Here is a 57,318-nt window from a genome sequence, read left to right as displayed (position 1 = left end):
GTGGCCAGCAACGTGCTGTATGTGGACCAGGACCGCGAAAGCCCGTGGCTGCAGTCGACCCGCCTGCATTCGGAAACTGCCCACTGGATCGCCGGCGCACCGCCTGCGCGCGAATTCGAGTGCACCGCGCAGACCCGCTACCGCCAGCCGGACGAGCCCTGCACGGTGCGGGTGCGCGACGATGGCAGCGTGGACGTGCGTTTCGCGCGGCCGCAGCGTGCCGTAACCCCCGGGCAATCCCTGGTGTTGTATGACGACGAGGTCTGCCTGGGTGGCGCGGTGATCGCCGCCACCGATGCGCCGCTGGAGCAGCGCCTGCGCACCGCCCCTTCCCCCTTCGAGGTATCTGCTGCATGAGTTTTTCCGTCGACGACCGCGTCCTTGCCCTGGCTGGCATCGCCCAGGCGCTGCAGCAGGTGCGCCGCATCGCCGAAACCGGCCATTCCGAGGCCAGCGTGGTCCGCACCGCGATCGACAGCGTGTTCCGGATCGACGCTGACAGCCCGCAGGCCATCTACGGCAGCGCTGCCAACCTGGCCCCGGGCCTGCGCCTGCTGCACAACTATTTCCGCAACCAGGGCCAGGACGAGATCCTGCCGCGGCTGGCATTGGCCGTGCTGCAGCTCGAGCGCCGCTTCGTACGCGAGGACGCCGTGGTCGAGCAGGTCAGCCAGGGCATCGCCCGTGCCCAGCGCCAGGCCGCCGAGCTGAACGACAGCGCCCACCCGGACGTGCTGTCCAGCCTGGGCGGACTGTATGCCGACACCATCAGCCACCTCAAACCGCGGGTGATGGTCCAGGGCAACCCGCACTACCTGGGCCAGGCCGGGGTGGTGGCCGAGATCCGCGCGCTGCTGCTGGCGGCGGTGCGTTCGGCGGTGCTGTGGCGCCAGACCGGCGGCCAGTACTGGGATTTCCTGATCTCGCGCAAGGCGATGATCGAAGCGGTGGACCGTCAGCTTCGATAAAAAATGGTGCACGGCGGCTAAAGCAAACGGGGGTACGGCCGATACATCATCCGTGCACCTCCCCGAGAACGTCCATGTACTCACGCCTCTTCACTAGTCTGGCCGCCCCCCTGGTCCTGACCCTGCTGCTTCCCTTCGCCATCGGCTTTGAATGGCCGGCCGCCCTGCGCTGGGCGATCCTGACCACGATGACGCTCAGCTGGCTGGGGTTCGCGTGGTGGACCGCCCGCGCCCAGACCCAGCGCTCGCCCGAGCATGCCCGCATGATGCGGGAACAGGACCAGCTGCTGACCGAGCTGCGCTCGTTCGTCGGCAACGAAATCGACGGTTCGCGTGGCGAAATCGAACGCGCCCGTGACCTGATCCGCCAGGCCGTGGCCGGCCTGGGTGGCAGCTTCGATGCCATGAACCGCAAGTCCCGCCAGCAGAGCCAGGCACTGGCCCGGATCGTCGACCGCGCCGGTGAAGACGGCGGCGCCGGCGTCGACGTGGCCCGTTTCGCCCAGCACGCCAGCCACCGCATGGAACAGCTGGTGGAAGCGCTGGAACAGGTCAGCGGCCAGAGCAGCAACACCGTGCAGCACATCGACCAGATGGCGCAGCACCTGGATGGCATCTTCGCGCTGCTGGAAGACGTCAAGTCGATCGCCGACCAGACCAACCTGCTGGCGCTGAACGCGGCCATCGAAGCAGCCCGGGCCGGTGAAGCCGGTCGCGGCTTCGCAGTGGTGGCCGACGAGGTGCGCAACCTCTCCGAGCGTTCCACCACCTTCAACGAGCAGATCCGCAAGCTGGCGCACAGCTCCAAGGACGCCATCGCCAAGGTCCGCGAGACGGTCTCCAACATGGCCTCGCGGGACATGGACCGCTCCCGCGAAGCGCGTCACGAAGCGGCGGCCATGCTCGACAACGTGGCGCAGATCAATGCGTCGCTGGGCGAAGGCATGCGCGAGATCTCCGAGTGCGGCCGTGCCATCGACAGCAGCGTGGCCGAAGCCGTGCGCGCCCTGCAGTTCGAGGACATCGCCACCCAGGCCCTGGGCGGCGTGCACACCCACCTGGACCGCCTGACCTCGATCAACCGTGAAGCGGTCGGCCTGCAGGAACTGCTGCACCGTAACGGCGGCGTGTTCGATGCCGAAGTGGCCACCGCGCTGCAGCGTACCGGCAACCGCCTGCGCGAAATGCGCAGCGAATGGGAACGCCCGCCGCACAAGCCGGTGAGCCAGCAGAGCATGGCAGCCGGTGCGGTTGAACTGTTCTGACCTGCCATTCGTGCCCGCAACGGCATTCCACGAGGGCCCCGGCATTGCCGGGGCTTTCGTGCGTGTAGCGCCCTGACCCATCTGCTGAAGACTGCCGCATGTTGTTGAACGCCGCCCCCTCCCAATTGATTCCTGCCGGTAACGGCGCGTCGCCCGACGCTGCGGGCGACGCCATGCCCCCTGCTCTGGCGCCCGTAGTGCCGAAGAGCGGGCGTGCGCTGTTGGCGGCGCTGGAACAGCAGGCGCAACGGGAACTGGCGGGAATGATGGCGACGGCACCGGCGGCAACGCCGCTGGATCCCGCATTGGCGGGATTGGCGTGGGACCTGGGATTGAGCGGAGAAAGGATTGGTTGATACGGGTCCCGATGGGCCCGTAACAATCCGTGGATCGGAATCAACCCACCACAGGCCGGTCAACGGTCATGGACACGACGGCATCGGGATCATCAACGGGCAACGGACAGCGGTAGCGCCGGCCGTTGGCCGGCCCACGCCCCGTCAGGGGGCGACCGGAATCCGCAACGCGTCACCCGCCTGGGCGGGAATCGCCTGCATCTGTCCGCCACCGTGCTTCAGCCACTGGGCCAGGTCACGCGGGGTCAGCGGGCGCGAATACAGGTAGCCCTGGATCTCATCGCAGCCCTGGCGGCGCAGCATCGCTTCTTCCTGCTCGGTTTCCACGCCTTCGGCCACCACTTTCATGCCCAGGGCGTGGCCCAGGTGCACGATGGCCTGGGTGACCTCGGCGGTACCGGCATCGTGGAGCATGCCCTGCACGAAGCTGCGGTCGATCTTCAGGCGGCCCACCGGGAAACGGTTGAGGTAGTGCAGGTTGGAAAAGCCGGTGCCGAAATCGTCCACCGCCAGCGGCACGCCGTGCCGCTCCAGCACATCAAAACAATGCCGCAGCACGTCGGTGTCGCGGATCAGCGCCGATTCGGTCAGCTCCAGTTCCAGCCGCTGCGGTGCCCAGCCATGGGCGTGGCAGATGTCGATCACCCGCTCGGCAAAGCCGCGGTCGCGCAGCTGCACGGCCGACACGTTCACCGCGATCCGGTCGAACACCAGCCCTGCCCGGTCCCAGGCGGCTGCTTGGCGGCAGGCTTCGGCCAGCACCCAGTCGCCGATGCGCACGATCTCGCCGCACTTCTCGGCAATGGGAATGAACTCGGCCGGACTGCAGTAGCCAATCCCCGGGCGGTGCCAGCGCAGCAGCGCCTCGATGGCCGGCGGCTGGTCCTGCGCGGCATGCAGCAGCGGCTGGTAAGCCAGGCTGAACTCTTCTCGCTCGATGGCGCCCAGCAGCGCGTGCTCGATCTCCAGCTTGCGCTGGATCCGCAGCAACGCGTCCTGGCTGTAGTACTGGTAGGTATTGCGGCCCGCTTCCTTGGCGGCATACATGGCCGCATCGGCCGCGCGCAGCAGGGAATCGAAATCGGTGCGTCCTTCGTCGAGCATCGCAATGCCCACGCTGGCGCCCACCTTCAAGGTGGTGTCACCGCGCTGCAGCGGCTCGGCCAGCGATGCGATCAGCTTGCGCGCCACGTGCCCGGCATCTTCCGGGTCGGCCAGGTCGCGCAGCACCACGATGAACTCATCGCCGCTGAAGCGCCCGAACAGGTCGGCGTTGCGCAGGTTCTGGTGCAGCCGCGCCGCCGCTGCCTTGAGCAGCGCATCGCCGGTGGCGTGGCCGAAGGTGTCGTTGATGGTCTTGAAACCATCCAGGTCGATGAACAGCATCGCCAACGGCGCGCCGCGATCGCGCGCTTCCTCGATGGCGTCGGCGGTCTGCTCGCGCAGCAGCATGCGGTTGGGCAGGCCGGTGAGCAGGTCATAATGGGCCAGCAGCTCGATCCGCTCGTTGGCTTCGCGTTCGCGGGTGATGTCACGGAACAGCACCACGAAGCGGGTTGGCAGGCCGTCGCGATGGTCCAGCTCGACCAGCACCTGCACCCAGACGCGCAGCCCGGACTGGCGGTAGAAACACAGGTCCAGCTGTTCGGGCAGGCCGCCGGCGGCAATGCGCGCCAGTGCGGCCTCGAAGGCATCGCGCGAATCCTGCGTGTACAGCGCCAGCGCCTGGTCCAGAGTGATCGGTTCCTTGCGCAGCCCGTGGATGCGGTAGCACTCCTCGGTCCACTGCATGTGGCGGGTGGCCACGTCGATCTCGCAACCGCCAATCCTGCCCAGCGCCGATACCCGGTTCAGCAGTTCGGTCCGCCAGCGGATGAGCGCATCGGTCTGGTGCTGTTCGGTGATGTTCTGGACTTGGCCGAGCAGGCGCTGGATGCGCCCGTCCGGGCCCAGCAGCGGCTGCATCCACAATCGCAGGTGCAGCGCGCTGTCGTTCCCGCGCGGCAGCTCCAGCGCCAGCGTGCTGGGCTTGCCATCGCGCAGCATGCGCCGCCAGGCCTGCCGCAGCAGGCCGCGCGAACGCGGTTCCAGCAGGCGCAGCCAGTGCCGGCGACTGCTCAACGGGGCATCGCCCACGCCGAGCAGCGCCCGGAACTCCGGCGACCACCAGAACTGGCGGCTGTCCGGGTCCCACGACCAGCTGCCCATGCTGGCGATGCGCTGCGCCTCGCGCAGGTGCACCTGCTGCTCCAGCAGCAGGGCTTCCATCTGTTTCTGTGCCTGGATGTCGGTGTGGGTGCCGACCATGCGCAGCGGCTGTCCGTCGACGGTTCGGGCGACCACGCGGCCGCGATCGAGCACCCAGCGCCACTCGCCTTCGGGATGGCGCAGGCGGTACTGGGCGGTGTACACCTCGCCTTCGCCGCGCAGGTGCGCGTCCAGCGCCGCGCGCACCGCGGCCTGGTCATCGGGATGCACCGGCGCCAGCAGCGCCTGCCCGGCCTCTGCCGCCGCGTGTTCGTCCACGCCGGCCGGCACGTCATGCCAGCGCTGCGAACGGGTCACCGCGTCGCTGGGCAGGTCCCAGTCCCACAAACCGTGGCCGGCGTGGTCCAGCGCCACTTCCCAGCGGCTGCCCGCGTAGGCGGCCACCGGTTCGGGCACGCTCAGGGTGAAGGCCAGCAGGTTGCCATCGGCGTCGTGCACGGCGCGCATCCAGCCATCGAAGCGTCCACGGGGCCCACCCGGCAGCTGGCACGGCACCAGGCCGCCATCGGCGGCCAGCAGCCGCAGGTCTTCCAGCAGCTCGCCGTAGGCCGCCACGGTAGCCGGCAACCCATGTTCGCGCGCGGCCGGATTGGCGGCGAGCGGGCGCCCGGTCCGGTCCAGGATGACCAGGGCCGAGGCCAGGGGGTGCTGCAGCAGACTCGCGATGATGCCTTGGTCCACGCGGTATGACTCCGATAACGCACCCGACAGCCGGGAACGCAATCGTTAGCGGCTGTTCTGGTCGATAGTTGAGCCTCGCGTGCGCCCGGGGTGTCCCAGCCACTACTATGGACCGCCCACCCAACCCCTTCCCGTCGCGCCCCATGCCTGTCGTCCCGCCCGGCCCGCCCGCACCGCACCGTCGTGACCACCCGCTCGCCCAGGCCCTGCGCCGCGATCGCTGGCGGGTGGTGCTCGGCTATCTGGTGCTGGCGCTGGTGTGGATCCTGTGCAGCGACGCCGCCGTGCAGGTGCTCACCGCCGACCTGGCCACGGCCGCGCGCTGGCAGACCGCCAAAGGGGCGTTCTTCGTCATTCTCAGCGGCGCGCTGATCTACCTGCTGCTGCGCCCGCTCGCCCACCACGTGCTGCAGACCCACGCGAAGCTGGAGCACTCCGAGCAGCGCCACCGGCAGCTGTTCGAGGGCAACCCCGGGCCGATCCTGGTATACGACCTGGACACGCTGGAGATCCTGGACGTGAACCCGGCCGCGTGCAGCCTGTTCGGCTGGACGCGCGAGGAGTTCACTGCCCTGCCGATGACCGCGCTGTGGCCACCGGGCGACGAAGCAGTGCTGGCCGCCAAGCTTGAGCAGATCCGGGCCCAGCCGGACCAGCTGTGCGTGCTTACCGCCGACCTGCTGTTGAAGGACGGCAGCCCGCGGCGGATCGAAATGCGCAGCAACTACCTCGATTACGCCGGCCGCCCGGCGCGGCTGCTGATCGCCATCGACCGGACCCGCGAAGACCAGGCGCTGCGCCGCCGCGACCAGGCCCTGGCCCGTGTCGAGGAAGCCCATGAAATGGCCCGGATCGGCGCGTGGGAAGTCGACCCCGCCACGGGTATGGGCCAGTACTCCAACCAGGTCTACCACCTGCTGGGCCGGCGCCCACCGGAAGCGCGGCGCTGGCACCGCTTCGACGAGCTGCTGGTGCCGGCCGATCCGTCCACCGCCGCACTGAGCGAACAGCTCCTGCAGGACATGCGGGGTGAGCAGGTGCAGATCGACGTACTGCTGCCGCTGCTGGCCATGGACGGTCGCGCCTTGATGGTCCACCTGCGCGCCGAGAGCGGCACCGACGACGCCGGGCGCCCGCGCGTGCTGGGCACCCTGCAGGATGTCACCGAGCGCGAACACTCGCGGCGCCTGCTGCGCGAGCGTGAGGAGCAGTTCCGCGAACTGGTCCGGGTGCTGCCCGACGGCGTGGTGATCCTCTCCGACGAACACGTGCTGTATGCCAATGCCTGCGCCGCGGCCCAGTTCGGCTACGGGCAACACACGCTGCTGGGCGAGCCGCTGTCGGCGCTGGTCGCCGCCACCGACCTGTCCCGGGTCCGCGCGCAGCTGTTCGCCACCATTCCCCTGCCCAGCAGCGGCAGTGAAGTCATCGGCATGCGCCGGCTGGACGGCGAAGGTTTCCAGGCCGGCCTGGCGGTGGGCGAGGTCCGCTACGGCGGGCGCAACTGCAAGCTGCTCATCGTGCGCGACCTGAGCGAGCCCGAGCGTATCCGCGAGGCGCTGGAAACCAGCAACCGCGAGCTGCAGGCCATGGCCGGGCGCCTGTTCTCGCTGCAGGAAGACGAGCGCCGCGCGATCTCGCGCGACCTCCACGACGATATCGGCCAGGCCATCACCGCCATGAAACTGTCGGCGTATGCGGCACAGGATGAAGCCGATCCGCAACGGCGCGGCGAGGACCTGGAGCAGATCATCCAGCTGGCCGACACCACGGTGGGCAAGCTGCGCGACATCTCCACCCTGCTGCGCCCGCCGCAGCTGGATGCACTGGGCCTGGAGGCGGCGTTGCGCTGGCAGGCCGGGGTGCTGTTCCGTTCCTCGCCGATCGAACTGCTGGCCGACATCGCGGCGCTGCCCCGACGGCCGCAGGGTGAGATCGAGCAGGCCTGTTTCCGCATTGCCCAGGAAAGCCTGACCAATGTGCTGCGCCATGCGCGCGCCAGCCAGGTGCACCTGACGCTGCAGGACGTGCAGGACCATGGCCTGCACCTGCAGGTGCGCGATGACGGCGAGGGTTTCGACCCCGACGGCCCGCGCGGGCTGGGCCTGATCGTCATGCGCGAGCGCGCGCAGAGCGCCGGCGGCACCCTCAAGATCGAGTCGGCGCATGGCGCCGGCACCCTGGTCGACCTGTTCCTGCCTTACCGCAGCGATGGCGTGGCCACCCCCGACACCGTGGAATATTGAGTGATGTGGAACCCTTCCCTGCCCCTGGTCAGCATCGAGGACGCGCCGCCCCGGCTGGGTGCCGGCAATCCTGCGCTGCAGGCGATGGTGGCCGAGGCCGCCTCCGGTGGCACGCCGTTGATGCTGATGCACGTGGATATCGACCACTTCGCGTCGGTCAACGAGAACATGAGCGCCGAGGTCGGCGATCAGGCGCTGGTGCTGGTGGCCCAGCGCCTGCAGCACCACCTGCGCGGGCGCGGCAAGCTGTGGCGGCATGGCAGCGATGAGTTCCTGATCGCGGTACCGCGCACGGCCGACCTGCCGCTGCCGGACGACCTGGCCGAAGAGATCCGGCAGCAGCTGGAGCTGCCGCTCTCGGTGCTGCCGTATACGCTGTTCATGACCGGCAAACTCGGCGTCAGCCTGTGTCCGGAACATGCGACAGAGACCTCGCGCCTGCTCGACCATGCCGAGGACGCGCTGTACCAGGCCGCCCGCGAGGGCGGCAATGCCGTGCGCATCCACGCGGTCAACACCCCGTCCAGCGCGCACAGCGAGAGCATCATCGCGCGCCAGATCGTGGACGCCATTCCCAATGGCGAGCTGAAGCTGCGCTACCAGCCGCTGGTGAGCGCCCGCGATGGCCACGTGGTCGGGATGGAGGCGCTGCTGCGCTGGCAGTCACCGACGCTGGGCATGCTGGTGCCGGAGCGTTTCATGCGCACCGCCGAGCGGCTGGGCATCATCGTGCAGATCGGCACGTGGGTGCTGGAGGGCGCACTGAAGCAGGCCAGGCTCTGGCGGGACCTGGGCTTCGATGACTTCACCATCGCGGTGAACGTGTCGACGCTGCAGCTGCTGCGTCCGAACTTCTTCGGTGAGGTGATGGCGCTGATGCAGACCGCCGGGGTGCCGGCGCACATGCTCACGCTGGAAATCAACGAAAGTGCGCTGACCAACAACGTCAACTTCGTGCACGAAACGCTGGTGAACCTGCGCAATGAAGGTATCAGCCTGAGCCTGGACAACTTCGGCACCGGCGATTCCAGCCTGAGCGCGCTGGTGCGCTACCCGGTAGACAAGCTGAAGATCGACCGCAGCTTCATCAAGAGCGCGCCGGCCGGAAACCGCGAGGCGGCCATTGCGCGCGCGATCATCGCCATGGGCCACCAGCTGGGCATGACGGTGATCGCCAACGGGGTGGAGTCGCAGGCGCAGCTGGGCTTCCTGCGCCGCAATGACTGCGACGTGTTCCAGGGGTACCTGTTCGGCGAGCCGATGTCGGCCGACGCGGCGGGCATGACCCTGCGCCGGCGGTACCTGCGCCCGGAAGCGTTCGCCGAAACCCGCCCGGACCGCACGCTGCTGCTGCTGGACGACGAGGAGAACGTGCTGCGTTCGCTGGTTCGCCTGTTCCGCCGCGACGGCTATCGGATCCTGGCGGCGGGCAACGTGCGCGATGCGTTCGACCTGCTGGCGATCAACGACGTGCAGGTGATCCTGTCGGACCAGCGCATGAGCGACATGAGCGGCACGGAGTTCCTGGGCCGGGTGAAGATGCTGTACCCGGACACGATCCGGCTGGTCCTTTCGGGCTACACGGACCTCAACACGGTCACCGACGCGATCAACCGCGGCGCGATCTACCGCTTCCTGACCAAGCCCTGGAACGACGACGAGCTGCGCAAGCACATCCACCAGGCGTTCCGCACGCACGAAGAGCAACGCCGCGCCAATACCGCCCAACCTGTTGCGATACCCGCGCCGGAAGGCGAATGAAACTGGTTGATTGATCCCAATCCCAATGGGCCCGTAAAAACTCGTAGCCCCGGCCGTTGGCCGGACACCGCGCGCAGCGCGGCCCAGGCATCCGAAGGCGGCAAAAACACCGCAATCAGTGAAATGTCCGACGTGTAGAGCATCCGAGGCCGCCCATCAGGCGTTCATGAACCCGGAACGAAAGGCATCCGGCCAACGGCCGGGGCCACCGGTTCCGTCAGCGCGGTTGCTTGATCGGCAACACCAACCGGAAGCGCGAACCGACGCCCGGGGTGCTGTCCAGGTCGATCCGCCCGTGGTGTTTGTTGATGATGCTGTAGGAAATCGACAGCCCCAGCCCGGTGCCGCTACCCACCGGCTTGGTGGTGAAGAACGGATCGAAGATGCGCTGGCGCAGGTCCGGCGAAATGCCGCCACCGGTGTCTTCGAACTCCACCCAGACGTAGTCGCCGTCCACGCCGGTGCGCACCGTGATGGTGCCGCGCTCGGCGATGGCGTGGCCGGCATTGAGCAGCAGGTTCATGTAGACCTGGTTGAGCTCGGACGGCAGGCATTCCACCAGCGGCAGCTGGCCGAACTCGCGGTGCAGCGTCACCTTGTACTTGAGCTCGTTCCAGATGATGTTGATCGTGGACTCAAGACCCGAGTGCAGGTCGACCAGCTTCCACGATTCGTCGCGGCCCGAGTACGAGAAGTCCTTCAGGTCACGCACGATCCGGGTGACCCGCTCGATGCCTTCGCGTGATTCGGCCATCAGCTGCGGCAGGTCGCGGCTGATGAAATCGATGTCGAAGCGGTTGCGGATATCGTCGATTTCGGGAATCAGCGCCTTCGGGTCCGGCGCGCGCAGTGCCCGCTCATAGGCTTCGATCACGGTGAACAGGCTGCGCAGGTATTCCTGCAGGCTGCCCAGGTTGGAGTGCACGTAGCCGATGGGATTGTTGATCTCGTGCGCGACGCCGGCGGCGAGCTGGCCGATGGAGGCCATCTTTTCCGACTGCAGCAGTTTTTCCTGGGTGCCGTTGAGGCGCAGGTAGGCCTGGCGCAGCTCGGCGTGGCGCTGCTGCAGCTCGCGTTCGTAGTCTTCCTGGCCTTCGATGCGACGGAACAGCGCCAGGTAGTGAAGCCGGCCGGCGTCTTCCTGCTGGTAGACATGCGCGATGACCATGCGTTCGCCCACGGGCAGGCTGCCGTTCCAGTGGCCGTGCAGGCGCGCATGCTCCAGCGCATCGGGCGGCAGCAGCTGGCGCAGCCATTGCGCGGGATCCACGCCGGCATCGATCTCGGCCTGGCCGAGCATGCCGCGCACGGCGGCGTTGGCCACGGCCACGCTGCCGTCATCACGGAACAGGAGCACGCCTTCGTTGATGCGCTCGAACAGCGCAAGCAGAACCGGCTGCGGCGGCAGCGGTGCGGTGACAAAAGTGGTGGGCGCGGTCACGGTCACATCGGGGCAGTCGAAACAGGTGCCCACTATATCCGTGTTGGCGCCTAGGCGACCGCCAGCGGCCTGCGCGTATGCAGGGTGTTGGCCTGGCCCTTGGCGTCGTACGCCGAGGAGGCTTCGCTGCGGCCCAGCTGGCGCAGTGCCCAGTTGACCTCGCGGCGGCGGCGCGCCAGCAGCACGCCGTTGGCGCGGTTGCGCTCGGCCAGCTCCTGCAGGCGTTCGTTCTGCCCCACCGGCAACACCTGCTCCAGCGCACGCAGCGCCTCGAGCTTGGCGCTGGTGGCGCGGATCAGGGACTGGACGTCATGCTCCACCAAGGCCTGGCGTTCGACGTCCAAGGCGTCGCTGAGGCGCTGCAATGGCTCGCTCATGGCCAGCTTCATTTCTGCAGCTGCTGGTCCAGCTCAAGCATGCGCGAGGCGATCGCGTCCGGATTGATCTTGTAGGTGCCGTTCTGCAGCGACTCGCGCACGGCCTGCACGCGGCCGGCATCGATCGCCGGGGCGGTGCTCAGTTCGCGCTGCAGCGCCTGCAGGCTGGTGGCCTCGCCGGTCAGCTTCAGGCTGTCGGCCGCTTCCACCGGCCGCGCCGGGGCATCGGTGCTCACGCTGGGCTTGTTGCCCGGCGCAATGCTGCGCAGATGGGCGGTCGCCTGCAGGTTGCCGTCGATTTTCTGGCTCATGGGTTGTCCTGGGAGTTACGGTTCACAAGGGATAACGGCACGGGGGCCGGCATCTTTAGGAGATTTTGCGTGCTGGAGTGGTCAGCGCGTCACAAAAACGTCGCCGCTGGCCGCCACGGTGCCTTGGACCACCTTGCGTGACGACAGATTTTCCACGGATACGCGTTCATTTTCACCTGCATCGGCCAGTGCCTTCCCCGCCACCCGGACTTCGACCCCGCCAAAACGGGAGACCAGCGCGACGCTGTCGCCGCGGCGGATGAGACGCTGGGCGACCAGGTCGTTGGCCGACAGCAGGCTGCCGGCACTCAGCGTACGCCGCGCCACCCGCCCCACCGCCACGGCCGGGTCGGCCAGGGCGGCACCGGCAATGCGGGCTACGTCCCGCTGTGCCGTGGTGATATCGGCCACCCCCAGCGTTTCTCCAGCGGCAATGCCCCGATTGAGGATCAGCACGGTCTGGTTGCGGCGCACCTTCACCGGTACGAACAGGCGCCAGCCACCCGCGTCGGGGCAGCTGACCTCCACGGTGCTGGTGCCGGTGGGCTGGGCGCGCAGGTCCTGGCCGCAGGCCGGCAGGCGCAGCGCCGAATCCAGGGTGGTGTCGCCTTCGCTGCCCGCCGGCAACGTGGACAGCGCGGCGGCGCGGATGCTGTCCACCGGCTGCCAGCCGCCAGCGGCCTGGGCGTGCGGGGACGCACCGGCCAACGCGATCAGCGCGACAACTATAGGAAGGATACGCATGGCGGCTCCGGGGCAAGGCACATGCGCAGCACCCTGCAAGGGCCGTGCCGTTCATGCACGGCGCGCGGCGCTCAAGTGATTGCCAATGCCGCCGATACATCCCCCATGTCACATGACCTGCTCAACCGCATCGACCAGCGCACGCGCCTGGCGGGCCACAACCGCCTGGCCCTGCTGCTGTTCCGCCTTGGCGGACGTCAGCTTTTTGGCGTCAACGTGTTCAAGGTGCAGGAAGTCCTGCGCCGGCCGGACCTGTTCCAGGTACCCGGGCTGCCCAGCCAGTTCGCCGGCGTGGCCGACGTGCGCGGCCGCTCGGTACCGGTGCTGGACCTGGGCCTGGCGATCGGCCACCCCGAGCGCGAGCCGGACGCCGACAAGTCGCCGGGCTACCTGGTGGTGACCGAATTCAACCGTTCGATCCAGGGCTTCCTGGTCAGCGGCGTGGAGCGCATCGTCAACATCGCGGTCGAAGACATCCACCCGCCGCCGGAGCTGGGCGCCGAATCGAGCTACCTGACCGCCGTCACCCGCTTCCAGGGTGAGCTGATCCAGGTGATTGACGTGGAAAGCGTGCTGGCCGACATTGCCCAGGTGCGTGGCGAGGCCGTGCTGGACCCCTCGATGGCGCTGCCGGCCGACGCCCCGCAGTTGCAGGTGCTGGTGGTGGACGACTCGCGCGTTGCCCGCCAGCAGATCCGCAGCGTGCTGGACCAGCTGGGCGTGGGCGCCACCCTGCTCTCGGACGGCAAGCAGGCGCTGGACCACCTGCTGCAGATCCACGCCGCCGGCGAAAACCCGGCCGAGCGTTACGCCATGGTCATTTCAGACATCGAAATGCCGGCCATGGACGGCTACACCCTGACGACGGAAATCCGTCGCCATCCGGGCCTGGCCGGCCTGTACGTGCTGCTGCACACCTCCCTCTCGGGCGTATTCAACAACGCCATGGTCGAGCGGGTCGGCGCCAACGCCTTCGTGGCCAAGTATTCCCCACACGAACTGGCCGATTTCGTGCTGGATCGCCTCCGGAAGGTCGCCCTGGCGGCCTGACCGGCCGTTGACCTTGGTTGATTGATCCGGACCCCAATGGGCCCGTATGAATTCGTAGCCCCGGCCGTTGGCCGGACACCGCGCGCAGCGCGGCCAAAGGGTCCGGAGCCTGACAGGCTGTCGGTCGGGACCGTACGTCCGGGTGTGCAACCAAAACGAAACCGTGTATCAGGCGACATGAGCGCGTGACGGGCGGCTTCGGAACCTCTAAACGCCGGGATGTTGGCCGCGATCGATAACCCGCCGGCTTCGGACGCTTGGGCCGCGCTGCGCGCGGTTTCCGGCCAACGGCCGGGGCTACGAATTCATACGGGCCCATTGGGATCCCGGTCAATCAACCAAGGCCTTCGGTTCGGCGCGGTTGCCCGTTCTGGCACGGCCCTTGCAGCCTCCCCCACATCGTCCCGTGGGAGAGCGCCATGCCCAACCTGATTTCCGACTATCTGGGTGTCCATGCCCAGGCCATGCCGTTGCGCGAGCAGCGGATGAAGCTGATTGCCAGCAACCTGAGCAATGCCGATACCCCCGGGTACAAGGCCCAGGACCTGGACTTCGATGCCGCCCTGCGCAACGCCCAGGGTGCCGACAGCAACGGGCTCATGCGGACCACCAATGAGCAGCACTTCAGCATCGGCGGTGGGCTCAACCCGTTCCAGATCACCAAGGAAGGCGTGCAGCCGAGCATCGACGGCAATACCGTCGATCCCGATGCCGAGCGCGCCGCCTATGGCCGCGCCGCGCTGGAATACCGCGCCTCGCTGAGCTTCGTCGAATCCAAGGTGCGCTCCATGCTCACCGCGATCACGGGGCAATAAGCCATGAGCAACCTGCCCATCTTCGATATCGCCGGCTCCGCGCTGCAGGCCCAGTCCGTGCGCATGAGCACGCTGGCCTCCAACCTGTCCAACGCCGACACCGTCGCCGGCTCGGCCGATGCCGTGTACAAGCCGCTCGAGCCGATCTTCCAGTCGGTCACCAGCCGCACCGACCCCAACATCACCACCGTCCAGGTCAAGGAAATCAGCCAGAGCAACGCCGCGCCGATCAAGCGCTACGAGCCCGGCCACCCGCTGGCCGATGGCGATGGCTACATCTACCAGCCCGATGTCGACCCCGTCGCCCAGATGGTCAACCTGATCTCGACCTCGCGCAATTACCAGGCCGGCGTGGAGATGCTCACCACCGCCAAGGAACTGGCGCTGGCCACCCTGACCATGGGTCGCTGACCCTTCTTATTGCAGGACATACCGTCATGAGCAGCACCAGCGGCGTCGGCAACACCGACATCTACAGCGCCTTGGGCCTGAACGCACCCAACAGCAGCACCACCAAGAAGAAGGACACCCTGGACCAGGCCGACTTCCTGCGCCTGATGACCGAGCAGCTGCAGCACCAGGATCCGCTCAAGCCCATGGACAACACCCAGATGGTGGCGCAGATGGCGCAGCTGTCGCAGGTGCAGGGCATCAATGACCTCAACAGCACCGTCCAGGGCTTCCAGGAATCGATGGCCGGCGACCAGGTGCTGCGCGGCGCGGCGCTGGTCGGCCATGACGTACTGGTGCCCTCCACCAAGTGGCAGCTGGAAACCGAAGGCGATACCAGCGGCATGGTCGCTGCGCCCGGCGCCGGCTACGTCACCGTGGACATCACCGACGCCAACGGCGTGAAGGTGACCCAGCTCAGCGTGGAAGCCAAGGAAGCCGGCGAAGTGACCTTCAACTGGGATGGCAAGGATGCCAACGGCAACCGCATGGCCGCCGGCAGCTACACCCTCGCCGCCACCCACACCGACAGCGCCGGTACCCAGACCAAGATCAACACCTACGTCGAAGCACCGGTGGAAAGCGTCACCGTCGGCTCGGACGGCCTCTACCTCAACCTCAAGGGCCTGGGCACGGCCCCGATCGACTACGTGCTGCGCGTCAGCTGAGTCCCTTCGTCACGCATCCAAGGAGAATCCCATGGGCTTCAACATCTCGCTGTCCGGCATCAATGCCGCCAATGCCGACCTGAACGTCACCGCGAACAATATCGCCAACGTCAACACCACCGGCTTCAAGGAATCGCGCGCCGAGTTCGCCGACCTGTTCTCGGCCACCAGCTATGGCCTGTCCAAGAACGCAGTGGGTTCGGGCGTGCGCCTGACCAACGTGGCCCAGCAGTTCTCGCAGGGCAACAACGAGCAGACCGGGCGCAGCCTGGACATGGCGATCTCCGGCGAAGGCTTCTTCACCATGAGCATGAACGGCGCCCGCGTGTACTCGCGCGCCGGCAACTTCCAGACCGACCAGGCCGGCTACGTGACCAACCCGCAGGGGGCGCGCCTGCAGGTTTTCGCGCCCAACGCCGACGGCACCAGCTTCGACAGCGGCCGCCTGACCGACCTGCAGCTGCTCACCACCGACAGCCCGCCCAAGCAGACCGGCAAGGTCAACGTGGCGTTCACCCTGCCGGCCAACGCCAAGCAGCCGACCCTGGCCACGTTCGACCCGACCGATTCCAACAGCTACAACCAGTCCACCGGCGGCATCACCGTGTACGACTCGCTGGGCGTGAGCCACACCCAGACCTCGTACTTCGTCAAGACGGCCACCGCCAACGAATGGCAGGTCTACAACTACGTCGATGGCCAGGCCGTGGGCACCCCGACCACGCTGACCTTCAACGATGCCGGCGCGCTGACCACCCCGGCCAACGGCCAGATCGTGATGGACCCGTTCACCCCGACCACCGGCGCCGGCACCCTGGCGATGACCCTGGATGTCACCGGGTCGACCCAGTACGGCGAGAAGTTCGCGCTGCGCAACACCCAGCAGGACGGCTACGCCGCCGGCAAGCTCAACGAGATCACCGTGTCCGAAGAGGGCGTGGTCTATGCCCGCTACACCAACGGCGACGACAAGCCGCTGGGCCAGGTCGCGCTCACCACCTTCAACAACTCGCAGGGCCTGGAAGCCAAGGGCAACAACCTGTGGGTGGAAACCTTCAGCTCCGGCACCCCGCGTACCGGCGCGCCCGACAGCTCCAACCTGGGCAAGGTACAGGCCGGTTCGCTGGAAGCCTCCACGGTCGACCTGACCGAGCAGCTGGTGAACATGATCACCGCCCAGCGCAACTTCCAGGCCAACTCGCAGATGGTCTCCACGATGGACCAGATCACCCAGACCATTATCAACATCCGTTGATGAGCCACTGATCGCAGCAGCACGGGAATACAACGATGGACAAGGCGCTCTACGTCGCGATGACCGGTGCACGTGCGTCCCTGCAGGCGCAGGGGACGCTGTCGCACAACCTGGCCAACACCGATACGCCTGGATTCAAGGAAGCCCTCGCCAATACCGAGGCCTTCCCGATCAAGGGTGCCGGCTACGCCTCGCGCGTGGATGCCCTGCACGTGGACGCCGGCTTCAACCGGCGCCAGGGCGCGCAGCACATCACCGGCAACGCGCTGGACCTGTCGCTGGACGCAGGCAACTGGCTGGCGGTGCAGGCGCCGACCGGGGGCGGTGAGGCCTATACCCGCGGTGCATCGCTGTCGATCACGCCCAATGGCCAGCTGGTGACCGCCGGCGGCCATCCGGTGCTGGACGAGAACGGCGCGCCGATCGCGATTCCGCCGCACCAGGCGATGGACATCGGCAACGACGGCACCATCTCGATCATCCCGCAGGGCGAAGGCCCGCAGACCATGGCGGTGATCGGCCGCCTGCGCGTGGTCGCCGCCGAGGATGCGCGGCTGGAGCGCGGGCTGGACGGGTTGATGCGCAACACCGACCCGCAGCAGCCGTTCGTGCAGGCCCAGGGCAAGTCGCTGGACAGTGGCCAGCTCGAAGGCAGCAACGTGGATGCCGCCGGCGCGCTGGTGCAGATGATCCAGCTGCAGAGGCAATACGAAATGCAGGTGAAGGTGATCAAGCACGGCGATGAAAACGCCCGCAGCGCCAACTCCCTGCTGCGCCTGGGCAGCTGACCGGCCGCCCCGACGTAATTCCGGCGCGGTTGTGGCACGCGCCATGCATCAGCCAGGACAACGGCCACCCCGCGTGGCCACCCGCATCAACACAGGAACAAGGCCATGAACCAGGCATTGTGGATCGCCAAGACCGGACTGGATGCGCAGCAGACGCGCATGTCGGTGGTTTCCAACAACCTCGCCAACACCAACACCACCGGCTTCAAGCAGGACCGTGCCAGCTTCGAAGACCTGCTGTACCAGCAGGTGCGCCAGCCCGGCGGTTCCTCTTCGGCACAGACGCAGCTGCCCACCGGCCTGCAGCTGGGTACCGGCGTGCGCGTGGTGGCCACCTCCAAGAACTTCGAACAGGGCAGCCAGCAGCAGACCGGCCGCGCCCTGGACGTGATGGTGAACGGTCGCGGCTTCTTCGAAGTGCAGATGCCCGATGGTTCGTCGGCGTATACCCGCGACGGCTCGTTCCAGCGCAACCAGCAGGGCGAACTGGTCACCAACAGCGGCTACCCGGTGCAGCCGGGCATCCAGATTCCCGAGGGCGCGCAGTCGCTCACCATCGGCACCGACGGCACCATCAGCGTGAAGATGGCCGACGACGCCGCCTCGGTCGAAATCGGCGCGCTGACCCTTACCGACTTCGTCAATCCGGCCGGCCTGCAGGCACGCGGTGAAAACCTGTTCCTGGAAACCACCGCCTCGGGCCCCGCACAGAACGGCAACCCTGGCCTGAACGGCCTGGGCAGCGTGGTGCAGGGTGCGCTGGAAGGCAGCAACGTCAACGTGGTCGAAGAGCTGGTGTCGATGATCGAAACCCAGCGCGCCTACGAAATGAACGCCAAGGCGATCTCCACTACCGACTCCATGCTCGGCTACCTCAACAACAACGTCTGATCGGTTGAACCGGGAACCTGCCATGTCGCCTCTGCGCCCTACCCTTCGCCTGCTGCTCGCCAGCGCCGTGACCGCCCTGCTCGGCGGCTGCGTCATCGCGGGCGATGTACGCCCCTATCCGGCGATGGCGCCGGTCGTGCCCGTGGTCGCGCCCAGCGCGCCGGCCACCGCCGGGGCGATCTACGCCTCGGGCCCCGGCCTGCAGCTGTATTCGGACCGCCGCGCACGTGATGTCGGCGACCTGCTGACCATCACCCTGACCGAAAGCACCACCGCGCAGACCACCGCCAACACCAGTACCGACAAGGAATCCAACCTCGCGCTGGGCACGCCCACGCTGTTCGGTGCGCCGGTGACGCTGGGCGGCAAGGACATCCTGGGCGCCAGCGCGACCGGCTCGCGCGACTTCACCGGCAAGGGCACCAGCGCGCAGAGCAACCGCCTGCAGGGCAGCGTGACCGTGACCGTGATGCAGCGCCTGCCCAATGGCAACCTGGTCGTGCAGGGGGCCAAGAACCTGCGGCTGAACCAGGGCGACGAACTGGTGCAGGTGCAGGGCATCGTGCGCGCGGCGGACATCTTCCCGGACAACACCATTCCCTCCAGCCGCGTGGCCGATGCACGCATCGTGTACGGCGGCCGTGGCCCGGTCGCCCAGTCCAATGCGATGGGCTGGCTGAGTCGTTTCTTCAACTCGGCGCTGGTGCCGTTCTGAGGTTGATGATGAAATTCTTTCTTCGGTTGGTTGTTCAGCCACGCAACGCGTGGCTCTACGCGGTTGTCATCGTCGCTTCCGTTCTGGGTGTTGCGGCGCCTGCCTCGGCTGAGCGGATCAAGGACCTGGCGCAGGTGGGCGGCGTGCGCGGCAATGCGCTGGTGGGCTACGGCCTGGTGGTCGGCCTGGATGGCAGCGGTGACCGCACCAGCCAGGCCCCCTTCACCGTGCAGAGCCTGAAGAACCTGCTGGGCGAGCTGGGCGTGAACGTGCCGGCCAACGTCAATCCGCAGCTGAAGAACGTGGCTGCCGTGGCGATCCACGCCGAGCTGCCGCCGTTCGCCAAACCGGGCCAGCCGATCGACATCACCGTGTCCTCGATCGGCAACGCGGTGTCGCTGCGTGGCGGTTCCCTGCTGATGGCGCCGCTGCGCGGTGCCGATGGCCAGGTTTACGCCATCGCCCAGGGCAACCTGGTGGTAGGTGGCTTCGGCGCACAGGGCAAGGATGGCTCGCGGGTATCGGTCAACGTGCCCAGCGTCGGCCGCATCCCGAATGGCGCCACGGTCGAACGTGCCCTGCCCGACGTGTTCAGCGCTGGCGGCGAAATCACGCTCAACCTGCACAAGAACGACTTCACCACGGTGTCGCGCATGGTCGCCGCGCTGAACAACGCCTTCGGCGATGGCGCCGCGCGCGCCGTGGACGGCGTCACCGTGGCGGTGCAGTCGCCCAACGACCCGGGCGCGCGCATCGGCCTGCTGGCCCGCATTGAAAACCTGGAACTCACCCCCGGCACCGCGCCGGCCAAGGTGGTGGTCAACTCGCGTACCGGCACCGTGGTCATCGGCGCGCAGGTGCGGGTCGGCGCGGCGGCCATCTCGCACGGTTCGCTGACCGTGACGATCAACGAAAACACCAACGTCAGCCAGCCCAATGCCTTCGCCGGTGGCCAGACCGTGGCCACGCCGCAGTCCACCATCACCGCCACCAACGATGGCAGCCGCATGTTCAAGTTCAACGGCGGCAGCACCCTGGATGAGATCGTGCACGCGGTCAATGCCGTCGGAGCCGCCCCGGGTGACCTGATCGCGATCCTGGAGGCGCTCAAGCAGGCCGGCGCGCTGAGTGCCGAACTCGAGGTGATCTGATGCGCATCCAACCGTCACTGGAGCTCAATCCGGCCCAGGCCAACAGCCCGGCCAAGGTCGACAAGGTCGCGCGCCAGCTGGAAGGCCAGTTCGCGCAGATGCTGGTCAAGAGCATGCGCGATGCCAGTTTCGGCGATTCGCTGCTGCCCGGCGAAAACCAGATGTTCCGCGACATGTACGACCAGAAGATCGCCGAATCGATGACCAAGGGCCGTGGCCTGGGGTTGTCGGCGATGATTTCGCGCCAGCTTGGCGGTGGCGGGACCGACGCTGCCAAGCCCACCGACACCAGCCTGAATCCCGCCGCAGCGCTGCGCGCCTACCGGCTCAACGCGCCGGCCGCCGCGCCGATGGCCCTGCCCGCTTCCGGTGCGGCGCCTTCCGCACCAAGCGAAGTCGACCTCCTGCAGCAGCTTGGCGGGCAGGCACCGTCGGCGGTGCTGCAGCCGATGGAGCGTGCGCTGGACCTGATTGCCGGACGTGAAAGCAGCCAGATGCATGAAGCGATCGGCCGCAGCGATCCGTACGGCGCCGCGCCCGCCACCGATACGTCCGGCGAAAACTGGGCAATGGCCGACGACCGTTGGCGCGACGTCGGCACCACCGCCGCCACCACCGGCCCCAGCGCCGTGGACACGCTGGCCGGCAGCACTGCCGCCGCCCAGCTTGGCGCACATACCCCCGAAGGCTTCGTGGCCAGCATCTGGGGCCACGCGCAGCAGGCCGCGCGCGAACTGGGCGTGGACGCCAAGGCGCTGGTCGCCCAGGCCGCGCTGGAAACCGGCTGGGGCCGCAAGCTGGTGCAGCGCAATGGCGGCGGCAGCTCGCACAACCTGTTCGGCATCAAGGCCAGCGGCTGGAATGGCGAGCGCGCCACCAGCGGCACCCACGAGTACGTCGATGGCGTGCGCCGCAATGAAACCGCCAGTTTCCGGGCCTACAGCTCGGTCGGCGACAGCTTTGCCGACTACGTGAAACTGCTCAAGAACAGCCCGCGCTACCAGAACGCGCTGCAGGCCGGCGGCGATGTCCGTGGCTTCGCCCAGGGCCTGCAGAAGGCCGGCTACGCCACCGACCCCAGCTACGCGGCCAAGATCGCCGCGATCGCCGGCGGCCCGACCATCGAGCGCGCCATCGCCGCCGTGGGCGATGCCAGCCAGCGCCTGGGCCGCACCTTTGCCAGCACCGCCAGCCCCGCCGGGCTGGGGGCAATCCGTCGTTGAGGTAACCCATGTCCGTACTTTCCACCGGCACCAGCGCCCTGCTCGCCTTCCAGCGCGCACTGGCCACCACGAGCCATAACGTCGCCAACATCAATACGCCCGGCTACAGCCGGCAGAAGGTGGACTTTGCCACCGCCAGCCCGCAGAACCTGGGCTATGGCGATATCGGCAACGGCACCCGCATCACCGACGTGCGCCGCGTGGCCGACCAGCTGGCGATCTCGCGGCTGCTCGACAGCAGCGGCGAACTGGCGCGGCTGAAGCAGCTGTCCACCCTGGCCGACCGCGTGGATTCACTGTTCTCCGATACCGCCACCAATGTGTCCGGCGTGTGGTCGAACTTCTTCGATACCGTCAGCGGCCTGTCCTCGAATGCCTCGGGCACCGCCGACCGCCAGAACGTGCTGGACAACGCCGGCACTCTGGCCAGCCGCTTCAAGCAGCTCAACGAAAGCCTCAATTCGCTCAATGGCGAGGTCAACAACGGCCTGATCGCCGGCGCCTCCGAAGTGAACCGGCTGGCAGCGGAAATCGCCCAGCTCAACGGCGCCATTGGCAGCAATGCCAATACCGCCGCACCGGACCTGCTCGACCGCCGCGACCAGCTGGTGGCCAACCTGATCGGCTACACCGGCGGCACCGCGGTGATCCAGGACGGCGGCTTCATGAACGTCTATACCGCTGGCGGCCAGGCCGTGGTGGTGGGCACCACCGCCAGCAAGGTGACCACCGTCACCGACCCCTACCAGCCCGAGCGCCTGCAGCTGGCGATGGAAACCCAGGGCCAGAAGATCACCCTGGACCCGAAGAGCCTGGGCGGCCAGATCGGCGGCCTGCTCGAATTCCGCGATTCAGTGCTCACCCCCACCCAGGCCGAGCTGGGCAAGCTCGCCGTGGGCCTGGCCAGCACCTTCAACGACACCCACCACCAGGGCGTTGACCTGTACGGCAACATGGGCGGCGACTTCTTCAACTACGGCAGCCCGCGCGTCACCGGCAACACCGGCAATACCGGCACCGCCAGCTTCAGCGCCAGCTTCGGCGACCTGTCCAAGCTGGACGGCCAGAACATCGTGCTGAGTTTCGATGGCGGTGCGTGGCAGGCCACGCGCGCCGACACCGGTGCGGCCGTGCCGATGACCGGCACCGGCACCGCCGCCGACCCGCTGGTGCTCAACGGCGTGGAAATGGTGATGTCCGGCACCCCGGCACAGAACGACCGCTTCCTGCTGCAGCCCACCGCCGGCGTGGCCGGCACCCTGTCGGTGGCGATCACCGATACCTCGCGCATTGCCGCGGCTGCGCCGATCAAGGCCGCCGCAGGCCTGGGCAACACCGGCACCGGCAAGGTCAGCGGCGTAGCGGTGAGCGACTACACCAACGCCAACCTGCGCAATCCGGCCGCGATCGTGTTCACCAGCGCCACCGAATACACCATCGATGGCACCGGTCCATTCACCTACACCGCGGGCCAGACCATCAGCGCCAACGGCTGGAGCTTCGTGCTCGATGGCGCGCCGAAGGTCGGCGACAGCTTCAACATCAGCCCCACCCCGGCCGGCTCCAGCGACAACAGCAACGCGCTGCTGCTGGCCAAGGTGGAAGACGCCAAGACCTTCAACGCCGGCACGGTCACCCTCAACGGTGCCCTGGGTGGCCTGACCACGCTGGTGGGCTCGGCCGCACGCGCGGCCGACTACTCGCTGCAGGCCCAGCAGGTCATCACCGACCAGGCACAGGCCTCGCGCGACTCGGTGTCCGGGGTCAACCTGGACGAAGAAGCCGCCGACATGCTCCGGCTGCAGCAGGCCTACCAGGCCGCCTCGCAGCTGATTTCCACTGCCGACACCATGTTCCAGACCATCCTGGGAGCCGTTTCGCGATGAACAACCGAATCTCCACCGGGATGATGTTCAACCAGTCCATCTCGATGATGATGGCCAAGCAGAGCAAGATGAACCACCTGGAGCAGCAGCTGGCCACCGGCAAGAAGCTGGTCAGCGCCAAGGACGACCCGGTCGCCGCGGGCACCGCGGTCGGCCTGGACCGCGCCGTGGCCGAGCTGGACCGCTTCGCCCGCAATGGCGACGTGGTGGAAAACCGCCTGGGCCTGCAGGAAAACGCACTGGCACAGGCCGGCGAAATGATGGCCCATATCACCGAGCTGACCATCCAGGCCAACAACCCGGCACTGTCGGCGGCCGACCTGAAGTCGATCGCCTCGGAACTGAAGAGCGTGCGCGACGGCCTGCTGTCGCTGGCCAATTCCACCGACGGCACCGGCCGCTACCTGTTCGGTGGTACCGACGACGCCGATGCGCCCTTCAAGCTCAGCAATGGCGTGGTCACTTACAACGGCGACCAGACCCAGCGCCAGGTGGAAGTGGCCCCGGACACCTTCGTCAAGGACGCCCTGCCCGGCAGCGAGATCTTCCTGCGCATCCGCACCGGCGATGGCACCCTGGACGGCAGCGCGGCCGGCACCAACACCGGCACCGGCGTGCTCACCACCTTTGGCCGCGACCCGGCTTCCGGCAACTGGGATGGGGCCAGCTACACCCTGCGCTTCACCGGCCCGGACGCCTATGAAGTGGTGGATGCAACCAATACCGTGGTCAAGACCGGCGCCTTCAAGGCCGGGGAAGACATCACGTTCGAAGGCGTTTCCATGCGGATCGAAGGCGAACCCAAGGCCGGCGACAGCTTCGGCATCGGCGCCGCCGACGCCCGCGACATCTTCTCCACCCTGGACGGCATGATCAACGCACTGGACAACGCCGCCGACGATCCGACTGCCGTGGCCCGCCAGCAGAACATCCTGCAGGCCGGCATCCGTGACGTGGCCCGTGCCTCGGAGAAATTCATCGACGCCCGCGCCGCCGGCGGTGCGCAGCTCAAGGCCATCGACGATGCCGGCGCCCTGCGCGACGCCAACGGCGTGACCCTGAAGACCACCCTGTCGGCCATGCGCGACCTCGACTACGCCGAAGCCATCGGCCAGTACCAGCTGGAACAGATTTCCCTGCAGGCCGCGCAGACCATTTTCACCCAGATGCAGCAGATGTCGCTGTTCAACGCGATCCGCTGACATAGCGCGCACGCCGGGCGCAAAACGCCCAGCGCTGCAGGCTGTTGCGCGCGTTCCGGCCCCTGCCGGACGCGCGCAACCACCGACCATCACCCCACCCGGGTGATGTTTTCTGCGTATTTTTTCTCAAGGCTTCGCGCCAACCGCCGTTATCTCTCCTGCAACAGCTGCATCCGGCACGGGTGCGGACTCTGCGTCAACTCCGGGTGCACGCCGCGGCCGGAACTTGCCCACAGGAAAGAGACAAATGGCACAAGTAATCAATACCAACGTGATGTCGCTGAATGCTCAGCGCAATCTGTCGACCAGCGGTTCCAGCCTGGCTACCACGATCCAGCGCCTGTCCTCGGGCCTGCGCATCAACAGCGCCAAGGACGACGCGGCCGGCCTGGCCATCTCCGAACGCTTCAGCACCCAGATCCGCGGCCTGGACGTGGCCGTGCGCAATGCCAACGACGGCATCTCGCTGGCCCAGACCGCCGAAGGCGCGATGGTGGAAATCGGCAACAACCTGCAGCGTATCCGCGAACTGTCGGTGCAGTCGGCCAACGCCACCAACTCCGACAGCGACCGTGAAGCGCTGAACGCCGAAGTCAACCAGCTGGTCTCGGAAATCGACCGCGTCTCCCGCCAGACCAACTTCAACGGCACCAAGCTGCTGGACGGTTCGTTCTCCGGCGCGCTGTTCCAGATCGGCGCCGATTCGGGCCAGACCATCGGCATCAACAGCATCGTCAACTCCAGCACCTCGGAGCTGGGCAACGGCCTGTACGCCGCCAAGCAGACCTCGACCGCAGCTGCCCTGACCGGCACCGCGACGGCCGCGGGCACTGTCAGCGACATGGAAATCAATGGCGTTGCCATTGCTGCCGTGGACGTTGCCGTGGGCGACAAGGCCGCCGACGTCAGCAAGAAGGTGGTCAATGCCATCAACGACAAGATGGACCAGACCGGCGTGTACGCCTCGCTGGACAAGGACGGCAAGCTGGAACTGACCTCGCTGAAGTCGGGCAAGGATTTCGAGTTCACCACCGCCACCACCGATGCCACCGGCCTGACCGTGGCCATGGCCGGCATTGGCGCCACCGCCGATGCGGACGCCCGTGACACCGTCAGCGGCGTGGACATCTCCTCGGTCGCCGGCGCCCAGAAGGCCCTGTCGATCGTGGACGACGCCCTGAAGGCGGTGAACTCCTCGCGTGCCGACATGGGTGCGATCCAGAACCGCTTCACCTCCACCATCGCCAACCTGAACACCACCTCGGAAAACCTGTCGGCCTCGCGCAGCCGTATCCGCGACACCGACTACGCCAAGGAAACCGCCGAACTGACCCGCACGCAGATCCTGCAGCAGGCCGGCACCGCGATGCTGGCCCAGGCCAACCAGTCGCCCTCGAGCGTCATGAGCCTGCTGAACGGCTGATCCCGCACAAGCACGCGTCACAGAAAGCCCCGCTCCGGCGGGGTTTTTTGTTGACAAACGCAAATTTCGCCCGCTGGGCCCTAAAGGTTCCGGCCGGGGTGTCGTTAATGATTTCAACCAGGGCACATCGCCCATTGCCTCCCCCGGGGCACCCCAAAAACCAGCAGTACCTTCGTATCCAGGAGCACGGAAATGGCACAAGTCATCAACACCAATGTGATGTCGCTGAACGCACAGCGCAATCTGTCGACCAGCGGTTCCAGCCTGGCTACCACCATCCAGCGCCTGTCCTCGGGCCTGCGCATCAACAGCGCCAAGGACGACGCCGCCGGCTTGGCGATCTCCGAGCGCTTCAGCACCCAGATCCGCGGCCTGGATGTTGCGGTGCGCAACGCCAACGACGGCATCTCGCTGGCCCAGACCGCCGAAGGCGCGATGGTCGAAATCGGCAACAACCTGCAGCGTATCCGCGAACTGTCGGTGCAGTCGGCCAACGCCACCAACTCTGACAGCGACCGTGAAGCGCTGAACGCCGAAGTGAAGCAGCTGACCTCGGAAATCGACCGCGTTTCCCGCCAGACCAACTTCAACGGCACCAAGCTGCTGGACGGTTCGTTCTCCGGCGCCCTGTTCCAGGTCGGTGCGGATTCGGGCCAGACCATCGGCATCAACAGCATCGTCAACGCCAGCGCCAGCGCACTGGGCGGCGCCAAGTTCGACAAGAACACCTTCACCGTCGCCGCCCCGGGCACCAATGCCGCCGCGACCATCAAGGGCATGGAAATCAAGGGTGCCGACGGCAAGTCGTACAAGCTGGACGACATCGAAGTGAAGGCCGGCGTCGACGCCGCCGCCACCCAGAAGGCCACCGCCTCCGCCATCGCCGCCGCGATCAACGCCAAGATGGACCAGACCGGCGTCTATGCCTCGGTCGATGCCGCCACCGCCGGCAAGCTGGACCTGACCTCGGTGCAGAACAACGTCGCCGACGACGGCACCTTCAATGCCATCGCCGTGACCATGGGCACCTGGACCGGCGCCACCGCACCGACCGCGCCGACCCCGACCGCCGACGCCACCGGCCTGACCGCGCAGTTCGCCAGCAACCTGAACATCTCCACCTTCACCGGTGCGCAGCAGGCCCTGTCGATCGTCGACAAGGCGCTGACCGCAGTCAACTCCTCGCGTGCCGACATGGGTGCGATCCAGAACCGCTTCACCTCCACCATCGCCAACCTCGGCACCACCTCGGAAAACCTGTCGGCCTCGCGCAGCCGTATCCGCGATACCGACTACGCCAAGGAAACCGCCGAGCTGACCCGCACGCAGATCCTGCAGCAGGCCGGCACCGCGATGCTGGCCCAGGCCAACCAGTCGCCCTCGAGCGTGATGAGCCTGCTGCAGGGCTGATGCGTGCAGAGGGTGCGTAACGGAAAACCCCGCGAAAGCGGGGTTTTTTGTTGACAAACGCGAAATCAGGTCGTTGCAGCCCTAAAGGTTCCCTGCGGGTTGTCGTTAATGATTTCAACCCGGGCACATTGCCCACCGCCTCCCCCGCGAGGCGCCCACTGAATCCGCATCACTGCACCCAGGAGCACGGAAATGGCACAAGTCATCAACACCAATGTGATGTCGCTGAACGCACAGCGCAATCTGTCGACCAGCGGTTCCAGCCTGGCCACCACCATCCAGCGCCTGTCCTCGGGCCTGCGCATCAACAGCGCCAAGGACGACGCCGCCGGCCTGGCGATCTCCGAGCGCTTCAGCACCCAGATCCGCGGCCTGGACGTTGCCGTTCGCAACGCCAACGACGGCATCTCGCTGGCCCAGACCGCCGAAGGCGCGATGGTCGAAATCGGCAACAACCTGCAGCGCATCCGCGAACTGTCGGTGCAGTCGTCCAATGCGACCAACTCCGACAGCGACCGTGAAGCGCTGAACGCCGAAGTGAAGCAGCTGACCTCGGAAATCGACCGCGTCTCCCGCCAGACCAACTTCAACGGCACCAAGCTGCTGGACGGTTCGTTCTCCGGCGCGCTGTTCCAGGTCGGCGCCGATTCGGGCCAGACCATCGGCATCAACAGCATCGTCAACGCCAGCGCCAGCGCGCTGGGCGGCGCCAAGTTCGACACCAGCACCCTGGACATCGGCGTGCCCGCCACCAACGGTGACGTGACCATCAAGGGCATGACCATCAAGGGCGCCGACGGCACCGCCTACACGCTGTCGGACATCTCGGTGAAGGCCGGCGTCGACGCTGCCGCCACCCAGAAGGCCGCCACCGCCGCCGTTGCCGCCGCCATCAACGAGAAGATGGACCAGGCCGGCGTGTACGCATCGGTCAATGCCACTGCCGGCAAGATCGACCTGACCTCGGTCAAGAACAGCGTCTCCGACACCGGCACGTTCAACGCCATCACCGTCACCGCGGGCACCTGGACCGGCATCACCGCGCCGACCCCGGCCACCCCGACCACTGCCGCCGCCGGCGCTGCCCTGGCCACCAAGTTCGCCAGCGACCTGGACATCTCCTCGGTGGCCGGTGCACAGCAGGCCCTGTCGATCGTCGACAAGGCGCTGACCTCGGTGAACTCCTCGCGCGCCGACATGGGTGCGATCCAGAACCGCTTCACCTCCACCATCGCCAACCTCAACACCACCTCGGAAAACCTGTCGGCCTCGCGCAGCCGTATCCGCGACACCGACTACGCCAAGGAAACCGCCGAGCTGACCCGCACGCAGATCCTGCAGCAGGCCGGCACCGCGATGCTGGCCCAGGCCAACCAGTCGCCCTCGAGCGTGATGAGCCTGCTGAACGGCTGAATCCGCACAAGCACGCGTCACATAAAACCCCGCGAAAGCGGGGTTTTTTGTTGGAACTGGCGATGATGAAATGTGACGAATTCAGCATTTTTTCCTATCCATTGATTAAAGCTTCTTGACATTGGGTCGTTATTGATTTCAGCCACGGCAGATCGACATCGCTTGGCGCTCCCACACGGGAGAAACAACTCTATCACCCGGCGACATCATCGCCACCAGGAGCAAGAAAATGGCACAAGTCATCAACACCAACGTGATGTCGCTCAACGCCCAGCGCAATCTGTCGACCAGTGGCTCCAGCCTGGCCACGACGATCCAGCGCCTGTCCTCGGGCCTGCGCATCAACAGCGCCAAGGACGACGCCGCAGGCCTCGCGATTTCCGAGCGTTTCAGCACCCAGATCCGCGGCCTGGACGTTGCGGTGCGCAACGCCAACGACGGCATCTCGCTGGCCCAGACCGCCGAAGGCGCGATGGTCGAAATCGGCAACAACCTGCAGCGCATCCGCGAACTGTCGGTGCAGTCGGCCAACGCCACCAACTCCGACAGCGACCGTGAAGCCCTGAACGCCGAAGTGAAGCAGCTGACCTCGGAAATCGACCGCGTTTCCCGCCAGACCAACTTCAACGGCACCAAGCTGCTGGACGGTTCCTTCTCCGGCGCGCTGTTCCAGGTCGGTGCGGATTCCGGCCAGACCATCGGCATCAACAGCATCGTCAACGCCAGCGCCAACGCGCTGGGCGGCGCCAAGTTCGACAGCAACAGCTTCACTGTCGGCGCGGTCGCTGCGGCTGCCAACGCCGACGTCAAGATCACCGGCATGGCCATCACCGGCGCCGACGGCAAGTCGTACACCCTGTCCGACATCAACGTGAAGGCCGGCGTCGACTCGGCTGCCACCCAGAAGGCCACCGTGGCCGCGGTGACCGCCGCGATCAACGAAAAGATGGACCAGACCGGCGTATACGCCTCGGTCGACGGCGCCGCCGGCAAGGTCAACCTGACCTCCGTGCAGAACAGCGTGGGCTCGGACGGCACCTTCAACGCGATCGGCCTGACCGCCGGCACCTACACCGGTGGCGCCACCGCCCCGGCCGCGTACACCGCCACCACCGCCGCTGCCGGCGCCGCCTTGGCCAACAAGTTCGCCAGCGACCTGGACATCTCCTCGGTGGCCGGTGCCCAGCAGGCCCTGTCGATCGTCGACAAGGCGCTGACCGCGGTGAACTCCTCGCGCGCCGACATGGGTGCGATCCAGAACCGCTTCACCTCGACCATCGCCAACCTCAACACCACCTCGGAAAACCTGTCGGCCTCGCGCAGCCGTATCCGCGACACCGACTACGCCAAGGAAACCGCCGAGCTGACCCGCACGCAGATCCTGCAGCAGGCCGGCACCGCGATGCTGGCCCAGGCCAACCAGTCGCCCTCCAGCGTCATGAGCCTGCTCAACGGCTAACCGCTATTGCAGTTGCGTGACGAAAAACCCCGCTTCGGCGGGGTTTTTTCATGGTTTTGGCATGGCGCTTGCACCTGCTTTGGCATCAGCGCGCCCACCGCCAGGTGGACGGGCCTCAAGCCTCCCCGTTCCGGGCCGATACCACCTGCAGGAAGCGCAGGCGGTTGCGTGCCCACATTTCAAGACAGGACTGCAGACATGGCGATTGGCACCATTGGTACCGGCCTCGATATTCCCACCCTGGTGGCCCAGCTGGTCGCCAAGGAGCGCGAACCGCAGGAAAACCAGATCAATTCCGCCGGTACCGCCGCCAGTGCCAAATTGTCGGCGCTGGCCACCCTGACCAGTGGCATGACCAACCTGCAGACCACCCTGGCCAGCCTGATCAAGAACGCCGACAAGCCGTCCTTCAAAGCCAGTACCATCACCGACTCCAACTTCTCCGCCAGCATCGACACCAGCGAAGGCGCCGCCTCCGCCTCTGCCGGCACCCACCAGGTGGAAGTCAAATCCCTGGCCCAGGGCCAGAAGCTCAGCTCCGGCGCCTTCGCCAAGGACACCGTCATCGGCGACGGCACCCTGACCATCGCCTATGGCGACAAGACCCTCGACGTCACCATCAACGCCGACAGCAAGCTCAGCGACATCGCCGCGGCCATCAACAAGGCCGCCGGCGGCAAAGTGGTCAGCGCCAGCGTCATCACCGCCGACGATGGCCAGCATCTGATGCTCAGTGCCGTCGATACCGGCCTGTCGGGTGCCGTCAAGATCACCGCCAGCGGCGGCAACGGCGGCCTGGCTGCCCTGACCTACGACGGCACCGCCGGCTCCCCGATGACCCAGACCGTCGAGCCCAAGGATGCCGTGGTCGTCGTCGACGGGTTCACCCGTACCTCCAGCTCCAACACGATCAGCGACATCGTGCCCGGCGTGAACCTGACCCTGACCAAGGCCGGCACTGAAGCAGGCAAGACCCAGACCCTGACGATTACCCGCGACAACACTGCGGTCAAGACCGACATGGCCGCCTTCGTGGCCGCCTACAACGCCATGAACAGCGCGCTGAAGTCCACCAGCGCCTACAACGCCACCAGCAAGACCGCCGCCGCACTCACTGGCGACGCCATGGTGCGCGGCCTGCAGCAGCAGCTGCGCAGCCAGTTCAGCAGCAACATCAACGGCCTCAAGGACATGGGCGTCACCATGGCGGCCGACGGCAGCCTGACCCTGGACAGCGGCAAGATGGAGACCGCCATCGGCAAGGACCCCGATGCCGTGTCCCGCCTGTTCGGCAAGGACGGCGCCATCGGCAAGCCCATGGACACGCTCATCAAGAGCAACCTGGACAAGGAAACCGGCACCCTCACCCAGCGCACCAATTCGCTGAACAAGCAGATCAAGGACCTGGAAAGCCGCCTGGACGCGCTCGACGCGCGCATGGAAAAGGTTTCCGACCGCTACACCAAGCAGTTCACCGCCATGGAAACCCTGGTTACCCAGATGCAGACCACCAGCGACAGCCTGACCCAGGCACTGGCCAAGAAGACCAGCAGCTGACCCGCCGCGCGGCAACGCTCAAGTTTCCGCACCGCACCGCCGATATTCATGGCAGCACCCACCACCTGATGTCTGGCGTGGGTCCCAGAGGAGAAGTTCCAATGTACGGTTCCAGCCGTCAGTACGCAGAGCAGTACCGCAAGGTCGGCGTTTCCAGCGCCGTCAACGATGCCGACCCGCATAAACTGGTCGCCATGCTGCTGACCGGTGCCTGCGAGCGCATCCGCCTGGCCGAGGCCTGCCTGGAGCGCAACGACCAGGCCCGCAAGGGCAAGGCCATCGGCGAGGCCTGCGCCATTGTCGGCCACCTCAATGGCTCGCTCGACCACGAAGCCGGCGGCGACATCGCCGGCAACCTGTCGGCCCTGTACGACTACGTCATGCAGCGCCTGACCGATGCCAACCTGCACAACGACGGCGCTGCCCTGCAGGAAGCCCTGCAGCTGCTGACCGAGATCGATTCTGCGTGGAATGCCATCCCGCACGACCAGCGCCAGCCCGCTGCGGCAGGCGCCTGATGCACGCCTCACTCGCCCCCGACGTCCTTCACCTCCTGCATGATGCGCTGGACAAGCTGTCGGGCGCGGTTGAAGGTGATGACCACGACCTGACCCAGCGCCTGATGGACGCCTACGACCAGCAGGTACGTGCGTACCTGGACGAACACGAGGCCCGCATCGACGCCGGCTCGCTGCGTGGGCTGATCGCCCGCCAGCAGCAGGTCAGCATCCGCATGGCGGCCCGCCGCGACGAAGCGGGCAGCCACCTCACCGCCGACCGACGCGCCGTTCGCGCGTCTCTCGCTTACCTCCGGGCAGAATCTTTGACATGAGCGAACTTCGCCCCAGCGACATCCATCATCCGGCCGAGAGCGAGCTGTTCGATGAAACGCTGAGCTGCGATGTCGCCCTGCCCGCCGAATTCCGCCTGGGCAGCAGCGTGATCCGCCCCGGCAGCGCCGAAACCCTGCTGCGCAGCGTTGCCCTGGTCGAGGATTCCCGGGGTGATGACGGCCATGACGACCGTGGCGAATCCAGCGCCCAGCTGCAGCGCCTGGAAGCCAAGCTGGACCTGACCATGGTGCTGCTCGGCCGACTGGTGCGGCAGAGCGCCCAGGACCTGGACCTGCGCCCGCTGCGCTGGTCGCGCCGGGGCATCCGCCTGGAACTGGGCGCCCGCACCGGTGCTGCGGCCGGCAGCCTGGGGGTGATCCGCCTGCAGCCCTGCGACTGGCTGCCCGACCACATCGACCTGCCCGTCACCGTGCTGGCCGAAGCGGCCACCGGTGCCGGCTCGTGTTTCCTCTGGCTGCGCTTCGCGCCCATGAGCGATGGGCTGGAAATGGCGCTGGAGCGGCACCTGTTCCGGCTGCACCGGCGGCAGGTGGCGGATTCCCGGCGGCGCGGTCTTTAATAAAGAGCCGCGCTAGGATAATGTGAAGAACTTCTTTTCTTCACATCTCCTCTGCCCGTGCGCGTTCTCATCGTCGACGATCACACCCTGGTCCGCGCCGGCCTAAGCCGCCTGCTCCAGGGCTTTGCCGACGTCGAGGTCGCCGCAGAGGCCAGCAATGCAAAGGAGGCGCTTGAAATGGCCCTGCTGCATTCGCCCGATGTGATCCTGATGGACCTGTCCCTGCCCGGTCGTACCGGGCTGGAAGCCCTGAGCGACATCCTGGTCCGCGCGCCGGGCACCCGCGTGGTGATGATGACCATGCACGACGACGCCGTGCACGTGCGCGATGCACTGGACCGCGGTGCGGTGGGCTTCGTGGTCAAGGACGCCGCCCCCCAGGAGCTCGACCTGGCCCTGCGCGCCGCCCATGCCGGCCAGGTGTTCCTGAGCCCGCAGATCTCGGCCAAGATGCTGGCGCCCATGCTGGGCAGGGAAAAGCCGGTCGGCATTGCCGCGCTCTCGCCGCGCCAGCGCGAGATCCTGCGCCAGATCGGCAAGGGTGAAAGCAACAAGGAAATCGCCGCCGACCTGGGCATCAGCGTCAAGACGGTGGAAACCCACCGCGCGCGCATGATGGAATCGCTGGGCTGCCGCCGCGCCAACGATCTGCTGTTGCTGGCCGCGCGTCACCAGCACGAACTGGAATAACCGGCGTCGATTCCCCGACATCTGCCTGCCACAGCGGCCACGAGCGCCGGGTTTTTGATCGGGACGCAGCCGAAGACACCGCGGAAACAGCGATCCCCGCCGCGCCCAGCGTCAAATAACCAGACATACCGTCAGGAATCTCCCCACACGCTGTCGGGAACCTGACGACCCCGCTAGGGAACCCCCTGATTTCGCCCCCACGGGATCACAAGCAAGATGTGTTCCATAACGCACCGGGGGCTCGGGGCGACGGGGATACACCACATGAAGCCGATGATGTCGACCCAGATGGGTCAGCAGCTGCACCTCACGCCGCAATTGCTGCAGTCGATCCGATTGCTGCAGCTGGACGGCATGCAGCTGGAGCTGGAAATCCGCCGCGCACTGGACACCAACCCGCTGCTGGAGCTGGAAGAAGCGCCCGCGCCCGACACCGCCGAGACCGGCGAAGCCGGCACCACCGTGGAAGTGGCCGCCTTCGACGAACTGCCCGAGCCTGCAATGTGGGACGTGGCCGGGGCCAGCTGGCACGATGGCGACGACGACCGCCTGCAGCGCATTGCCGCCGACGAATCCAGCGACCCGCAGCTGCGCGCCCTGCAGCGCCTGTCGCTGGAACTGGACGCACGCGGACTGGCCGTGGCCCGCTTCTGGCTGGAGCACTGCGACGATGCCGGCTACCTGGACGCTCCGCTGGAGCAGCTGACCCTGCTGGCCAGCGCCCATTGCGACGTGGACGCCGCCGGTGTGGAAGCGGTGCGCCAGCAGATCCTGCACGGCGACCCGGCCGGCCTGGCCGCCCGCGACCTGCACGAATGCCTCTCGGTCCAGCTGCGCGCCCTGCACGGCCGCGTGCCGGCCCGCCACCTGGCCCTGCGGGTGCTGGACCACGGCCTGGACGCCCTGGCCGCGCACGACTACCCCGCCCTGGCCCGCCAGCTGGATGCGGAAGTCGCCGACATCCACGAAGCAGTGCGCCTGATCCTCTCGCTGCAGCCGCGCCCGGGCGACAGCCTGCTGCCGGATACGTCCGGCGCGGTCATCCCCGACGTGGTGGCCTGGCACGCCGATGGCCAGTGGCGCGTGGCGCTCAACCCGGCCACCAGCCGCCGCCTGAGCATCAACCCCACCTACGAAAGTGCCCTGGCCGATGCCGGCGACAGTGCCCAGCCGTTGCGCGACATGCTGCAGGAAGCCCGCTGGCTGACCCGTGGCCTGTCCATGCGCTACGACACCCTGCTGCGCACCACCCGCGTCATCATCGAACGCCAGGCCGGCTTCCTCACCCGCGGCGAAGAGGCCATGGCCCCGCTGACCCTGAAGGAAGTGGCCGATGCCATCGGCATGCACGAGTCCACCGTCTCGCGCATCACCACCGGCAAGTACCTGCAGACCCCGCGCGGCACCCTGGAGCTGAAGCACTTCTTTGCCGTGCGCCTGGAAGGCGCCAGCGTCTCCGGCCAGGCCGTGAAGGCCATGGTCCGGCGCCTGATCGATGCCGAACCAGCCGGTCGTCCGCTGGCTGATGAGGCCATTGCGGGACTTCTGTCACGTCAGGGCGTGAACATTGCCCGCCGAACCGTTGCAAAATACCGCGAACAACTGGACATCGCCCCGGCCCGGGAACGCCGCCGGCACAATGCCCGCACCCCGCTACTGGCCCGGGTGGGCTGAAGGAAGTACACGACATGAACAAGCTCACCGTCCTGCTGGTCGATGACCACGAGGGCTTCATCAACGCCGCCATGCGCCACTTCCGCAAGGTCGACTGGCTCGATGTGGTCGGCAGCGCCGGCAATGGCCTGGAAGCCATCGAGCGTTCCGAGTCGCTGCGCCCGCAGGTGGTGCTGATGGACCTGGCCATGCCGGAAATGGGCGGGCTGCAGGCCACCCGCCTGATCAAGACCCAGGACGATGCACCCTACATCGTCATCGCCAGCCACTTCGACGACGTCGAACACCGCGAGCACGCCCTGCGTGCCGGTGCCGACAATTTCGTCAGCAAGCTGTCCTACATCCAGGAGGTCATGCCGATCCTGGAGGGCTTGAAGGAGCCGACGCCATGAGCGAGTCGCGCATCCTGGTGCTGGACAACGACGCCGTGCGCGCCGAGCGCACCGTTGGCCTGCTGGAATTCATGGACTTCAACCCGCGCTGGATTGCCGACGCGGCCGATTTCGATACCACCCGCCACCGTGCCACCGACTGGATGGCCGTGATCATCGGCGGCCTGGAGCCGGGCGCGCGCAGTGAAGCGCTGTTCGCGTGGGCCGGCCAGGGCGGCCTGCCGCCGCCGGTGATGCTGATTGACGGCGATGCTGCCGCGTTCGCCCAGCGCCACGGCCTGCATGAGGCCAATGTATGGCCGTTGGAAGCCCCGCTGCGCCACGCGCAGATGGAAGCCCTGCTGCGCCGTGCCAGCCTGAAGCGGCTCGATGCCGAACACCAGGCCGGCGCCAGCCAGGACCAGGGTCCCACCGGCGAGGGTGCGGCGGTGAGCGCGCTGCGCCAGATGATCGAGCAGGTGGCCGCTTTCGACACCACCGTGCTGGTGCTGGGCGAATCGGGTACCGGCAAGGAAGTGGTGTCGCGTTCGATCCACCAGCGCTCGCCGCGCCGCGATGGCCCGTTCGTGGCGATCAACTGCGGCGCGATTCCGGCCGACCTGCTGGAAAGCGAACTGTTCGGTCACGAAAAGGGTGCATTCACCGGCGCACTCAGCGCACGCAAGGGCCGCTTCGAAATGGCCGAAGGCGGCACCCTGCTGCTGGACGAAATCGGCGACATGAGCCTGCCGATGCAGGTCAAGCTGCTGCGCGTGCTGCAGGAACGCAGCTTCGAGCGCGTAGGCGGCAACCAGACCATCCGCTGCAACGTACGGGTGATCGCCGCAACCCACCGTGACCTGGAATCGCGCATTGCCGATGGCAAGTTCCGCGAGGATCTGTTCTACCGGCTCAATGTGTTCCCGATCGAAGTGCCGGCGCTGCGCGAGCGTAGCGAAGACCTGCCCGCACTGGTCACCACCATTGCCGGCCAGCTGGCCCGCACCGGCCGCGGCGAAGTGCGTTTCAGCCCGGAAGCGCTGCAGGCCCTGGCCGCCTACGAATGGCCGGGCAACGTGCGCGAGCTGACCAACCTCGTGGAGCGCCTGGCCGTGTTGCACCCGGGCGGCAACGTTCGGGTGCAGGACCTGCCGGCACGGTATCGCGGTGATTTCGCGGTGGCAGCGCCGGTTGCAGCAGCGGCGCCGGCACCGGCTGGTGAGGACCGCCTGGACCTGCGCAGCTTCTCGTTCCACGCCCCGGCGACGGGTGCAGCGGCAGCGAACGGCGCCGTCCCGGCCGACAAGTCCCCGGCCCTGCCCGACGCCGGCCTGGACCTGCGCAACCACATGGCCAACATCGAGCTGACCCTGATCAACGAGGCGCTGGAGCGCACGCAGGGCGTGGTGGCGCATGCCGCGCAGCTGCTTGGCCTGCGGCGTACCACGCTGGTGGAGAAGCTGCGCAAGTATGGGATCGAGCGGGACCAGGCAGAGCTGGCCGGTTGATGTTTGCAGGATGCGCATAGTCGGAAAGGCCCGGTTTACACCGGGCCTTTCTGCGTTTTAGCCGATGGGATCGATTGGTCCGGACGGCGTCTCTTACTTCGTTCCGGCGTCAGGATGTCTGACGGTCGGCTTCGGATTGCCTAAACGTCGGTGGCATCGTCGCAACCGATTGCACACCGGCTCCGGATGCTTGCGCCGCGCTGCGCGCAGTCGCCGACTAACAGTCGGCGCTACGAATTGTTACGGGCGCCGGTGGGATCCGGATTGCGAATTGTTACGGGCGCCGGTGGAATCCGGATACGGCAGTTCCTGCGATGGCCCTTCACCTCACCGTGACGGCATCGGGAATAGCGTCGCCAGCAGCCGTATGCGGGGGAGACGCGTACGGGGAATCGGGGGATTCATGCAGATCGTCTGACCGGCATTGCCCCGGCGGGCGCGCTGCCACCCGAGGATCTCCGCCATGGATCGTTCCTGGTATCGCATTGCACTGCGTGGTGTTTCGCGCGCGACCTCCGCCCGTTCCCTCCTCATCACCGCCGCTGCGTTGGGCGTGTTCCTGTCAGCAGCTTCTCCAGCACTTGCCCAGTCGGTCTGCAACCAGACCGGCGGTACCGCCCCCACGGCCACCGGCGGAAGCGCCTTCGCCTGCGGCGATGGCGCCAGCGCAGCCGGCGGCACGTCCACCGCCTTCGGTACTGACGCCAACGCTGCGGGCAATAATTCCACCGCAGTCGGGTCACTGGCCAGCTCGGCGGGCGAGTTCTCCACCGCCATTGGCCGCAGCGCAACGTCCAGCGGTGCGGCATCGACCGCATTGGGATTCAACAGTGCAGCCAGTGCGGCCAACGCGATGGCCTTCGGGGCCAATGCAGCGGCCAGCGCGGAGAACTCGGTTGCGCTGGGTACCGGTTCGGTCGCTGATGAAGCCAACAGCGTATCGCTGGGCGCTGCAGGTGCCGAGCGCAAGGTGACGAACATGGCCGCCGGCACCAACGCCACCGACGGCGTCAATGTCAGCCAGCTCAACGACACCGCCGCGACCACGCTCGCCTCGGCCAACCAGTACACCGACGAACAGGCTGATGCCACCCTGACCGAGGCCAACACGTATGCCGACCAGGTGGCCGGCGATACGTTGACGGCGGCCAATACCTACACCGACCAGCAGATAGACCAGGTCGGCGGAATGGCCAGCGGTGCCGCAGCCGCGCTGGAACAGTTCCGCGCAGAGGTCGGCGACCAGTTTGCCAACGTCTACACCCGGTTGGACGGCATGGATGCCGCACTGCGGACGATGGATCGCCGGATCAGCCGGCAAGGCGCAATGTCGATGGCGCAGTCACACGCCGTGACCACGCCCCAGGCCGAAGATATGACCGCGGTTGGGGTTGGCTACGGCAACTCCGAAGGCGAGAACGCGTTCGCGGTGGGCGTACGCCATCGCTTCACCCAGGCATTTTCCCTGTCCCTGAGCGGGTCGAAGAGCGGCGACGAGACAGCCTTGGGTGCAGGCGTTTCGCTTATCTGGTAGCCCCTGACCGACATCACCACGACGGCGGCGGCCCCCCGGGTACGCCGCCGTTGCCGTCTGCGCGACGGTTTCCCGACGCCGGGGTTCCGGCGCAGTCGCCACGGCGCGATGACGCGGCCGCATTCCGCCGCGCCAAAGCCCTTCACACGACAGCATCACGACATCGCTGAACCACTCAGCCGTTTCGGCACGGGGCTTGCAACGTCATCACTCGAAACCCCCAAAACAGCCGGAACGTTCCAGATGTCACACTCCGTCACCTCGATTCTTTCCCAGATCCGCACCTACCAGACCCAGGTCGGTCAGTCCGTTGAGACCCCCCAGACCAACGCCCTGCAAGGGCTGCAGGGGCTGGGGGCGCCGCAGGACGTGCAGGGCCCGAGCTTCACCGAGACCCTGCGTGGCGCGATCGCCGGGGTCAACGAGGCACAGCAGAAATCCGGCGCCCTCGCCCGCGCCTTCGAACTGGGTGAACCCGGCGCCGACCTGGCCAAGGTGATGGTCGCCTCGCAGCAGTCCCAGATCGCCTTCCGCGCCACCGTGGAAGTCCGCAACCGTCTCGTCCAGGCTTACCAGGACGTGATGAACATGCCGCTGTAAGGATAGAAACGCATGGCCCTGTCGCTCACCAAGGAATCCCTGAACGCCGAAAAGGCGGGCCAGTGGTTCGACCGGCTGCAAAGCCTGCAGATCACCCGTCGGCTTGGCCTGATGGCGATGATCGCCGTGGCCGTTGCGGCAGGCCTGTTCGTGTTCTTCTGGTCGCAGAAGCCGGGGATGGTGCCGCTGTACACCGGCCTGGACCAGAAGGCCACCGCCGAAGCCACCGACCTGCTGCGTGCGGCGCAGATTCCGTTCGAACTGGATGCGGCCACCGGCGGCATCACCGTGCCGGAAAAGAACCTGCACGATGCGCGCCTGAAGCTGGCCGGCTCCGGCCTGACCGACAGCGGCCGGCTCGGCTTCGAGCTGATGGAGCGCGACCCCGGCTTCGGCGTCAGCCAGTTCATGGAAAATGCCCGCTACCAGCACTCGCTGGAAACCGAGCTGTCGCGCACCATCAACACCCTGCGACCGGTGCGCGATTCGCGCGTGCACCTGGCCATTCCCAAGCCCAGCGCCTTCACCCGCCAGCGCGACGTCGCCAGCGCCTCGGTGGTGCTGGAACTGCGCGGTGGCCAGCAGCTGGAACGCGGCCAGATCGATGCCATCGTGCACATGGTGGCCGCCAGCATTCCCGACCTGGCCGCCGAGCGCGTCACCGTGGTCGACCAGAGCGGGCGCATGCTCAGCGTGTCCGACCCCAACAGCGAAGCGGCGGTCAACGCCGCCCAGTTCGACCAGGTGCGCCGCCAGGAAACCTCGTTCAACCAGCGCATCCGTGAGCTGCTCGAGCCGATGACCGGCCCGGGCCGGGTCAACCCGGAGGTCAGCGTGGACATGGACTTCTCGGTCACCGAAGAAGCCCGCGAGATCTACAACGGCGAGCCGCAGAAGCTGCGCAGCGAACAGACCAGCGAAAACAGCACGACCACCCCGGGCCCGCAGGGCGTACCGGGCGCGGCCAGCAACACGCCGCCGGGTCCGGCTGCGGCACCGGCCACCGCTGCCGCGCCTACCGAAACCGCGCGCAACGCCACACGCAACTACGAACTGGACCGCACCCTGCAGCACAGCCGCCAGCCGGCCGGCCGCATCAAGCGCGTTTCCGTCGCCGTACTGCTGGACAACGTGCCGCGCCCGGGCGCCAACGGCAAGACCACCGAGCAGCCGCTGTCGGCCGCTGAACTCACCCGCGTCGAAGCGCTGGTCAAACAGGCAGTGGGCTTCAACCCCGAACGAGGCGACACCGTGTCGGTGATGAACGCTCCGTTCGTGCGTGAAGTCACCCCGGTCGAAGGGCCGAAGTGGTGGGAACTGCCGCAGGTGCAGGACGGCCTGCGCCTGCTGCTCGGTGCCATCGTGGTGCTGGCGCTGGTGTTCGGCGTACTGCGCCCGGCGCTGCGCTCCATCACCGGCACCCCGAAGAAGCCCGGCCGGGACGACAGCCTCGAACCGCACAGCGCCGACGTGCAGCTGGTGGACGACGGCGAAGGCCTGCCCCAGCTCGGCTCGGACCGGGTACACCTTTCTGGCCAAGAGCCGCTGGCATTGCCCGTGGACTCCTACGAGGAACGACTGCGCATGGCGCGTGAAGCTGTAAAGACCGATTCCAAGCGCGTGGCCCAGGTGGTCAAGGGCTGGGTGGCCAATGATTGATCCCGCCGCCCCCCCTGCCCCGCTGAGCGGCGTGCAGCGCGCCGCCGTGCTGCTGCTGTCCCTGGGCGAAGTGGAAGCGGCCGACGTGCTGCGCCACATGGAACCGAAGGAAGTGCAGAAGATCGGCATCGCCATGGCGACCATGAGCGACATCACCCGCGAGCAGGTCGAGCGGGTCATGGACCAGTTCAGCACCGAACTGGGCTCCAAGACCTCGCTTGGCGTCGGCTCGGACGACTACATCCGCAACATGCTGGTGCAGGCCCTGGGCAGCGAGAAGGCCGGCAACCTCATCGACCGCATCCTGCTCGGCCGTAACACCACCGGCCTGGACGCGCTGAAGTGGATGGACCCGCGTGCGGTGGCTGACCTGGTGCGCAACGAGCACCCGCAGATCATCGCCATCGTGATGGCCCACCTGGAAACCGACCAGGCCGCCGATGCGCTCAAGCTGCTGCCCGAGCGCACCCGCGTGGACGTGCTGCTGCGCATCGCCACCCTGGACGGCATTCCGCCGAACGCGTTGAACGAACTGAACGAAATCATGGAGCGCCAGTTCGCCGGCAACCAGAACCTGAAGTCGTCCAACATCGGCGGCGTGCAGTGCGCGGCCAACATCCTCAACTTCATGGACAGTGGCCAGGACCAGGCGATCCTCGGCGAGATCTCGCGCATCGATGCGCCGCTGAGCGCGCGCATCCAGGAAAAGATGTTCGTGTTCGACGACCTGATCGACCTGGAAGACCGCGAACTGCAGCTGGTGCTGCGCGAAGTCAGTGGCGAGCGCCTGGGCCTGGCCCTGCGCGGCGCCGACATCAAGGTGCGCGACAAGATCACCCGCAACATGTCCCAGCGTGCCGCCGAAATCCTGCTTGAAGACATGGAAGCACGCGGTCCGGTGCGCCTGTCGGACGTGGAAACCGCGCAGCGCGAGATCCTGGCCATCGTCAAGCGCATGGCCGATGAAGGCACCGTCACCCTCGGCGGCAACGCGGAGGCGATGCTGTGAACCACGCCGTGCGCTGGCTTGCCCCGGACCTGCTGGCAGCCCCTGCCGCCCCGCAGGACGACCATTACGACCTCGACGAACCGGTTGCCGAACACGAGCCCGAGCCGCTGCTGCAGCTGCCGACCCTGGAAGAAATCCAGGCGATCCAGGACGCTGCGGAAAAAGACGGTTTCGAACAGGGCCACGCCGACGGCCAGGCCCAGGGCCAGGCCGAAGTGCGCCGCCTGGTCGCGCAGATCGAAGGCATCCTGGACAACTTCGGCCGTCCACTGGCACGTCTCGAAAACGAAGTGGTGGCCGCGCTCGGCGAACTGGCCGTGCGCATCGCCGGCACCCTGGTCGGCCGCGCCTACGAGGCCGACCCCGCCCTGCTCGCGCAGCTGGTTGGCGAAGCGGTCGACGCGGTGGGCGGTGCAAATCGCGACGTCGAAGTGCGCCTGCACCCCGACGACATCGCCGCACTCGCCCCGCTGCTGCAGCTCTCGCCCACCCAGCGCCTCACCGCCGACCTCACCCTGAGCCGTGGCGACCTGCGCGTACACGCCGAAGCCGTGCGCATCGACGGCACCCTCGAGGCGCGTCTGCGCGGCGCGCTGGATGCAGTGCTGCGCAAATCCGGAGCCAGCGCATGAACCCCGAACCCCTGCCCCCGCCCGCCGCGGACTGGTCCGCCGCGCGCAACCTGCGCCTGGCCGCGCGCCTGGACGGCATCAAGCCCGACGGCGCACATGGTCGCGGCCTGATCCGCGAAGGCGTGCTGCGCCGCGCGGTCGGCCTGACCCTGGAAGCGGTCGGCTGCGAATCGCCGATGGGCGCCAGCTGCAAGGTCGAAGTGGCCGATGGCGGCTGGGTCGATGCCGAAGTGGTCGGCTTCGCCGGCGAACGCACCTACCTCATGCCCAGCGCCGAGCTGCACGGGCTGCTGCCCAATGCCCGCGTGGTGCCCTCGCTGGGCCGTGGCGGCGTGGAAGTCGGCGAAGGCCTGCTCGGCCGCGTCATCGACAGCGACGGCGTGCCCCTGGACGGCAAGGGCCCGATCCGCGCCGAAGGCACCGTCGGCATGGCCGGCGTCTCGATCAACCCGCTCGCCCGTGAACCGATCACCCAGCCGCTCGATGTCGGCGTGCGCGCCATCAACGCCCTGCTGCCGATCGGCCGTGGCCAGCGCGTGGGCCTGTTCGCCGGTTCCGGCGTCGGCAAGTCCACCCTGCTGGGCATGATGACCCGCTACACCGCCGCCGATGTGATCGTGGTCGGCCTGATCGGCGAACGTGGCCGCGAAGTGCGCGATTTCGTCGAAAGCACCCTCGGCGAAGAAGGCCTGCGCCGCGCCGTGGTGGTGGCCAGCCCCGCCGACCGCCCACCACTGGCCCGCCTGCACGGCGCCTACCGCGCCACCGCCATTGCCGAATGGTTCCGCGACCAGGGCCTGAACGTGCTGCTGCTGATGGACTCGCTGACCCGCTTCGCCCAGGCCCAGCGCGAAATCGGCCTGTCCGTCGGCGAACCGCCGACCACCCGCGGCTACCCGCCCTCGGTGTTCGCCAAACTGCCCGCGCTGGTCGAACGCGCCGGCAACGGCGCCAAGGGCCGCGGCTCCATCACCGCGTTCTACACCGTGCTGACCGAAGGCGACGACCCCCAGGACCCCATCGCCGACGCCGCCCGCGCCATCCTCGACGGCCACATCCTGCTCTCCCGCCGCGTGGCCGACAGCGGCCTGTACCCGGCCATCGACGTCGAATCGTCGGTCAGCCGCGTCGTCACTGAAATCGCCGACGAACCCTGGCGCCTGCGCATCCGCAAGCTCAAGCGCCTGGTCTCCGCCTACTCCAGCAACCGCGACCTGATCGCCATCGGCGCCTACCAGCGCGGCAACGATCCGGCCACCGACGAAGCACTGGAACGCTGGTCGGACATCGTCGATTTCCTCGGCCAGGACGTCGGCAAAGCCGCCGACCTGCCGCACAGCCAGGCCGCGCTCAAGCGCCTGGTGGAACCTGAGGGCTAACCCATGCAATCCAAGCGCATCGATCCCCTGCTCAAGCGGGCCCAGGACCACGAAGACGAAGTCGCCCGCGACCTCGCCGAACGCCAGCGCGTGCTCGACACCCACCTCTCACGCCTGGAAGAGCTGCGGCGCTATGCCGAGGAGTACGCGAACGCACAGATGGCCGCCACCAGCCCGGCCCAGCTGCTCAACCGCCGCGCCTTCCTCGACCGCCTCGACACCGCCGTCGCCCAGCAGCGCCAGACCGTCGACAGCAACCGTGAAAAGGTCGAAGCCGAACGCGCCCGCCTGATCCTGGCCAGCCGCGACAAAGCCGTGCTCGAACAGCTCGCCGCCAGCTACCGCGCCCAGGAAAAAGTCCTGGTCGACCGCCGCGACCAGCGCGAAATGGACGACCTCGGCGCCCGCCGCAGCCGCCTTGCCCGCGCCGAAGACACCGACAGCGGAGACACCCCGTGATGCCCCCCAGCCTGCTCGGCAGCAGCGCCGGCCCCACCGCCAGCAGCAGCGCCACCCCCACCAGCCCCAGCGCGCGCAACACCGCCAGCGGCGGCAGCGACCGTCGGGACTTTGACGCCCTGCTGAAAGCCGACGGCGGCCCTAAAGACGCGCCCGCCAAGGCCAGCAAAGACAAACCCACGACCGCCGACGCGGGCGGCAGCAGCACGGGCGACGCCCCCGGCCGCCCCGGCGCGGACGCGCCAGCCGAGGCCACCGACCCGGCCACCGCTCCCACGACTGCCGCCAGCGACACGCCGACCGCCAGCGACGCCACCGACGACGCCGACACCGCCCCATGGCCGCCGCTCGGCCTCGCCGGCCTGGCCTTGGCCGGCGTCGAAGCCGTCACCGTCATGGCCGCCCCGGCCGCCAATGCCGACACCGCCCTGGCCAAGGCCGACCCGGCACTCCCCACCACGCCCAACACCCCCGCCAGCGCACTGCCCGCACCCGCCCTGCCCGGCGTCGCCCCCGCCGCCACTGCCAGCAGCGCCGCGCCCATCGCCCTGCCGGCCGACGCCCAGGTCACTGAAGACGTCGCCCTGCCCGATTTGCTGAAAGACGCCATCGCCAACGCCGGCAGCGACACCGACGCCCCCACCACCCCGCTCCTGCACGCCCTGCACGCCGCCGCCGAACTCAAGGCCGCAGCCACCGCCAGCACCCCGTTCCAGGGCGACCCCACCGCCACCCCGCACGTCGGCGGCGACGACTTCGACGACGCCATGAGCGCCCGCATCGGCTGGCTGGCCGACCAGAAAATCGGCCACGCCACCATCAAAGTCACCCCCCACGACCTCGGCCAGATCGAAGTCCGCCTCCAGATGGACGGCGACAAGGTCCACGCCAGCTTCAGCAGCGCCCACGCCGACGTCCGCCACGCCCTTGAATCCAGCATCCCGCGCCTGCGTGAAATGCTGAACGACCAGGGATTCCAGCTGGGCAATGCCGACGTTGGCCACCAGCAGACCGCGCAGGATGGCAAGGCAAACGGCGGCCAGGCAGGCCACGGAACCGGAGACGGAGATCCGGCAATGATCGAAACAACGATTTCCCCATCGCAATTGATGCGCCAGCGCGGGTTGGTCGACGCATACGCGTAAAGCCGAAAGACAGGCCAATATCGGGCGCCCGGGAGCGCACCGGTTTTGCATTGGTTTTCCCCCCCGTCAATGGGACACCGTCAAAGGTGGGTCGGGGCCGGTTTGCGGGGGTGTGAGGTACGCGTCATCGCATTCGCGCTGCCGCTCCCACGCTTTGCTGCGCAAACCGCGGGCCCCTTCTCATCAGCACCCACACCCCCGCCGCTTCGCGGCCGCCCCCTGACTCAGGGGGCTTCTCCTCCAGAACGCTCAAGGCGCCTTCGAAGCCCGTCAAAATCCCGGCAACGAAAAACCGTCGGGGTTCGGCACAGCGTTTGCATGTAGCCAGGAAGCAATCCTATGGAGCTTCCCCTCGTGGCCGCAGCCGCTGACAAAACCAAGAAATCCACCGACAAGGACAAGGCCGCCAAGCCGCGCAGCCCCCTCCTCGTCACCGCCCTGATCGCCGTCGTCGCCGCTGGCGCCGCCGGTGGCGGCGTGTGGTACTTCACCCAGTCCCACGACGAGAAGACCCCCGCCAAAGCCGTCACCGCCAAATCGGCCGTGCCCGCCCCCGCCCAGTACTTCGGCCTCGAACCCCCGTTCGTCGTCAACCTCAGCAGCAGCTTCGACGGCCCCCGCTACCTCCAGGTCGAAGTACAGCTCATGACCCGCGACCCGGCCGCCCTTGAAGCCATCAAGCTTCACGCCCCCGCCATCCGCGCCAAACTGCTCATGCTGTTCTCCCAGGTCGAACCGGCCCAGATCGCCGACCGCGCCGGCAAAGAACGCCTGCAGGCCGACTCCCTGGCCGAAGTGCAGAAACTGCTCAAAGCCGAAACCGGCAGCAAGGGCGTCGACGAACTGCTGTTCACCAGCTTCGTCACCCAGTAAGGGCATCCCATGAATGACCTGCTTTCCCAGGACGAAATCGATGCCCTGCTGCATGGCGTCGATTCCGGCGCCGTCGAAACCGAAGTCGACGCCATCGCCCCCGGCGAAGCGCGCAACTACGATTTTGCCAGCCAGGACCGCATCATCCGGGGGCGCATGCCGACCCTGGAAATGGTCAACGAGCGCTTCGCCCGCCTCTGGCGCATCGGCCTGTTCAACCTGATCCGCCGCTCCGCCGAACTGTCCGTGCGCGGCATCGAACTGATCAAGTTCAACGACTACATGCACTCCCTGTATGTACCGACCAACCTCAACCTGATCCGCTTCAAGCCCCTGCGCGGCACCGGCCTGATCGTCTTCGAACCCACCCTCGTGTTCGCCATTGTCGACAACTTCTTCGGCGGCGACGGGCGCTACCCCACCCGCATCGAAGGCCGCGAATTCACCGCCACCGAAATGCGCGTCATCCACCTCCTGCTCAAGCAGACCTTCGCCGACCTGCGCGAAGCCTGGGCCCCGGTGATGGATGTCGAACTCGAATACATCAACTCCGAAATCAACCCCCACTTCGCCAACATCGTCACCCCCCGCGAATACGTCGTGGTCTGCCGCCTGCATGTCGAACTCGACGGCGGTGGCGGCGACATCCACGTCACGTTGCCGTACTCGATGCTCGAACCGATCCGCGAACTGCTCGACGCCGGCATCCAGAGCGACCGCAACGACCGCGACGAAAGCTGGGGCACCATGCTGCGCGAACAGCTCAACATCGCCGAAGTCACCCTCTCCAGCGTGCTCGCCACCAAACGCATGAGCCTGCGTGACCTCACCCAGCTCAAGATCGGCGACATCCTGCCCATCGACCTGCCTCCCCACGTGCCGCTGTGCGTGGAGAACATTCCCGTGTTCACCGGCCAGTTCGGCGTCGCCAACGGCATGAACGCCGTGAAGATCACCGCTACCCATCCCCCGGGCACCCGCCCGCGCGCTCCCGTTATCCAGGAAGACCCGCAATGAACGACGACATCGAAACCAACGAACCGGCACCGGCGCAGTTCACCACCCTGCAGTCCGACGAGACCAGCGGCGGCCCGGATCTGAACCTCGACGTGATCCTCGACGTACCGGTCACCCTGTCGCTGGAAGTCGGCCGCGCCCGCCTGCCCATCCGCAACCTGCTGCAGCTCAACCAGGGCTCGGTGGTCGAACTGGAACGCGGCGCCGGCGAATCACTCGACGTGTTCGTCAACGGCACCCTCATCGCCCACGGCGAAGTCGTGGTCATCAACGACCGCTTCGGCGTGCGCCTGACCGACGTGGTCAGCCCCAGCGAACGGATCCGGAGACTGCGTTGATTTCCCTGGCACTCATTGCCGCCGGTGCACCGGCGGCCAAGGTCGGCCAGCACGCTGCCGCGGCACCCAGCATGTTCGGCGCCGTGCTCGCACTGCTGGCCGTGCTGGCGCTGATCGTCGGCCTGGGCTGGGTGCTCAAGCGCATGCCCGGCAGCGGCTTCAAGCCCGCCGACGGCCTGCGCGTGGTGGCCAGCCTCAACGTGGGTGCCAAGGAACGCGTCGTCGTCGTCGATATCAACGGCGAACAGCTGCTGCTCGGCGTCACCGCCGGCGGCATCAACACCCTGCACCGCCTGCCCGAACCGCTGCCCACCCCGGAACCGGCGCGCCTGCCGGATTTCAAGAACCTGCCGAATTTCGCCCAGCTGCTGCAACAGCGGCTGCGCAAGGAAAAATGATCATGCGTGGCCCCCGTGCATCCTGGACCCGTTACCTGCCGTTGCTGCTGACCCTGCTGCTGTGCGCGTTGCCCGCGCTGGCCATGGCCGCGCCCGGCGCGCCCGCCGTGCCCAACCTGCCCGACGTGAATGTCGGCAAGATCGGTGGCGCCCCGGTCAGCCTGCCGCTGCAGACCCTGCTGCTGATGACCGCGATCACCCTGATCCCGTCGATGCTGCTGGTGCTCACCGCCTTCACCCGCATCATCATCGTGCTGGGCCTGCTGCGCCAGGCACTGGGCACCGGCCAGACCCCGTCCAACCAGGTGCTGCTCGGCCTGGCCCTGTTCCTGACCGCCATGGTGATGCTGCCGGTATGGCAGAAAGCCTGGGGCAGCGGCATGGCGCCCTACCTCAATGGCGAGATCGACTTCCAGACCGCCTGGACCCTCACCACCCAGCCGCTGCGCGCCTTCATGCTGGCCCAGATCCGCGAAACCGACCTGATGACCTTCGCCGGCATGGCCGGGCATGGCACTTACGCCAGCCCCGATGCCATTCCGTTCCCGGTGCTGGTTGCCTCGTTCGTCACCAGCGAACTGAAAACCGCCTTTGAAATCGGCTTCCTGATCTTCATCCCGTTCGTGATCATCGACCTGGTCGTGGCCAGCGTGCTGATGTCGATGGGCATGATGATGCTCTCGCCGATGCTGGTCTCGGCGCCCTTCAAGATCCTGCTGTTCGTGCTGGTCGACGGCTGGGTGCTGGTGGTCGGCACCCTTGCCGCCAGCTTCAACGCCGTCTGAGGTCGCCATGACACCCGAACTTGCCCTGACCGAACTGCGCGGCGGCCTGATCACCGTGCTGTGGGTAGCCGGCCCGCTGCTGTTGACCGTCCTGATCGTCGGCGTGGTGGTCGGCGTGGTGCAGGCCGCCACCCAGCTCAACGAACCCACCATCGCCTTCGTGGCCAAGGCCGCCGCGCTCACCGCCGTGTTGTTCGCGCTAGGCAGCCTGCTGATCGGCCACCTGGTCGAATACACCACGCTGCTGTTCCAGCGCATACCGCACCTGATCGGATAGCCCCGCGATGGATTCGGCAACCCAGATGGCCGCCGACGGGCTCAACGCCTTCGGCATGATCGGCACCGTGCTGTGGACCATGCTGCGCATCGGCGCCATGATCATGGCCATGCCGCTGGTCGGCAGCCGCGCGGTGCCGGCACGGGTGCGCGTGATGCTGTCCGGCGCACTGGCCATCGCGCTGTCGCCGATGCTGCCGCCCGTCCCGGCCTGGACCGGTTTTGACGCGGCCACCGTACTCAGCATCGCGCGCGAACTGGCCATCGGCATCTCCATCGGCTTCCTGCTGCGGCTGGTGTTCGAAGCCGGGGCCATGGCCGGCGAACTGGTTTCGCAGGGCACCGGCCTGGCCTTCGCGCAGATGAGCGATCCGATGCGCGGCGGCACCTCGGGCGTGATCGGTCAGTGGTTCTATCTTCTGTTCGGCCTGCTGTTCTTTGCCGCCAACGGGCATCTCGCGTTGATCTCACTGGTGATGGACAGCTACAAGGCAGTGCCGATCGGCGCATCGCTGCCCGACCTCGATGCGTTCATCAGCACCGCGCCCACGTTCCTGCTGCAGGTGCTGCGCGGCGCGTTGACGCTGTCACTGCCGATCACGGTCGCCATGTTGGCGGTGAACCTGGCCTTCGGCGTGCTGGCGCGTGCCGCACCCGCGCTCAACCCGATCCAGCTGGGCCTGCCGGTCGCCCTGTTGCTGGGCCTGTTCCTGCTGACCGTGCTTGCCGGTGAAATGGGCCCCCCGGTGCAACGCCTGTTCGACGCCGCGTTCCAGACCGCCGACGGCCTCACCCGCTAGCGCCGGCCCAGTCGCGTACGCGCCCGTATGTAAAACAGGTGACGGTCGCGTGATGGCTGCATGAAATTTGGCCGGATTTGCGCTTGCTTTCGCCCCCTCCTGTGTCGTTAACATGCATTACGGCAGGGGGAAACGTGCCTGAGCAGTCCGCGCAGAAGCGCGGTCCAGTCTTTTTAGATTGCAGCTGTGTACGCCAGGGAGAGTCATGATGCTCGTCGGCAGTTACACCCCATGGTTGGTCGTAGTTTCGCTGCTGGTTGCCATCATGGCGTCCTTCACCGCGCTGGACATGGCCAATCGGGTCACCACCGCGCCTTCGCCAAGGATCAGCGTGCTGTGGCTGCTGGGCGGTGGGTGCGCCATGGGCCTGGGAATCTGGTCCATGCACTTCATCGGCATGCTGGCCTTCAAGCTGCCCATCCCATTGGGGTACGACCTTGAACTGACCGCGGTATCGTTACTGGCGGCGATCGCCTCTTCGATCTTCGCGCTCTGGCTGGTCTCACGCGCCACGCTGCCGCATTCGCGCCTGGCACTGGGTGCGTTGCTGATGGGCAGCGGCATCGCCAGCATGCATTACCTGGGCATGGCGGCCATGCTCATGCGCCCGGGCATCGAATACCACCCGGGCTGGTTCACCCTCTCTCTCATCATTGCAGTCGCGGCGTCGTGGGTCGCGCTGTACGTCGCCTTCCGCCTGCGCCACAACGACACCCGGCTGCAGCATCGCCTGGCGCCGGCGGTGGTGCTGGGCGCGGCGATCGTCGGCATGCACTACACCGGCATGGCCGCGGCACGGTTCCCCGCTGACAGCGTGTGCGGCGCCGCCGCCGGCACCGGCCTGCAGACCCAGTGGCTGGGGGCGCTGGTGATGGTGCTCACCATCGGCATCCTGGCCGTGGTGCTGCTGGTGTCCTGGCTGGACCAGCGGCAGCAGGCGCAGCTGCTGCGGTTGCGCAACCTGCACCTGCGCACGTCGCTGGACGATGCGCATGCCGAGCTCAGCCAGGCCGCCCTGCACGATCCGCTGACCCACCTGCCCAATCGCCTGCTGCTGCAGCAGCGCATTGAACAGGCCCTGGTGGATGCCGAACAACGTGGAGGGCGTTTTGCGGTGATGTTCATGGACCTGGATGGCTTCAAACAGGTCAACGACGCCTACGGTCACCAGACCGGCGACGCCCTGCTGGTCGCGGTGGCCACGCGCACCCGCCAGCTGCTGCGTGCCGCCGACGTGATGGCCCGCCTGGGCGGCGACGAGTTCGTGCTGGTGGTCGGCATCGACAACGACGAGGACGTGTCCAGCCTGGCCGGCCGCATCATCCAGGCCGTGGGCACCGGCAACCTGGTGCCCGGGCATGAGCTGCAGGTCACCGCCAGCATCGGCATTGCCATCTGCCCCGACCACGCCACCACCGAACGCCAGTTGATGGGGTATGCCGACGCGGCGATGTACCAGGCCAAGGAGGCCGGACGCAACGCCTTCGTGGTGTTCGCCGAGTGGATGAGCGACAGCGCCGAACAGCAATTCCGGCTGCTGGCCGACCTGCGCCGCGCGATCCAGGCCAACCAGCTGTTCCTGCACTACCAGCCCAAGGTGCGGGTCAGCACCCACCAGGTCTGTGGCGCCGAGGCCCTGGTCCGCTGGAACCACCCCGAGCATGGCCTGATTCCACCGGATCGTTTCATCCGCCTGGCCGAACGCAGCGGGGTCATCCACGAGATCGGGCGCTGGGTGCTCAACGAAGCGTGCCGCCAGCTGCGCCGCTGGCATGACGCCGGCCACGACAGCTGGTCGGTATCGGTGAACCTGTCGCCAATCCAGTTCGGCTCCCCGAACCTGCTCGGCGAGATCAGCGACGCGCTGAAACTGCACCGGGTGGAACCGCGCCGGCTGGTCCTGGAGATAACCGAAAGCGCGGTGATGCGCGACACCGAGACCAGCCTGCGCCTGCTGCAGGCCCTGGCGCGGCTGGGTGTGGGCATTTCCATCGACGATTTCGGCACCGGCTATTCCAGCCTGCTGTATCTCAAACGCCTGCCGGCCACCGAGATCAAGATCGACCACGCCTTCGTGCGCGACCTGGAAAACAGCTCCGAAGACGTGGTAATCGTCTCGGCCATCGTGGCGCTGGGGCATGCGCTGGACATGGACATCGTGGCCGAAGGCGTGGAAACCGCCGGCCAGCGTTCCTACCTGGAGCGGCTGGGCTGCGACTTCCTGCAGGGCTACCTGCTCGGCCGCCCGGTCGACGCCGAGCGCTTCCTGCAGCTCCACGACCTGCCACGCCCACGGATGGTGGTGTCACAGGACCACAAAGCCTCGCAGGGCGGGCATTTCCTGGATTAGCCGCACACGCGCAGCACCACCGCTCCTGCAACGATCAAGCCGGCGGCGACCCATCGTTGCCGGGTGACCCGTTCGCGTAATACCAACGCAGAGATCAGCACGCCAAACAGGATCGAGGTCTCGCGTAGCGCCGAGACCATCGCCACAGGCGCCTGCGTCATCACCCAGAGCACCACGCCGTACGATGTCAGGGTACCTACGCCGCCGACGAGGCCATAGCCCCAGTTCGATTGTGCATAGGCGAAAAGCTGCGGCGCGCGGGTAGCGAGGGCCCAGACCGGCAATGGCAGCCCCGACAGCAGGAACAGCCACAAGGTGTAGCCCAGCGCCGAACCGGACTGCCGCGCCCCCAAGGCGTCTACCAGCGTGTAAGTGGCAATCACTCCGGCGTTGAGCAGAGGCAGCCACATCTGCCGACGCACGATCCCGTGCGACATGCACAGAATACCGAAGCAGATCAGCCCGATGCCGGCCCATGCCAACCCCGGCAGGCGCTCGCCGAGAACGGCCCCGCCCACCAGCGCCACCAGGATCGGCGCGCAACCCCGCATCAACGGATAGGCCGCGCTCATGTCGGTCACCCGGTAGGTGCGCGCCACCAGCAGGTAATACCCCGCCTGCAGCACGGTCGACGCCGCCAGCCACGGCCAGCTGCGCGGATCCGGTGCGGTCACGAAAGGCAGGCAGAGCGCCGCGATCAACGCCGCCGAGCCGGTCACCAGGATCGTGGTGAACAGCGTATCGCTGCCGCGTTTGACGATGGCGTTCCAGCTGGCATGCAGCAGCCCGGCCAACAGGACAGCGCAGAACAGGTAAGGCGACATCGATTACCGCAGCAGTCAGTTGAACCTGGATGATGCCATTGATGATGCCGGTGGCGCCGGGCTGTTGGGCTGTTGCTGGTAGGGTCGCATCCCGATCGACTGCACGTGGATTGCCCGCGTTCGATGGCGGCATGACCTCCGTCGGGGAACGCTTCTGCGCTTCCCGTCATGCGTTACCGGACGTTGACCCGTATCGGCGGTCGTTTGGGAATCGACCCTACTCTCCCGTCGCCGTCGCCGTCGCCGTCGCCGTCACCATCACGATCACGATCCCGATCCCGAGCCAGAGCTCGATCACTGTCCCTGTCACGTGCTCTGCTCCCGGCACCTCGTCCGCAATGGAACACTTCTTGCACCACCCCGGGTAATCCCCGTGGTGCCCTGCTCCCGATGTCCGACGAAGAACAAGCCGGCGAAAAAACCGAACAACCTACCGAAAAACGCCTGCGTGATGCCCGTGAACAGGGCAACATCCCGCGTTCACGCGAGCTGGCCACCGCCGCCGTGTTCGGCGCCTCGGTGCTGGCACTGATGGCGTTTTCCGGGGGCATGGCCAGCAGCGCCAAGGACTGGATGAAGCTGGCCCTGACCCCGGAACCGGGCCTGCGCTTCGAGCCGCTGGGGTTGTTCAGCCATTTCGGGCACCTGTTCCTGCAGCTGATGCTGGCCCTGTGGCCGCTGCTGCTGGTCTGCCTGCTGGCCAGCTTCCTGGCCCCGGTAGCCATGGGCGGGCTGCGCTGGTCGAACAAATCGCTGATGCCGCAGTTCAACCGGCTCAGCCCGATGGCCGGCATGAAGCGCCTGTATGGCGCCGAAGCCATCGGCGAATTCACCAAATCCCTGCTGCGCATCGTGTTCGTCGGCACCGCCGCCGGGCTGGTGGTCTGGCATGGCATCCGCGGGCTGCGCGATCTGGTCCACCAACCGCTGGAGGCGGCCATGGTCCACGGCCTGGGCTTCACCCTGAAACTGATGCTGGCCACCGGCGGGGCCATGATGCTGCTGGCCGCCATCGACGCCCCGTACCAGCGCTGGAACTGGATGCGAAAGCTGAAGATGACCCGCGAAGAGCTGCGCCGGGAGATGAAGGAAAGCGAGGGCAGCCCGGAAGTGAAGGGCCGCATCCGCCAGCTGCAGCAACAGATGTCCAACCGCCGGATGATGGAAGCGGTGCCCACCGCCGACGTGGTGGTGGTCAACCCCACCCACTACGCGGTGGCCCTCAAATACGACGGCGGCAGGATGGGCGCCCCCACCGTGGTGGCCCTGGGCGTGGACGAAACCGCCCTGCGAATCCGCCAGGTGGCCGACGGCAACAAGGTCGCCATCGTCTCGGCCCCGCCTTTGGCACGCGCCTTGTATCGGGAAGGTCAACTTGGAAAGGAAATTCCCGTGAGACTGTATTCGGCCGTTGCCCAGGTGCTGTCCTACGTCTACCAGCTGCGTACCTGGCGGGGTGGACCGATGCCGGCCGCGCCCAGCATCGACGTGGATGAGTTCGGCAAGGGAGGCCGCCCATGAGCGCCCAGCCCGCCGGCATGAACACCCGCCGCGCCCTGGACATGATCCGCCAGGGCCTTGGCGCCCCGCTGATCGTGCTGGCCCTGCTGGCCATGGTGGTGGTGCCGCTGGCCGCCCCGGTGCTCGATGCGCTGTTCACCTTCAACATCGCCATCTCGCTGATGGTGCTGCTGGCGGTGGTGTACGTGAAGCGCCCGCTGGATTTCACCATCTTCCCGATCGTGCTGCTGATCACCACCATGCTGCGGCTGGCGCTGAACGTGGCCTCCACCCGCGTGATCCTGCTCAACGGCCAGAACGGCCATGAAGCGGCCGGCAAGGTGATCGCCGCATTCGGCGAATTCGTCATCGGCGGCAACTACGCCGTGGGCATCGTGGTCTTCGCGATCCTGACCATCATCAATTTCGTGGTGATCACCAAGGGTGCCGGCCGCGTGTCCGAAGTGACCGCGCGCTTCATCCTGGACGCCATGCCCGGCAAGCAGATGGCGATCGACGCCGACCTCAACGCCGGTTTGCTGACGCGTGAAGAAGCCAAGCTGCGCCGTGAAGAAGTCCGCGAGGAAGCCGACTTCTACGGCGCCATGGACGGTGCCAGCAAGTTCATCCGCGGCGATGCCATCGCCGGCATCCTCATTCTTTTCATCAACATGATCGGCGGCCTGGCCGTTGGCGTGCTCCAGCACGGCATGCCGTTCGGCGAAGCCGCAGCCACCTACACCCTGCTGTCGATCGGTGACGGGCTGGTGGCGCAGCTGCCGGCACTGCTGGTGTCCTCGGCCGTGGCCATGCTGGTCACCCGCGCCTCGCGCTCGCAGGACATGGCCCAGGCCATGATGGGCCAGGTGTTCGGCCAGCACCGCGCACTGACCATCGCCGCGGCGATCCTGGGCCTGGTCGGCCTGGTCCCGGGCATGCCCAACGTCGCCTTCTTGACGCTGGCTGCCATCCTCGGCTTCATCGCCTGGAAGCTCTGGCAGAAGAGCCAGGCGGCCGAGCGCGCCGCCGCCGCGCCTGCGGCCGGCCCGACCAATGCGCTGGGCCTGCCCGGCGCAGCGCCCTCGCCCACCGCCGAACTGACCTGGGACGAACTGCGCCCGGTCGATCCGCTGGGCCTGGAAGTGGGCTACCGGCTGATCCCGCTGGTGGACAAGAACCAGGGCGGCGAACTGATGGCGCGCATCAAGGGCGTGCGCCGCAAGCTCACCCACGACATCGGCTTCCTGATCCCGTCCGTGCACATCCGCGACAACCTGGAACTGGGCGCCAGCGCCTACCGGCTGCTGATCCACGGCGTGCCGGTGGCCACCGCCGAAATCCACCCCGACCGCGAACTGGCCCTGGACCCGGGCAGCGCGCTCGGCGCGCTGGAAGGTATCGCCGGCAAGGACCCCGCATTCGGCCTGGATGCCACCTGGATCCAGCCGCACCAGCGCGCCCACGCCGAATCGATGGGCTACACCGTGGTCGACCCGGCCACTGTGGTCGCCACCCACCTCTCGCACCTGATCCGCGAACACGCCCCGGAGCTGCTCGGCCACGAAGAGGTGCAGCAGCTGCTGGCCAACCTGGCCAAGAGCGCCCCGAAGCTGGTCGAGGACCTCACCCCGAAGGCATTGCCGCTGTCGGTGGTGGTGCGGGTGCTGCAGAACCTGCTGATCGAACGCATCCCGGTGCGCCAGCTGCGCAAGATCGCCGAATCGCTGGTGGAGAACGCGCCGATGAGCCAGGACCCCGGCGTACTGACGGCCGCCGTGCGCAACGCGCTGGGCCGTTTCATCGTCCAGGAGATCGCCGGCATGTCCGCCGAGCTGCCGGTGTTCACCCTCAACCCGCAACTGGAACGCGTCTTGCAGGAGTCCACTCAGGGCAACGGCGCCGCGCTGGAACCCGGACTCGCTGAGCGACTGCACCAGAGCCTGGCCGAATGTGTCAGCAAGCAGGAAGCGAAGAACGAGCCCGCGGTGGTGTTGGTGCCCGGTCCGGTACGTGCCGCGCTGGCACGGCTGGTACGCCACAGCGTTCCGTCGCTGTCCGTGCTGGCCTACAGCGAGGTCCCCGAGGACAAGCGGCTGAAGCTGGTCGGCACGATCAGCTGAGCCGGAACTCCGACAGCAACGCGTCAGAAAACAGACACCCCCATTTCGCAATCACCGCAGCAGGACAAGAAGGGAAACCCGGACCGTGCAGACCACCGACAACCAGCGCTTCCCTTCCACCCCCCAGCCGCCCCAGTCCCGGTACCACAGCATGAAAATCAAACGCTTCGTCGCTCCCGATATGCGCTCT

The 57,318-nt window shown here is 67.2% G+C and carries 55 protein-coding genes (2 of these 55 cut by a window edge); 49 read left to right on the top strand and 6 right to left on the bottom strand.

The annotated features are described in order from the left end of the window. The 4 genes from mnmA to BAY15_RS09670 all read left to right on the top strand — a co-directional run. Positions 1–357 carry the 3' end of a tRNA 2-thiouridine(34) synthase MnmA gene (gene mnmA, locus BAY15_RS09685; RefSeq protein ID WP_068851779.1) on the top strand. The gene continues 783 nt to the left of window position 1, outside the view, so the window shows 357 of its 1,140 coding nt (coding positions 784–1,140); the start codon falls outside the window, past its left edge; its stop codon occupies positions 355–357. Next, a complete protein-coding gene (gene hflD, locus BAY15_RS09680; protein ID WP_068851776.1) occupies positions 354–968 on the top strand; it encodes a high frequency lysogenization protein HflD in 615 nt (204 codons plus the stop codon). Before mnmA ends, hflD begins: the two co-directional genes overlap by 4 nt. Before the next feature lie 74 nt (positions 969–1,042). Beyond that, positions 1,043–2,233 carry a methyl-accepting chemotaxis protein gene (locus tag BAY15_RS09675; protein WP_068851775.1) on the top strand — a complete coding sequence of 397 codons (1,191 nt, stop codon included), beginning with the start codon at positions 1,043–1,045 and terminating at the stop codon, positions 2,231–2,233. A 98-nt stretch (positions 2,234–2,331) separates the two neighbouring features. Further along, positions 2,332–2,589, top strand: a complete 258-nt coding sequence (locus BAY15_RS09670) for a hypothetical protein (RefSeq protein ID WP_068851772.1) — start codon at positions 2,332–2,334, stop codon at positions 2,587–2,589. Positions 2,590–2,733: 144 nt separating this feature from the next. Here BAY15_RS09670 and BAY15_RS09665 read toward each other — a convergent pair whose 3' ends face one another. Continuing rightward, positions 2,734–5,538 carry a bifunctional diguanylate cyclase/phosphodiesterase gene (locus BAY15_RS09665; RefSeq protein WP_068851769.1) on the bottom strand — a complete coding sequence of 935 codons (2,805 nt, stop codon included), beginning with the start codon at positions 5,536–5,538 and terminating at the stop codon, positions 2,734–2,736. A gap of 143 nt (positions 5,539–5,681) precedes the next feature. Between BAY15_RS09665 and BAY15_RS09660 the strand changes: the two genes are divergently transcribed. Together BAY15_RS09660 and BAY15_RS09655 are read left to right on the top strand one after the other, a co-directional pair. Next, positions 5,682–7,784, top strand: a complete 2,103-nt coding sequence (locus BAY15_RS09660) for a PAS domain S-box protein (protein ID WP_068851766.1) — start codon at positions 5,682–5,684, stop codon at positions 7,782–7,784. Between the two features lie 3 nt (positions 7,785–7,787). Further along, entirely contained in the window at positions 7,788–9,545 is a 1,758-nt protein-coding gene (locus BAY15_RS09655) for an EAL domain-containing protein (protein ID WP_068851764.1), read from the top strand. Positions 9,546–9,762: 217 nt separating this feature from the next. Here BAY15_RS09655 and BAY15_RS09650 read toward each other — a convergent pair whose 3' ends face one another. From BAY15_RS09650 to flgA, 4 genes are all read right to left on the bottom strand, one after another. Beyond that, a complete protein-coding gene (locus tag BAY15_RS09650) occupies positions 9,763–10,992 on the bottom strand; it encodes an ATP-binding protein (RefSeq protein ID WP_179197305.1) in 1,230 nt (409 codons plus the stop codon). Between the two features lie 44 nt (positions 10,993–11,036). Next, a complete protein-coding gene (locus BAY15_RS09645) occupies positions 11,037–11,375 on the bottom strand; it encodes a flagella protein (protein WP_068851761.1) in 339 nt (112 codons plus the stop codon). Continuing rightward, positions 11,372–11,674, bottom strand: a complete 303-nt coding sequence (gene flgM, locus BAY15_RS09640) for a flagellar biosynthesis anti-sigma factor FlgM (RefSeq protein ID WP_068851758.1) — start codon at positions 11,672–11,674, stop codon at positions 11,372–11,374. Before flgM ends, BAY15_RS09645 begins: the two co-directional genes overlap by 4 nt. 81 nt (positions 11,675–11,755) lie before the next feature. Next, on the bottom strand, positions 11,756–12,418 hold the full coding sequence (gene flgA / locus BAY15_RS09635; RefSeq protein WP_068851755.1) for a flagellar basal body P-ring formation chaperone FlgA: 663 nt from the start codon (positions 12,416–12,418) through the stop codon (positions 11,756–11,758). A 105-nt stretch (positions 12,419–12,523) separates the two neighbouring features. Between flgA and BAY15_RS09630 the strand changes: the two genes are divergently transcribed. The 40 genes from BAY15_RS09630 to BAY15_RS09435 all read left to right on the top strand — a co-directional run bounded on the left by BAY15_RS09630 (position 12,524) and on the right by BAY15_RS09435 (position 52,684). Then, on the top strand, positions 12,524–13,468 hold the full coding sequence (locus BAY15_RS09630; protein ID WP_068851752.1) for a chemotaxis protein: 945 nt from the start codon (positions 12,524–12,526) through the stop codon (positions 13,466–13,468). Positions 13,469–13,887: 419 nt separating this feature from the next. Continuing rightward, entirely contained in the window at positions 13,888–14,283 is a 396-nt protein-coding gene (flgB, locus tag BAY15_RS09625) for a flagellar basal body rod protein FlgB (RefSeq protein WP_068851748.1), read from the top strand. A 3-nt stretch (positions 14,284–14,286) separates the two neighbouring features. Continuing rightward, positions 14,287–14,694, top strand: coding sequence for a flagellar basal body rod protein FlgC (gene flgC / locus BAY15_RS09620; protein WP_068851745.1), 408 nt, complete (start codon positions 14,287–14,289; stop codon positions 14,692–14,694). Positions 14,695–14,720: 26 nt separating this feature from the next. After that, positions 14,721–15,401, top strand: coding sequence for a flagellar hook capping FlgD N-terminal domain-containing protein (locus tag BAY15_RS09615; RefSeq protein WP_068851742.1), 681 nt, complete (start codon positions 14,721–14,723; stop codon positions 15,399–15,401). 31 nt (positions 15,402–15,432) lie between these two features. Further along, the gene (gene flgE, locus BAY15_RS09610) at positions 15,433–16,656 is read left to right on the top strand and encodes a flagellar hook protein FlgE (protein WP_068851739.1); all 1,224 of its coding nucleotides are present in this window, start codon (positions 15,433–15,435) and stop codon (positions 16,654–16,656) included. A 35-nt stretch (positions 16,657–16,691) separates the two neighbouring features. Continuing rightward, positions 16,692–17,444: a flagellar basal body rod protein FlgF gene (locus BAY15_RS09605; RefSeq protein WP_068851737.1), complete on the top strand. Its 753-nt coding sequence runs from the start codon at positions 16,692–16,694 to the stop codon at positions 17,442–17,444. A gap of 105 nt (positions 17,445–17,549) precedes the next feature. Further along, on the top strand, positions 17,550–18,335 hold the full coding sequence (gene flgG / locus BAY15_RS09600; protein WP_068851734.1) for a flagellar basal-body rod protein FlgG: 786 nt from the start codon (positions 17,550–17,552) through the stop codon (positions 18,333–18,335). 22 nt (positions 18,336–18,357) lie between these two features. Beyond that, positions 18,358–19,050, top strand: a complete 693-nt coding sequence (flgH, locus tag BAY15_RS09595) for a flagellar basal body L-ring protein FlgH (protein ID WP_068851731.1) — start codon at positions 18,358–18,360, stop codon at positions 19,048–19,050. Positions 19,051–19,058: 8 nt separating this feature from the next. Next, entirely contained in the window at positions 19,059–20,201 is a 1,143-nt protein-coding gene (locus BAY15_RS09590) for a flagellar basal body P-ring protein FlgI (RefSeq protein WP_068854645.1), read from the top strand. Next, complete coding sequence (flgJ, locus tag BAY15_RS09585) at positions 20,201–21,424, top strand: flagellar assembly peptidoglycan hydrolase FlgJ (protein WP_068851729.1); 1,224 nt, start codon at positions 20,201–20,203, stop codon at positions 21,422–21,424. The genes BAY15_RS09590 and flgJ overlap by 1 nt, the downstream gene beginning before the upstream one ends. Positions 21,425–21,432: 8 nt before the next feature. Next, positions 21,433–23,310: a flagellar hook-associated protein FlgK gene (gene flgK / locus BAY15_RS09580; protein ID WP_068851726.1), complete on the top strand. Its 1,878-nt coding sequence runs from the start codon at positions 21,433–21,435 to the stop codon at positions 23,308–23,310. Continuing rightward, positions 23,307–24,512: a flagellar hook-associated protein FlgL gene (gene flgL / locus BAY15_RS09575; protein ID WP_068851723.1), complete on the top strand. Its 1,206-nt coding sequence runs from the start codon at positions 23,307–23,309 to the stop codon at positions 24,510–24,512. Before flgK ends, flgL begins: the two co-directional genes overlap by 4 nt. Positions 24,513–24,759: 247 nt before the next feature. After that, positions 24,760–25,935: a flagellin gene (locus tag BAY15_RS09570; protein ID WP_068851721.1), complete on the top strand. Its 1,176-nt coding sequence runs from the start codon at positions 24,760–24,762 to the stop codon at positions 25,933–25,935. Positions 25,936–26,127: 192 nt separating this feature from the next. Beyond that, a complete protein-coding gene (locus BAY15_RS09565; RefSeq protein WP_068851718.1) occupies positions 26,128–27,345 on the top strand; it encodes a flagellin in 1,218 nt (405 codons plus the stop codon). 192 nt (positions 27,346–27,537) lie between these two features. Beyond that, entirely contained in the window at positions 27,538–28,758 is a 1,221-nt protein-coding gene (locus tag BAY15_RS09560; RefSeq protein ID WP_068851715.1) for a flagellin, read from the top strand. 229 nt (positions 28,759–28,987) lie between these two features. Next, positions 28,988–30,217: a flagellin gene (locus tag BAY15_RS09555; protein ID WP_068851713.1), complete on the top strand. Its 1,230-nt coding sequence runs from the start codon at positions 28,988–28,990 to the stop codon at positions 30,215–30,217. A gap of 198 nt (positions 30,218–30,415) precedes the next feature. Further along, positions 30,416–31,774: a flagellar filament capping protein FliD gene (gene fliD, locus BAY15_RS09550; RefSeq protein WP_068851710.1), complete on the top strand. Its 1,359-nt coding sequence runs from the start codon at positions 30,416–30,418 to the stop codon at positions 31,772–31,774. Positions 31,775–31,875: 101 nt separating this feature from the next. Beyond that, positions 31,876–32,292, top strand: coding sequence for a flagellar export chaperone FliS (fliS, locus tag BAY15_RS09545; protein WP_068851708.1), 417 nt, complete (start codon positions 31,876–31,878; stop codon positions 32,290–32,292). After that, complete coding sequence (locus BAY15_RS09540) at positions 32,292–32,606, top strand: hypothetical protein (RefSeq protein ID WP_068851705.1); 315 nt, start codon at positions 32,292–32,294, stop codon at positions 32,604–32,606. Before fliS ends, BAY15_RS09540 begins: the two co-directional genes overlap by 1 nt. Next, positions 32,603–33,187: a PilZ domain-containing protein gene (locus tag BAY15_RS09535; RefSeq protein ID WP_068851701.1), complete on the top strand. Its 585-nt coding sequence runs from the start codon at positions 32,603–32,605 to the stop codon at positions 33,185–33,187. The genes BAY15_RS09540 and BAY15_RS09535 overlap by 4 nt, the downstream gene beginning before the upstream one ends. 57 nt (positions 33,188–33,244) lie before the next feature. Continuing rightward, positions 33,245–33,877 carry a response regulator gene (locus BAY15_RS09530; RefSeq protein ID WP_068851698.1) on the top strand — a complete coding sequence of 211 codons (633 nt, stop codon included), beginning with the start codon at positions 33,245–33,247 and terminating at the stop codon, positions 33,875–33,877. 264 nt (positions 33,878–34,141) lie between these two features. Next, positions 34,142–35,551, top strand: coding sequence for an RNA polymerase factor sigma-54 (gene rpoN, locus BAY15_RS09525; RefSeq protein WP_068851695.1), 1,410 nt, complete (start codon positions 34,142–34,144; stop codon positions 35,549–35,551). A 14-nt stretch (positions 35,552–35,565) separates the two neighbouring features. Beyond that, on the top strand, positions 35,566–35,943 hold the full coding sequence (locus BAY15_RS09520) for a response regulator (RefSeq protein WP_068851692.1): 378 nt from the start codon (positions 35,566–35,568) through the stop codon (positions 35,941–35,943). After that, the gene (locus BAY15_RS09515; RefSeq protein WP_068851690.1) at positions 35,940–37,430 is read left to right on the top strand and encodes a sigma-54 dependent transcriptional regulator; all 1,491 of its coding nucleotides are present in this window, start codon (positions 35,940–35,942) and stop codon (positions 37,428–37,430) included. The genes BAY15_RS09520 and BAY15_RS09515 overlap by 4 nt, the downstream gene beginning before the upstream one ends. Positions 37,431–37,893: 463 nt before the next feature. Then, on the top strand, positions 37,894–38,964 hold the full coding sequence (locus tag BAY15_RS09510; RefSeq protein ID WP_068851687.1) for a YadA-like family protein: 1,071 nt from the start codon (positions 37,894–37,896) through the stop codon (positions 38,962–38,964). A 243-nt stretch (positions 38,965–39,207) separates the two neighbouring features. Then, a complete protein-coding gene (gene fliE / locus BAY15_RS09505) occupies positions 39,208–39,564 on the top strand; it encodes a flagellar hook-basal body complex protein FliE (protein WP_068851684.1) in 357 nt (118 codons plus the stop codon). A gap of 12 nt (positions 39,565–39,576) precedes the next feature. Further along, complete coding sequence (gene fliF, locus BAY15_RS09500; protein ID WP_068851681.1) at positions 39,577–41,223, top strand: flagellar basal-body MS-ring/collar protein FliF; 1,647 nt, start codon at positions 39,577–39,579, stop codon at positions 41,221–41,223. A gap of 22 nt (positions 41,224–41,245) precedes the next feature. Further along, positions 41,246–42,232, top strand: coding sequence for a flagellar motor switch protein FliG (gene fliG, locus BAY15_RS09495; protein WP_068854644.1), 987 nt, complete (start codon positions 41,246–41,248; stop codon positions 42,230–42,232). After that, positions 42,229–42,864, top strand: a complete 636-nt coding sequence (locus BAY15_RS09490; protein ID WP_068851678.1) for a FliH/SctL family protein — start codon at positions 42,229–42,231, stop codon at positions 42,862–42,864. The genes fliG and BAY15_RS09490 overlap by 4 nt, the downstream gene beginning before the upstream one ends. Continuing rightward, entirely contained in the window at positions 42,861–44,243 is a 1,383-nt protein-coding gene (locus BAY15_RS09485; RefSeq protein WP_068851675.1) for a FliI/YscN family ATPase, read from the top strand. The genes BAY15_RS09490 and BAY15_RS09485 overlap by 4 nt, the downstream gene beginning before the upstream one ends. Before the next feature lie 3 nt (positions 44,244–44,246). Next, a complete protein-coding gene (fliJ, locus tag BAY15_RS09480) occupies positions 44,247–44,702 on the top strand; it encodes a flagellar export protein FliJ (RefSeq protein WP_068851672.1) in 456 nt (151 codons plus the stop codon). After that, positions 44,702–45,847 (top strand): flagellar hook-length control protein FliK, encoded by a 1,146-nt coding sequence (locus BAY15_RS09475; protein ID WP_068854643.1) that lies wholly within the window; start codon positions 44,702–44,704, stop codon positions 45,845–45,847. Before fliJ ends, BAY15_RS09475 begins: the two co-directional genes overlap by 1 nt. A 339-nt stretch (positions 45,848–46,186) precedes the next feature. Then, on the top strand, positions 46,187–46,720 hold the full coding sequence (locus BAY15_RS09470) for a flagellar basal body-associated FliL family protein (RefSeq protein ID WP_068851669.1): 534 nt from the start codon (positions 46,187–46,189) through the stop codon (positions 46,718–46,720). Positions 46,721–46,729: 9 nt separating this feature from the next. After that, positions 46,730–47,737, top strand: a complete 1,008-nt coding sequence (gene fliM / locus BAY15_RS09465; RefSeq protein ID WP_068851665.1) for a flagellar motor switch protein FliM — start codon at positions 46,730–46,732, stop codon at positions 47,735–47,737. Further along, positions 47,734–48,075, top strand: coding sequence for a flagellar motor switch protein FliN (gene fliN / locus BAY15_RS09460; RefSeq protein WP_068851662.1), 342 nt, complete (start codon positions 47,734–47,736; stop codon positions 48,073–48,075). Before fliM ends, fliN begins: the two co-directional genes overlap by 4 nt. Then, entirely contained in the window at positions 48,072–48,473 is a 402-nt protein-coding gene (gene fliO, locus BAY15_RS09455) for a flagellar biosynthetic protein FliO (RefSeq protein WP_068851659.1), read from the top strand. Before fliN ends, fliO begins: the two co-directional genes overlap by 4 nt. Positions 48,474–48,475: 2 nt before the next feature. Beyond that, the gene (gene fliP, locus BAY15_RS09450) at positions 48,476–49,258 is read left to right on the top strand and encodes a flagellar type III secretion system pore protein FliP (protein ID WP_068851657.1); all 783 of its coding nucleotides are present in this window, start codon (positions 48,476–48,478) and stop codon (positions 49,256–49,258) included. A 7-nt stretch (positions 49,259–49,265) separates the two neighbouring features. Next, positions 49,266–49,535, top strand: coding sequence for a flagellar biosynthetic protein FliQ (locus BAY15_RS09445; RefSeq protein WP_017356083.1), 270 nt, complete (start codon positions 49,266–49,268; stop codon positions 49,533–49,535). A 7-nt stretch (positions 49,536–49,542) separates the two neighbouring features. Beyond that, a complete protein-coding gene (gene fliR / locus BAY15_RS09440; protein ID WP_068851654.1) occupies positions 49,543–50,334 on the top strand; it encodes a flagellar biosynthetic protein FliR in 792 nt (263 codons plus the stop codon). A 208-nt stretch (positions 50,335–50,542) separates the two neighbouring features. Then, the gene (locus BAY15_RS09435; protein ID WP_068854642.1) at positions 50,543–52,684 is read left to right on the top strand and encodes a putative bifunctional diguanylate cyclase/phosphodiesterase; all 2,142 of its coding nucleotides are present in this window, start codon (positions 50,543–50,545) and stop codon (positions 52,682–52,684) included. On the opposite strand, the gene BAY15_RS09430 is transcribed toward BAY15_RS09435, so the two are convergent. After that, on the bottom strand, positions 52,681–53,508 hold the full coding sequence (locus tag BAY15_RS09430) for a DMT family transporter (RefSeq protein WP_068851652.1): 828 nt from the start codon (positions 53,506–53,508) through the stop codon (positions 52,681–52,683). The genes BAY15_RS09435 and BAY15_RS09430 overlap by 4 nt on opposite strands. Positions 53,509–53,898: 390 nt before the next feature. Here BAY15_RS09430 and flhB point away from each other — a divergent pair, with 390 nt between their 5' ends. From flhB to BAY15_RS09415, 3 genes are all read left to right on the top strand, one after another. After that, a complete protein-coding gene (gene flhB / locus BAY15_RS09425) occupies positions 53,899–55,029 on the top strand; it encodes a flagellar biosynthesis protein FlhB (RefSeq protein WP_068851649.1) in 1,131 nt (376 codons plus the stop codon). Next, entirely contained in the window at positions 55,026–57,128 is a 2,103-nt protein-coding gene (flhA, locus tag BAY15_RS09420) for a flagellar biosynthesis protein FlhA (protein ID WP_068851646.1), read from the top strand. The genes flhB and flhA overlap by 4 nt, the downstream gene beginning before the upstream one ends. 151 nt (positions 57,129–57,279) lie before the next feature. After that, on the top strand, positions 57,280–57,318 hold the beginning of the coding sequence (locus BAY15_RS09415) for an AAA family ATPase (RefSeq protein WP_068854641.1). 1,836 nt of this gene lie beyond the right edge of the window; the window shows 39 of its 1,875 coding nt (coding positions 1–39); its start codon is at positions 57,280–57,282; its stop codon lies beyond the right edge, outside the window.

Origin of the sequence: Stenotrophomonas rhizophila (genome assembly GCF_001704155.1) — a bacterium.
Taxonomy (GTDB): domain Bacteria; phylum Pseudomonadota; class Gammaproteobacteria; order Xanthomonadales; family Xanthomonadaceae; genus Stenotrophomonas; species Stenotrophomonas rhizophila_A.
The sequence above is the reverse complement of the archived record's forward strand: the minus strand, read 5'-3'. Positions and strand labels throughout refer to the sequence as shown.

Coding starts and splice junctions, on each gene's coding strand:
- hflD (WP_068851776.1), top strand. CDS start 354: ATGAGTTTTTCCGTCGACGACCGCGTCCTTGCCCTGGCTGGCATCGCC.
- BAY15_RS09675 (WP_068851775.1), top strand. CDS start 1,043: ATGTACTCACGCCTCTTCACTAGTCTGGCCGCCCCCCTGGTCCTGACC.
- BAY15_RS09670 (WP_068851772.1), top strand. CDS start 2,332: ATGTTGTTGAACGCCGCCCCCTCCCAATTGATTCCTGCCGGTAACGGC.
- BAY15_RS09660 (WP_068851766.1), top strand. CDS start 5,682: ATGCCTGTCGTCCCGCCCGGCCCGCCCGCACCGCACCGTCGTGACCAC.
- BAY15_RS09655 (WP_068851764.1), top strand. CDS start 7,788: ATGTGGAACCCTTCCCTGCCCCTGGTCAGCATCGAGGACGCGCCGCCC.
- BAY15_RS09645 (WP_068851761.1), bottom strand. CDS start 11,375: ATGAAGCTGGCCATGAGCGAGCCATTGCAGCGCCTCAGCGACGCCTTG.
- flgM (WP_068851758.1), bottom strand. CDS start 11,674: ATGAGCCAGAAAATCGACGGCAACCTGCAGGCGACCGCCCATCTGCGC.
- flgA (WP_068851755.1), bottom strand. CDS start 12,418: ATGCGTATCCTTCCTATAGTTGTCGCGCTGATCGCGTTGGCCGGTGCG.
- BAY15_RS09630 (WP_068851752.1), top strand. CDS start 12,524: ATGTCACATGACCTGCTCAACCGCATCGACCAGCGCACGCGCCTGGCG.
- flgB (WP_068851748.1), top strand. CDS start 13,888: ATGCCCAACCTGATTTCCGACTATCTGGGTGTCCATGCCCAGGCCATG.
- flgC (WP_068851745.1), top strand. CDS start 14,287: ATGAGCAACCTGCCCATCTTCGATATCGCCGGCTCCGCGCTGCAGGCC.
- BAY15_RS09615 (WP_068851742.1), top strand. CDS start 14,721: ATGAGCAGCACCAGCGGCGTCGGCAACACCGACATCTACAGCGCCTTG.
- flgE (WP_068851739.1), top strand. CDS start 15,433: ATGGGCTTCAACATCTCGCTGTCCGGCATCAATGCCGCCAATGCCGAC.
- BAY15_RS09605 (WP_068851737.1), top strand. CDS start 16,692: ATGGACAAGGCGCTCTACGTCGCGATGACCGGTGCACGTGCGTCCCTG.
- flgG (WP_068851734.1), top strand. CDS start 17,550: ATGAACCAGGCATTGTGGATCGCCAAGACCGGACTGGATGCGCAGCAG.
- flgH (WP_068851731.1), top strand. CDS start 18,358: ATGTCGCCTCTGCGCCCTACCCTTCGCCTGCTGCTCGCCAGCGCCGTG.
- BAY15_RS09590 (WP_068854645.1), top strand. CDS start 19,059: ATGAAATTCTTTCTTCGGTTGGTTGTTCAGCCACGCAACGCGTGGCTC.
- flgJ (WP_068851729.1), top strand. CDS start 20,201: ATGCGCATCCAACCGTCACTGGAGCTCAATCCGGCCCAGGCCAACAGC.
- flgK (WP_068851726.1), top strand. CDS start 21,433: ATGTCCGTACTTTCCACCGGCACCAGCGCCCTGCTCGCCTTCCAGCGC.
- flgL (WP_068851723.1), top strand. CDS start 23,307: ATGAACAACCGAATCTCCACCGGGATGATGTTCAACCAGTCCATCTCG.
- BAY15_RS09570 (WP_068851721.1), top strand. CDS start 24,760: ATGGCACAAGTAATCAATACCAACGTGATGTCGCTGAATGCTCAGCGC.
- BAY15_RS09565 (WP_068851718.1), top strand. CDS start 26,128: ATGGCACAAGTCATCAACACCAATGTGATGTCGCTGAACGCACAGCGC.
- BAY15_RS09560 (WP_068851715.1), top strand. CDS start 27,538: ATGGCACAAGTCATCAACACCAATGTGATGTCGCTGAACGCACAGCGC.
- BAY15_RS09555 (WP_068851713.1), top strand. CDS start 28,988: ATGGCACAAGTCATCAACACCAACGTGATGTCGCTCAACGCCCAGCGC.
- fliD (WP_068851710.1), top strand. CDS start 30,416: ATGGCGATTGGCACCATTGGTACCGGCCTCGATATTCCCACCCTGGTG.
- fliS (WP_068851708.1), top strand. CDS start 31,876: ATGTACGGTTCCAGCCGTCAGTACGCAGAGCAGTACCGCAAGGTCGGC.
- BAY15_RS09540 (WP_068851705.1), top strand. CDS start 32,292: ATGCACGCCTCACTCGCCCCCGACGTCCTTCACCTCCTGCATGATGCG.
- BAY15_RS09535 (WP_068851701.1), top strand. CDS start 32,603: ATGAGCGAACTTCGCCCCAGCGACATCCATCATCCGGCCGAGAGCGAG.
- rpoN (WP_068851695.1), top strand. CDS start 34,142: ATGAAGCCGATGATGTCGACCCAGATGGGTCAGCAGCTGCACCTCACG.
- BAY15_RS09520 (WP_068851692.1), top strand. CDS start 35,566: ATGAACAAGCTCACCGTCCTGCTGGTCGATGACCACGAGGGCTTCATC.
- BAY15_RS09515 (WP_068851690.1), top strand. CDS start 35,940: ATGAGCGAGTCGCGCATCCTGGTGCTGGACAACGACGCCGTGCGCGCC.
- BAY15_RS09510 (WP_068851687.1), top strand. CDS start 37,894: ATGGATCGTTCCTGGTATCGCATTGCACTGCGTGGTGTTTCGCGCGCG.
- fliE (WP_068851684.1), top strand. CDS start 39,208: ATGTCACACTCCGTCACCTCGATTCTTTCCCAGATCCGCACCTACCAG.
- fliF (WP_068851681.1), top strand. CDS start 39,577: ATGGCCCTGTCGCTCACCAAGGAATCCCTGAACGCCGAAAAGGCGGGC.
- BAY15_RS09485 (WP_068851675.1), top strand. CDS start 42,861: ATGAACCCCGAACCCCTGCCCCCGCCCGCCGCGGACTGGTCCGCCGCG.
- fliJ (WP_068851672.1), top strand. CDS start 44,247: ATGCAATCCAAGCGCATCGATCCCCTGCTCAAGCGGGCCCAGGACCAC.
- BAY15_RS09475 (WP_068854643.1), top strand. CDS start 44,702: ATGCCCCCCAGCCTGCTCGGCAGCAGCGCCGGCCCCACCGCCAGCAGC.
- BAY15_RS09470 (WP_068851669.1), top strand. CDS start 46,187: ATGGAGCTTCCCCTCGTGGCCGCAGCCGCTGACAAAACCAAGAAATCC.
- fliM (WP_068851665.1), top strand. CDS start 46,730: ATGAATGACCTGCTTTCCCAGGACGAAATCGATGCCCTGCTGCATGGC.
- fliN (WP_068851662.1), top strand. CDS start 47,734: ATGAACGACGACATCGAAACCAACGAACCGGCACCGGCGCAGTTCACC.
- fliP (WP_068851657.1), top strand. CDS start 48,476: ATGCGTGGCCCCCGTGCATCCTGGACCCGTTACCTGCCGTTGCTGCTG.
- BAY15_RS09445 (WP_017356083.1), top strand. CDS start 49,266: ATGACACCCGAACTTGCCCTGACCGAACTGCGCGGCGGCCTGATCACC.
- fliR (WP_068851654.1), top strand. CDS start 49,543: ATGGATTCGGCAACCCAGATGGCCGCCGACGGGCTCAACGCCTTCGGC.
- BAY15_RS09435 (WP_068854642.1), top strand. CDS start 50,543: ATGCTCGTCGGCAGTTACACCCCATGGTTGGTCGTAGTTTCGCTGCTG.
- BAY15_RS09430 (WP_068851652.1), bottom strand. CDS start 53,508: ATGTCGCCTTACCTGTTCTGCGCTGTCCTGTTGGCCGGGCTGCTGCAT.
- flhB (WP_068851649.1), top strand. CDS start 53,899: ATGTCCGACGAAGAACAAGCCGGCGAAAAAACCGAACAACCTACCGAA.
- flhA (WP_068851646.1), top strand. CDS start 55,026: ATGAGCGCCCAGCCCGCCGGCATGAACACCCGCCGCGCCCTGGACATG.